Source organism: Marinomonas sp. 63XJN7_7_ISO-PGPR-S23-202 (assembly GCF_056173505.1).
Genome location: NZ_CM149677.1, coordinates 57,672 through 115,342, shown reverse-complemented (window position 1 = coordinate 115,342; position 57,671 = coordinate 57,672). Strand labels below are relative to the sequence as shown.

Sequence of the window (57,671 nt, the reverse complement as noted above, 5' to 3'; positions counted from 1 at the left end):
TATTATATACATAGCTTATTATATTCAATGCTTGTTATTTAAAGTACGTAATGGTTCCTTAATAGATCTGGTTTTAACCACATTGTTGGGAGCCCAAACGCTACCCACCCCAAAAAAAAGTTGCTAATGTCGTAGTCCGACAAATCAACCATAAGGACATTTCATGAGTCAGCCCATTTTATTGATTACAGGTGGTAGCCGAGGTATTGGTGCCGCAACCGCGCTCTTAGCAGCCCAGCAAGGCTATGAAGTCATTATCAACTATCGACATGATGAAAGTGCCGCTAACGCCATTCAGCAGTCGATTGTCACCGCAGGCGGGAAAGCTCATTGTGTACAAGCTGATATCAGCCAAGTCTCACAAGTACAAGAAATGTTCTCATTGATTCGGAAAAAATGGGGGACAATTCAAGGATTGGTCAACAGTGCCGGTGTATTGGATCAACAAACCTCTTTTGTCAACACAACCCCAGAGCGTTGGCAACGCATTTTTCAAACCAATGTCTTTGGCACCATGCAATGTTGCCAAGAGGCTTTCCAAGACATGGCGCGCAGCAAAGGCGGACAAGGTGGCAGCATAGTCAATGTGTCATCGCTGGCTTCCGTGTATGGTTCACCCAACGAATACGTGGACTATGCGGCGAGTAAAGGCGCGGTCGATTCTTTCTCACGCGGGTTTGCACTGGAAGTCGCCGGTGACGGCATCCGCGTCAATGTTGTGAGACCAGGCCTTATCTATACTGATATGCATGCTGACGGTGGCGAAGCGGGCCGTGTGGATCGAATCGGCCCAAACTTGCCCCTACAACGAGGCGGTCAGCCAGAAGAGGTGGCGGAAGCGATTGTGTGGTTGCTGAGCCACAAATCCAGTTATACCACTGGCGGTTTTATCGACGTGGGCGGTGGTCGTTAATAAGAGGACGCATCCACACCACAGGCAAACGAACTCGCCAAAGGATAAGGCCCTTGTTGATAGACCGCATAGGAAGGATAAGGGCACAGTGGTCGAGTAATGCCAATCATGCTTTTGGGTAACTCTGGGTTGAGAAGGCGTGTCGCCGCAATAATAGTATTAGGACGTTGCTGCCTTTCCACCCAGTTCACTAATGGCCTTAACATATCAAATCGATCCAGCGTTGGGCCGCCTTCTCCGTGAGACATGCCAGGCACACGATAAAAACGTACAAAATGATCGGCTTTACCCGCTAGATTAAAATTCAGGTAATCATACCAGCGCATGGTATCTCTCACCGAAAACGCCGGGTCACTATTACCATGGAAAATAATCATTTTACCGCCATGCTTTCGAAATACCGTTAATTTAGGGTCCATCACATCCGGTGGCGTCATGACGGTCATAGAAGATTCAAGAAATCGCTTATTGGTTGCGAAAATTTTCGGAGCATCTTTATCAAAGTCAAAATCCAATAAGAATTGCTCCAGTGAAAACGGGTTACTCGCGACGTTTACTGGCGGTGTCATAAAAATCGTTGCCAAAGAAGCCGCCCCCAGAACATCGATTATCGGCTTACGAGACCAATTATCTACCGTACTTTCTATTTTCCAAGTACGCCAGTTACTGGACAGCATCCCTGTATCGTAAACCCAGCTAGAATAAAGCGCTTCATTTCGACTATTATGCGGCCCCTGGAACATACGAATAATCGCAGCGACTTTTTCCTTAGGAAGGCAATCACGATCAAATTCGCTTTTACACGCCAATGAAGTGGGTTCAAACTGACGTTGACAGGCCTTAGAAGCGAAAATTAAATGGTCTCGCAGACCATCCAAACCATCACAGCGCCGCAATAACCCTCGTACAAACAAGGATAAGTCCCGTGGGGTCAATGCCTTGGCAAGATTTGCGTTAACCACATGAAGAGACTGTATATCCCAGGCGTGTTGAAGGGCGGCTTTGGGCATATTGATCCCAGGATAGCCAACTAAAAGTCCATCAAAAAAATTCGGAAAGCGCGTAGCGGCGACCATCGCCACACGCCCGCCATTGGAGGCACCAATGCCATAACTGTAACGAATAGGCGCATTGTAATATCGCTCCGTCATTAAGCGAGCAATGGGATAAAGCTTACGAACTACATCGTAGCCAAAATCGCGGCGAGCTTGAGGATCATACCCAAACATAGCACTGCCGACCAAGTTCGATGAGCCACCTTTACCCTGACTATGTCCTCCATTACTGGAAATGACCGCAAAGCCTTGATTCACCGCATACTGGGCAGTGACTTGTCCTGTCATATTGCCAAGGGCTGGCCTGACCACGCCACCATTGTCTCCATTAAACTGATAGGCAAGACGTCCTTGCCAAAAACGCGGTAAACGTATTTCAAACTTGATTTGGTAGCGCTTTCCGTCAACACCTAAACGCTTAGGAAGCGCCCCTTGCACAAGACAATAGGGATAACGCACCTGAGCATCAGGAAAGTGCATATCGGCTCTAGCACTCACTCCTTTAGGCAAACTTAATACCAGCTCTTGGCAACTCATCGCATTCGCGGTGCCAACGAAAGCGGATACCAGTACAGCCCAAAAAGACACAAAAGACCACTTCATCACAAAATCCTTTGTTTTGAAAACAAAATACTCGGTTCAATATAAGAGAGCTATCTCAACAAGTCTTAAACATGCGGGTCAAAAACACAAGATTCATTCGTAACAAAAGCAAGAGGAAGGCAGAAAATAAGCAGAATAGAATAATAAAAAACGGGCCTGAGCCCGTTTTAGAAACACCTTAGTGCGCTGACGCAAAAACTAAAAAGTTAGCGGGCAAAGCTCTAAAATCTACTGACATCGTGATACTTAAAGCCGTTACTGTAAAAATGGAAAAGAAAAACACCTGACGTGCCCATCCATTAATATCAATATCCTTGGCATATCCCTTAAGGGCCATACCAAGCCACCACAAACTGGTTGCAAGCGCGACGACCATAAAGCCGATACCAACGTAGCCAGTCAAAGGCAATAAAGCGGATACAATCGCAAAGGCCGCAATGTGCAGCACAATGTGTCGCTTCGCTTTGGAAATACCTTCAGCAACGGGCAATACCGGAATATTCGCCGCCGCATAGTCTTTGTAGCGAAAAATAGCAATGGCATAAGAATGCGGCATTTGCCAGATAGAAAACATCGCTAACAAAATAGCAGCACCCGCATCAAACTGACCGGAGGCAGCACAGTAACCAACCACTGGCGGTACCGCACCCGATAAACTACCAATAAAGGTGCCATAGACGGAATTGCGTTTGAAATACATGCTGTACAAAACAACGTACACAAAGTAGCCAAAACCGGCAAAAAACACAGCCACCCAATTGGTAAAGTAAGCCAATAAGCCAAAGCCGATTAAGCCAATCACCAATGAGTGGAAGAAAGCCGCTTTACCAGACATTTCACCCGTCACAGTGACACGGTTACGGGTACGCTGCATTTTCGCATCAATGTCTCGGTCAATGTAATTGTTCATAGCACAGCCAGAAGCCACCACCAGCGATAATCCAATCACTGTCGCGAGCATCAGGGTCCAATCAATCTCGCCGCGAGAGGCTAAAAAGAAGCCCCCCGCAACAGAGATAAGGTTGCCCATAATGATGCCTGGCTTAGTCACCTGAAGATAACGCTTAAACATCTTTATGAACTCCCATTGGATGCGCATCACTTATAATGAAAGAAGTCCGCATACTCATCACGTTCACTTACATCATCATCGCGTTAGATGCGTAGATAATCCAAACGGACAATCCAACAACCATGATAATGATCACAAAAGCAAAGATGATAGAATAAGTGTCCAACTTACCTTCTTCAGAGAAGTTCAAGTGAAGGAAGTACTTCATATGAACAAAGATCTGCACGATTGCGAATATAACAACCGCAATGTAAGTAGGCCCGTTCTCAAATGCTCCAGTCATGACCATCCAAAATGGAATCCCTGTCAAAATGGCTGACAGGATGAATCCTTTAATGTATGAACCATAGCCGACATGCGCATGAGAATTGGCTTGAGAAGAATGATCACTCATTAGACCGCTCCCATCAGATAAACAACAGTGAAAACACAAATCCAAACAACATCTAGGAAATGCCAGAACAAACTTAAGCAGCTAAGACGAGTCACTGTTCGGCTACCAAAGCCAGACTTAACCAGCTCAACCATCAGGATAAGCATCCAGATCAAGCCCGCCGTCACGTGCAAACCGTGGGTACCTACCAGCGCAAAGAACGCAGATAGGAAAGCACTTCTTTGTGGACCGTTTCCTGAATCAATAAGATGATGGAATTCGTATAATTCCATACCAATGAACACGGCACCAAATGCAAAGGTCACAAGCAACCATAGCAAAGTACCGGCTTTATTGTGTTTATGAGCACAAATCATCGAAAAGCCGTACGTAATACTTGAGATAAGCAACACTGCGGTTTCGACGAGGACAAAGTCCAGCTCAAAAATATCTTTACTGGTTACACCACCCGCTGTGTTCATAAAGAGCACAGCGTAGGTGGCAAACAGAGACGCAAATAATAAACAGTCCGTCATCAGGTACAACCAGAATCCGAACACGTTATGAGGTGCTGGATCGTGATCATGGTGCTCATCGTGAGCAATATGTGCATTCATATGTGTCGTGCTCATGATTACCCCTTAGCCACGTTGTTACTGTCTAAATGCGCCGTCTCAGTACGTATGATCTCATCAGGCTGGATATAGTAATCCACATCAGAGGTATAAGCTCGAGACACCAAAGAAATAAACCCTCCCAATAGTCCAAGAGCCGCTAACCACCAAATATGCCAGACAAGAGCAAAGCCCATGACGGTAACGCATCCCGCAATCGCCATACCGGCCTTAGTATTCTTAGGCATATGAATTGGCTCATAGTGGTCTTTACGAACGTAGGCGGTGCCTTTTTCCTTCATATCAGTAAACGCATCGATATCATGAATCGTTGGAATCTCAGCAAAGTTATACACTTGTGGTGGCGACGCAGTCGACCATTCAAGCGTATGTCCATTCCATGGATCGCCTGTTGTATCTAAGTTGTCCTTACGATCACGGAAGCTCACATACAACTGAAGAAGCTGGAAGATAATACCGGCCATAATGACCAATGCACCGATCAATGCTATGTATAACCACATATCCCATTGCGGGTTATTAGTATGGTTTAGACGACGCGTCATTCCCAAGAAGCCCAATACGTACAGAGGCATAAAGGCTAAGAAGAAACCAATTAACCAGCACCAGAAAGCCGCTTTACCTAACTTAGCGTTAAGGTGGAAGCCCATCGCTTTCGGGAACCAGAATGCAAAACCAGCCAAATAGCCAAAGACCGCACCACCAATGATGGTGTTATGGAAGTGGGCAATCAAAAACAAGCTGTTATGCAATACATAGTCCGCACCAGGTACAGCAAGCAATACACCGGTCATACCACCGATGGTGAAGGTCACCATAAAACCAAGTGTCCACAGAACAGGTACCGTAATGCGAAGGCGACCATGGTACATAGTGAACAACCAGTTAAACAATTTCACACCCGTCGGCACCGCGATAATCATTGTCATCACACCGAAGAAGGCGTTGACATTGGCGCTGGAACCCATGGTAAAGAAGTGGTGAAGCCATACGATGAAACCCAGAATGGAAATCGATGCTGTCGCCCATACCATGGACTTGTAACCAAACAAACGCTTGCCCGTAAAGGTCGATACCACTTCAGAGAAGATACCAAATGCAGGAAGCACCAGGATATACACCTCAGGGTGACCCCATGCCCAGAACAAGTTGATATACATCATTGAGTTACCACCACCTTCGTTTGTGAAGAAGTGGAAATCCAAGTAGCGATCAAGCGTCAATAGTGCCAATACAGCAGTCAAAATTGGGAAAGATGCCGCGATCAAGATATTGGCCCAAGTACAAGTCCAAGTGAAGATCGGCATATCCATCAATTTCATACCAGGGGCACGCATTTTGAACACAGTTGCCAAGAAGTTAACGGCAGTCAGTGTTGTACCGATACCCGATATCTGCAATGCCCAAATATAGTAATCAACCCCCACGTCCGGGCTGAACTGCAAACCAGCCAATGGCGGATACGCCACCCACCCTGTTTTTGCAAACTCCCCGATAAACAAAGAAATGTTGATTAGGATGGCGCCACCAGCCGTTAACCAAAAACTTAAGTTGTTTAGGAACGGGAAGGCAACATCACGGGCACCAATCTGCAGCGGCACTACGATGTTCATCAAACCAATCATAAATGGCATCGCCATAAAGATGATCATGATGACACCATGAGCCGTAAAGATTTGATCATAGTGATGCGGAGGCAGATAACCTGGGTCACCATCAGTAGCCAGCGCAAGCTGAGTACGCATTAAGATGGCATCTGAGAAGCCTCGCAGCAACATTATCAAGGCCAGTACAATGTACATGACACCAAGACGTTTATGGTCGATTGACGTTAGCCAATCATTCCAAAGAACCCCCCACTTATTATAGCGAGTGATCAAGAACACAATTACCAAAGCCAACACAGCAACAGCACAGAAGGTTGTTACTAGGATAGGTTCGTGGTATGGAATTGAGTCCAAAGAAAGTTTGCCTAGAATAGACATTATTTGTCTCCCTCCATATGCATCTTGTGAGATGAATCTTCAGACGAGCCGTGGCTCATTTCACCGTGTGCCATCCCACCTTGATTCATATTGCTATTCTTCATCTGACGCATCATTGGGACATCAAAAGAGGTACCTTTCAATATATCCACCGTGCCGTAATCTTTCATGAACTTCATAACGTTATTCATGAAAATACCAGGCTGAATAGAACTATAATATTGAACCGGTGTCGGCTTATAAACGTGAGCATGTAAGTTGTATTTAGCAAGTTCATTGTAAGAACTCTGATTTAAGATGCCGTTGTTTTTCACGCCGCTAATAGATCCAGCTTTCACACCTTCAACCCACTTATCAAAGTCCGCTTCGCTATCCATGGCAATGGCATTAAATTTCATACCCGTAAAGCCAGGACCACTATAGTTAGCCGAATAACCTTTATAGGTACCAGGCTCATTGGCAATCAAATGAAGCTTAGTCACCATACCCGCCATCGAGTAAATTTGACTACCCAACTGAGGAATGAAGAACGAGTTCATTGTTGCCTCAGACGTTATCTTAAATGACACAGGAACGTTAGCTGGGAATCTCAGCTCGTTCACCGAAGCAATACCAAGATCCGGATAGATAAACAACCATTTCCAGTTCATCGAAACGACCTGAACGTTGATATGATCTTTATCCGATTTCAAAGGCTTGTAAGGATCTAATGCATGGGTTGACTTCCAAGTGATCACGCCAAGAATAATGACAATGATAATAGGAATCGCCCAAACAATAGCTTCAATTTTTGTAGAGTGCGACCATTTTGGTTGGTAAATCTCATTGCGACCTTCACGATATTTCCAAGCGAAATAAAGTGTCATAAAGATCACAGGGATTACAACAAGCAGCATAAGAACAGTTGCAACAATAATAAGTTGCTTCTCCTCAATACCGACTTGCCCTTTAGGATCAAGCACGCCACCCTGACAACCAGCGAGTAACGCCACTGTTATCGCCAAAGCGATTTTACTTAGGATACGAGTTAACAAGAGAATCATCCTCTAACCCTGAGGTTCACAACACTGCAACTTGCCCATCAAGAAGCAGAACGAAAAAACCGATACATTACCGGCATTTCAGCAAAGATGTTCCAAGCACTGCGAACAGCACTAAACCACCATTACCTCGTTAGTTCTTATTAACGAAGTAATGGTGTTATTGGATCACCTAAATCTGAAAGAGATAGCTCTACACCTAGCTTCCTGAGGATCATTCGCGATGATCCGAGCAGGAGAACAGCCCAATAAGGTGGTCATTTGACAGCGAGCAAAGTTGATACCTGTCAATGTCAACAGGTATCCAACCAATATAACGAGAGCAGAAACGCTGCTGATTGACAGCAACGCGTCTAGAATTTGGGATTGAAGAACAATGAGATACGATGGAATGAAGGCATCAGACACTAAACAAAACGTCAAAAAAGAGCACATAAAAGCCACTAGCGAAAAAAAGGCCATTTGTGTAGTAAAAGACTCTATTTTAGAGAATAAGGTGCTACATTTGTTCACTTTTTTTTCCAAAAAATTGCTATAAATCCATAAATAAGCCGCTGTATAAATAATGTAGACAGGCAGCTGACACTTTTATTTGTATTTGTTGGGCGGAATATAACAAAAAATACCCACGGCACAAACCCCAGTGTAGCCTTTGAGACCACTTTCTTCACGATTTTTTTTCAAAAATCCTTTTTATAAAACACAAAACGACATTTTATTTACAATATAATGTGCCTATCTTTAGGACAGATTTCTCTACACACCTCAGCCAACGCTTGCACCAAAACGCGCATGACGTCTTCTGGTGTGCTACTAAACCCGAGAATGAATCCCTGTCGGCTAGGCTTGTTTACAAAGTAGTTCGACAAGGTCGATAACAGGAAACCTTGCTCTTTCATCCTCGCCGCGATGACCTCATCCCACAGCGGTTGTTTCAGGCCCTTAGACTCGTCTTCCTCTGTCTGCTCAACGGGGCCATGCGGCTCATCAAACCAACACGGTGCCAATTCAATCAAAACATGCATTCCACCACTTGGTCGTTGCCAAACAAACCAAGGAACAAGACTCGCCTCCAACAGTACCAGCAAGGCATCTCGCTTTAAGCGATAGTAACGGCGCATACGATTCATATGTCGACCAAAGTTCCCCTGAATCATAAAATCCGCTACGGCAGGCTGTATGGGTAAAGAGACGGAAGAACCTAGCAACTTCTGGCTCCTTGCCAATTGTTTAATATGCTTCAAAGGGGCGATAATAAAACCCAAGCGCAGGCCGCGAAAAAGCACCTTGGAAAAGCTACCAATAAAAAACAAACGTTCCTTTGCTACCTCATGCAAACTCGCGGTTTGCATGAGCGGTACATTACTTTGCCCCTGATAGACAAACTCATTGTCATAATCATCTTCTACTAACCACCAAGAAGAGGAGGGATCTTGTAAACGCTGAATCCACTCTTGCCGTCTTGGCGAGCTCATTGTCATACCTAAAGGATACTGTCGGCCGGGTGTCAGCACAGCGACATTATTTGGAGAAAAGCTAGAACCGTCTGCAGATTGCAAACGGGCGCCATCATCGTCCATGGGCAGAAGACCAACGTTTCCTTGTTGTGAAAGTGTCTCGATTATCGGCAAATAAGTGGGATCTTCAACCCACCATTTGGCTTTTTTCGCAACATTGACGAAAACATGTTGCAGCTGTAACAAAGCATCGCGATTACCCGCTGTCAAGAATACTTGCTCAGAATAGCATTGCAAACCTCGAACTTGATAAAGGTAGTCCCTGATTGCTTCTTTCAGCGCTGGCAAACCCGATTCATAATCACCATTTAATACCCTCCAATCCGGTTTTAACCAGCTGCGGCGCATACTAGCAGCCCACTCTTTACTCGGAAAGACAGACACATCCGCCCCAGAGTCAAAGGCTAGCCACGCTTGTTCGACCGACTTTTCCTCATTGGTCATCTTATCTAATTCAATGGGCGACGTAGCTCTGACCGATTGCGCTGCTATGCTACGAATAGTAGTCGCCGCAACAAATACACCACGCTTTTGCTCACTAACGAGAACCCCTTCGGCGATGAGCTGTTCATAGGCTCTGGACGTCGTACTCCGAGACACGCCCAAGGACAATGCCAAGGCCCGCGACGAAGGCAATTTATCGTTTACAGATAATTGCCCAGACGCAATGCCTTGCTGGATTTGCTCAATCAATTGTTGGTAATAGGGCGCATCTTCACTTAAAGAGAAGCGCAAACTGGCTACCGCGTGCTTCATAATCTGGCCTGCTTATTTATCTTCATTCTGGCTATTTTTATTAAAGCCAGATTTCTCTAAAGTCTTGTTATAGCTAGCCATCTAACAAGATACAAGGAGATAATTCATGAGCCAGTCACTCACAGAAACGTCATTAAGCAGAGTAAAGCGCGGCCCAAACCGCGCTTCCTACGATAAAGACCTAGCCCTGGACATTATCGATGCGGCGTTAATGTGTCATGTAGGGCAAACCAAAGACGGCCAAGTCTTCGTTACGCCCACCAGTCATTGGCGAGAAGGTGATTATTTCTACTGGCACGCCCATTCCAAAGCGCGCAATGTCAAAGGACCAATCGACGAGCCTGAAAAAGTTTGCATTAACGTCAGTCTATTGGATGGTTTGGTATTGGCACGTTCTGCCATGCACCATTCGGTGAATTATCGTTCCGTCACCTTATTTGGCGTACCAGAACGTATTGAGGACCAAGAAGAAAAAGTTCGCCAGTTCAAACTCTTCTTAGACAAAGTCAGCCCTGGCCGCTGGGAAACACTACGCCCAGTGAACGAACAGGAAATCAAAGCCACGGGCGTGGTTCGAATCAAAATCGACGAAGCTTCCGTCAAAATGCGCGCCGAACCTCCCGTTGACGACCCAGCCGATAACGACTGGCCAGTATGGGCAGGTGTACTGCCATTGGAAAGACAGTGGGGAAAAGCAGAACAAGATCCGCTTCAACAAGAAGATTACTCAGAACCAACCGCACCTAAGTCATTATAATAATTCAACAAAAATCATTCTAAGCTAACCACAAATCCGATGTCAGGCCTAAAATTAGCTACTCTTCGTAGCCTGACATCATGCATTAAACATAAATTTCAGGCACCTAAAATCGAGACGTGTCCTTATTTCTAAAAATAGAAAAGTATACATTTTTATTTCTATTTTTTATCGATTTAGTTTGTTTTTTGATCAATTTTATTATAGGTTGGAATTTGATAAGATCAAAAAAAGGATTTTTAAATTGAAAAAACTAGTTTATTTAGTTAATGCTGGTAATGATGAGTCTATGGCATCAATCGCTAATGACTACAGTTTTCCTCCTCTTAACATTCTATCCTTGGGAACTTGGTTAAAGAATAGAATGCCTAATCTAAATATTATTTGTCGGGATAGTGGTGTTCTTGGCTTACAAGCAGTGTTAGATGAAATAGAAAAAGAAAAACCATGGATTGTAGGTATCGGAGTTTTAGCAACCTCGTACCAAACAGCTTTAGATATTGCAAAATTTTCGAAGTCAATACAATCTTATACTTTACTAGGAAACGATCAGGCAGCACATTTATCTCAAAATATATTAAAAAATCGGCCGTACATTGATTTCGTTATTGGAGCAGAATATGGAGAGCATCCGCTAGAAATGCTTTTAAAAAAGTTAGCGTATGATGAAGGAGATTTTGAGAGCATTCCTAGCTTAACATATAGAAATGAGTGTGGTGATATTCTAGGATTTAATTTTAAAAAAGACAAAAAAGCACTTACTATTCTCAACTATCCTTTTGAAAAAACAAAAAACCGAAAAACCGAAAAACTGCTTTAGATCAATTTCCAATAATAGATAGAACATTGTACCCACCTTATATGTGGAAGGCCTATTTAGATAATTACATGTCATCTTTTGGTCACCTTCATTGTGGTGTTACTCCAAAAGGGGTTACAACAATGAATCGTGCTCGGGGCTGTAATAGAGCAAATGAAAATATAAAATGTAAACATTGTGATATGTTATTAGATGTAAGCTTTTCTTCAGCTCATATTTTTTGGGAAGAAGTTAGAATAGCAAATCGTCAGGTTGGGGCCGAAATTTTTTATGAGGTCTGTGATAGCTTAACTAGCTTTTCAAGATTCATTAATGAAGTACATGAATCTAAACCAAAAGACTTAGGTTTTGAACCTTTATTTTTTATTTATGAGCAAGCTTTAGATATTGTTCGATCTCCGGAATTGTCAAAACAACTTAAGGATATCGGTGTATATAAAATGAATATAGGTCTTGAGTCTGGATGTGATATAACCCTTAAGGATATGAAAGGGATAAAGGATAGTGTGGATATAAATTATCAAGCTCTTAAAATAGTTAAGTCTCACAATATTGCCGTCTACGGATCTTTTGTTTTGGGAACAGATCTCGAAACTGAAGAAACATTAACAACAACCATAAATTGGATAAAAAAAATCATTGATGAAGATCTTATTAACGATGTTGAAGCCCAACCAATACTTCCTTTGCCAAATAATTTTTATGGGAAGAAATTATTTCCAAAATCAAAAAATTATAATGCAGAGAGTGATTGGCCGTTAGACATTGATGAGGTATCTAGGGAATACATTAATACATACTCAGGAGTTTCATATGATCGCTGTATTGAAGCTGTAAATGAAATTAGAAGTTATGCAGCGAGAAAAAAAATAAACTTTGGTAGCGGAGTATCCAAAAAAAATAATTATGCCTAAATCTATCAGTCTTCACACAGGGGCAGCGCTATCCTTTTCATCTATTATAGGCGCAGGCATCTTATTTATTCCAAGCTCGGTGCTTTATTATGCTGGAGGCTATGTAAATTTAATTATTTTTATCGGCTTTTTGTTTTCTATTTTTTTTAGCTTCATGTTTTATAGAATTTCAGTTCTATCAATGTCTAGTTTAGATGATTTGGTAGTAAATTTCATTGGAGAAAAATTCAAAAACATAATACCTATTTTGTTATCTTCTGCTCTGGCAATTGGTTTACCTATTGCTGGAGTGTTTTCTTCCAAAATTACCGGTTATTTTTTTGATTTAGAAAGAAATGGTGAGTTTGTTATTTGCATTTTTATATTCTTATTTTCATTTTATATAAATACATTCCGCTTTACATTTTTAAGCATAGTGCAATTTGCAATTGTCATTCTTGTATTTTTCTCGATTTTAATATTGTTTCTAAATACTCAAGGAATTGAAAAAAATGATATGAATAATTTTACACCTCACAGTTTCTACTCAGCTTTACTAGTCACAATTCTAGCCTTTGCTGGTTTGGAAAACATGCCGTCTATTAGTAGCAGATTCGGCAGTAAAAAAATTAAATATTTTTTTACTATGGTTTTAGGTTCATTTTTAGCTATGGCTGTATATTTTTTTCTTATTTATATAATAATGAAAAACACAAAGAGTCAGATAGACCCTAATTCATTATCATGGTTAATACAAAATAACAGCAGTCTAAATTTAATGGCGATATTTCCCATCATCTTAATTTTTATGGCTGTTTTAGGAAATATCGTCACTTGGAATATTGGTATGACTTCCTTATTAAAGGATGTTACAAGGTACTCTAAAATTAAGATACAATCCATATCGACTTTTATTTTTGTTTTTATTACATCTATAATCCTTTATAGTCATATAGATATCAACACTTTGGTTTCTCAAGTAGGAGCTATATTTTCATTAATATATGTTTTATTAATATTCTCATATATTAAAATAGAGCTAAAAAAACCTTTCAGATTTTTAGCTTTTTTTGTTTCTATTTTTATGACATTGATATTGATCTATAACTTTTTATTTTTATCATACTCATTTTTAGTGGTTGTTTTTTTATTGCTTTTCAATTTATTCAGGAGGAAATATGACAAAAGATTTTTTTGATCAAGGATTGATTAATGGTGAACACACCTTACATCCAAAAGAAATTGATGAAATAATATCAAAAATTGATTTTATTATAAATAATCCAGATAGATTTCACATTATATATGAACTAGATGGAATCACACCTAGAAGTATAGCAAATCCTCATATTGAGATGAGTTACTTTGACCTTATAATTAAAAACCCTAAGATATTAAGTCAGGTGATTGATATATTAGGTGAAGATGTGTACGTATTTCAATTTGGAATAAATTTAAAAAGTTCTTTTAGTGGAGGGGTATGGAGTTGGCATAGAGATTTTCCAACCTATCATAACGAAGATAACATCCCTCTTCCAAATATGGTGAATGTATTGATTTATTTAGACGATTTTTATCGAGATAACGGTAGTTTTCAATATATTTTAGAATCTCATAAATCTAATATTAAAAACACTGAATTTTCTTATAAAGACACTCCACATAAGTTAATTTATGCTTTAAAAGAAGATATAAAGTATTGGATTGATCGAAATGGAATAAGCTATGGTGATGATAAGAGAGGGACAATAAAAATGATGCATACTAATTTATTACATTCCTCAACGGCCAACCTAAGCAGTTCTCCAAGACGCTTAATAACACTGACTTATAATGCAATTTCAAACAAATCAATTAAGCGAAGCTCTAGACCTGATATTGTCTTAGATGACTCTAACATCCAAAAAATTAGTATGTTAAAAAATTAGTTATCTCAAAAAACACTCAATTTATTTACTAGCACTTATAAAGCCCCTATGATAGGATAAAATCATGAACTATTTACTAGCACGCACACATCGATTTATCCGCCTCCGAGTCCCTACACTGGACCCGGCGGCTTTGTTCTACTTGAAATAACCTTTCATAGACAAGCTCTCTCCGAGTCCCGACTCGGAGGAATCCAAAAAAGACGACTTTCACCTTTTATCTTGGATTTATGGAGCATAACTATGTCTACTAACAACGATTTAACCTACGAATATCTCACCCACGAACAACTGCTTAAGGCACTCTCTCTACGCGACCTAACCAACCCAAAGCAAGGCATTCATGCCATGCAACAGCTCATCAGCGAGGCCGAAACCGCCATCCAATCCCTGTGGTCTTGTTACATTCAAAGGCTAAACGCCAACCCCATAGTGCCCGTTTACGAAAACTATGACGCCCTTGGCTATCCCGACGATGGTGCCTCCAGAGACAGTCGCTATAGCCGTTATGTCAATAAAGATTTAATGCTACGAACGCAAACCTCTAGCGCTGTTCCCGCTTGGTTAAGCAGCTGGCGACATTATCGTCCAGAGTCACTTGGATTATTAAGTCATGGCCTTGTCTATCGTCGCGACTGCATTGATCGCTGGCACAGTGCTGAGCCCCACCAACTGGATATCTGGATTGTCCTGCCGAAAAGCCAAGCCAGTGACGAACAGATTTTGCATGACAGTATTGCCGCATTAATGGGCACCTTATTACCCAACCATAAAGTGGAAATTTCCACCTCACCCCATCCATATACCCAAAACGGTGTGCAGCTGGATGCCATTGAACAAGGCAACATTGATCAGAGTGAACTTGTCGAAATAGGCGAGTGTGGCAACATAGATCCCGCCTTACTTGATCGAAATGGCTGGTCTAGTGAACACTATACGGGCCTTGCTATGGGGTTGGGATTGGATAGAGTACTTATGCTACGCAAGGGCATCCCTGACATTCGCTTATTACGCGACCCAGAACCTAGAGTGCAAACACAAATGCAAACCCTCTCACCTTGGCAACCAGTCTCTCGACAACCCATAACAGAACGAGACCTCTCCCTCGTTGTCGATCAACATATCGATATGGACATCATTGGCGATAAAGTGCGCTTAGCACTGGAAGAACAAGCCGAGTGGTTAGAAGACATTCGACTTATCTCACGAACGCCCTATCACGCGCTGCCACCAGTCGCCATCGCAAGGCTTGGCATAGCCGAACACCAAGACAATCTCTTATTACGTTTAGTGCTTCGTCATCCTAGCCAAAGCCTGCCCACCGCGTTAGCCAATGAAATCCGCAATACCGTGTATTTAGCGCTTAACGAGGGCAGCCAGACGCATTTAGCCATCTAACTCTTTTTGAAAAAAGCACGACAACTCAAAAAGCACAGAGATATATTCCCCTGTGCTTTTTATATCTTGTTGGCAATTTTATACGCCAAACTGTGCAGAAAAGGCCCTGCTATTAAACAGGGAACTTCAACCCGCCAGCGATGCGGTTCCAAGCGTTAATATTACCGATGGCCGCTGTTAAAAAAGCAATTTCTGATTCAGTAAATTGTTTCACTAATTCGTCATAGGATGTACTAGGCACTTTTTGTTGGGCCATCAAGGTTAACGCCTCGGACCAATCTAACGCTGCACGCTCTCGATCTGAAAAGAGATCAACCTCTCGCCATTTGGATACGGACTCCATCTTTTCTTGAGACAACCCCACTTTACGACCAAAAGAAAAATGCAGCTGTAGGCAGAAAGCGCAGTTGTTCATTTGCGAGACACGAATTTTCACAACCTCTGTGAGCGCTTTATCTAAACCTGAATCATCAATTGCCTTCCCAAGGGCTTTTAACGCCGCCACCACAGCGGGTGTAGATTTTTCATAACTTACATAATCAAAGTAAACGGATGCTTCTTTCATGATTCACTTTCTCCCTCACAAACATTAATATAAGAACTCGAACATTATAAAAGATATCAGAGTTCTTACATTATGAGCAAGAAGAAACCATCTCATAGCCGCATTCCAGACGTTGGCGAAGGCAAACGTGGCGTAGAAGGTCATATTAGCTATTTACTAAGACAGGCACATGGAAGCCATAAAATACGTATGGAAAAAGCCCTAACGGAATATGACATCACCCTACCTCAGTTTTCAGTACTCACTATGCTTGATGCCTACCCAGGTGCCTCGGGGGCAGATCTGGCAAGATTGTCACTGCTCACACCGCAAACCATGAGCGTGATCGTGAAAAATTTAGACAAAGCCGGCCTAGTGACCCGACGTCCACACCAAGAACATGGTCGAATTCAAGTCATTGACGTCACTGACTCAGGCAAGACACTTCTAAGCAAGTGCAAAACAGCTGTGGCATTAGCCGAAGCGGATTTATTAAAAGGCTTTACCAAAGACGAAGAAGCCATCATCCGACACTGGCTTGTCACAACCGCCCAAAATACATAAACAGAACACTGGGGAGATTCAAAAACAGGTTATAGGAGAAAACACCAATGACTCTGGATTCATTGATCTGAAATGCGTAGGAACTTGGGGGATGCAATGGAGAACACAACCCATTATGTTTTATCTGGAATTTATGGCACTGGCTGACTTATAAGCATCCCCCATTGATCCAAGATGTATTCCCCTGCGTTTTTTATATCTTGTTGGCAATTTTATACGCCAAGCTGTGCAGAAAAGGCCCTGCGATAAAGGAGATGATGCCAGCGGCTGGCCAAGCTAACGCCCAAGCATTCATCCAGAAACGAACAAAATCCGGATGCATGCCGATGTTCACGTAAGTGATCCACGCTGACATAATCAGTGACAAGGTAAACGACATAAGAACAGCAAAAATAATTCTGTGCTTCATATAAACACTCCTATCGTTAAATTTTCTTTGAAACAAGACTAGCAAGCATCTATATGTGTAATATATAGCTAAATTTAATAATTCATTTTACAAATATGCAAATGTTAGACGACTTAAAGATTTTTATCACCGCTGCTAATAAAAATAGCCTCACGGCGGCGGCACAGCATCTTGATATGACCATCGCCACTGTGTCCCGTCGTATCAGTGCCCTCGAACAAAAACTTGGCTGCGAGTTATTACATCGTTCAACAAAAGGGCTCACACTCACACCAGCAGGAGAAGCTTATTATCAAGAATGTGCTGAGTTTGTTGATGCCCTAGACCAACGCATTTCTAACCTTGATCAAACCTTGAACAGCTTACAAGGGGATTTAAAGGTTTTAGCACCGGTGAATCTAGGCAGTGGACCACTGGACGCATTTTGGCAAGGGTTTATCCAACTGTATCCAGATATCAGACTGGACATAGAATTAAGCAATACTCTGCAAGACATAATCAGTACCCGCGCAGACATCGCTCTGCGCTCTGGCCCACAACCAAACTCCTCATTGATACAAAAACGGCTGGGACACATCGAACCCATTTTAGTCGCTTCTCCCAACATGCCGCATCCTCTGCCTCATTCTATTGAAGAGTTGAAAAATGCACCGAGTATCGCCTCGCAAATGTTTTCCGATTGGCCGTTAATCAATAGTGCAGGGGAAAGGCATGCGCTGAATAAAGACCATCAGCACATCAGCAACGATATGAACATCACACTCAACCTGACCAAGGCAGGGGCAGGTATTTCGTTAATTCCAATGAGTATTGTCAATACCGACCTAAAAAAGGGAGAGCTAATTCGAGTATTGCCAGAATGGCGTGGGCAAGATAGGGAGATTTATTTAGTGTGGCCTTATCGACGCAGCTTATCAGCCAGAGCCTCATTATTTAAAGATGAGTTAATGTCATTCCTTGAAAAGCAAACTTGGTTTCACCCAACACCTTAGTCAGCCGTTCTTTTATACACCATCGTGATCGCCATTCAAAATACCAATGACAACGACCCCATTGGCCCTTTGTAGAGGAATGTACTAAATAAAATTAGGTGAGCAGTTTAACGCTTTGCTGACGGGGCTTTCTCTGTCGATGATTTGATTCACAATAATGAACAATAGATTGTTCGACACCCACAACATTACCCGTTCTTGATCCAAATTCAGAGGCGATACAAAGCCAATTTTCTGAGGATATATTGAGTCGTTGAAGAATCGGCAACAGTGAGGCATTTATAGCGCCACGTTTATCTTCTCGGATGATTCGCCCAGTCATATCAACCAATTCAAGATAATCTGATAATTCAAAAGGTAGGCCATCCGACATGTTTTCTCTGGGGTTACCGACAAAAGGATAAAGCAATTTTGGTTGCTTTTGATGTTTATTAGCTGCGACCACACGCTTTTTAACGCTAGTAAATTCCGAAGCTTCAAGCGTTTCACTTATTTTTGCCCTTAACGGATTAAGATCAACATAAGTCATACAAGCAGCGCCTGAGATTTAAAACGACCTTACCACTAATTTTGTAAAAATTTGAACCGCTTTAGCGGGCCCGAAGGGTGAGCGAGTGAAACGATGCGAATAGTACCTACCAGTGCAGTTGTCTTCAAAATTTGCTTGTCGAGCAATTGGCTCATTAAGCTCTTTCACGTGTGCCCTTTAGGGTATAAACCAGCTAATGTCCATAAGGCGGCTTCTATAAGTATCAGCAAACACTTCTACCAAAGCCATTGCATAGTCTGGCAATGATTCCCCTCTTACATATTGCTGAGTAAACAAGGTGCCTTTATGTAACTTATGCCACCTTTGCAGAACCTCTAATGTAGACCACTTCGCCGCTTTTTCTACATTGATATGCAACACCACATGAAGATGGTTACTCATTACCGCATAGGTACACACATCGATAGTAAAGACACTGGTTAAAAATAACAAACTCCCTTCAACCCAGCCACGGCGGTGCTCAAAGCTTGCACCAGAAACCAGTTGCCATCCAGTACCCAAGTTTTATTTGTGGCCTCAGCCTCCCGAATCTCTACCAAGCTACGCTCTGATATTAAATTGAGGATGTGAAGAGACTATCCTTTAATTAACCATAAAGATCATGACGAATTGCATGCTCATAGTTTTCATCAATTGCCTTTGCCACATCGTTACTCTGATTGGTCATCGCCGCAAGCATTTGCCCCGGTGTTGGCAGGCTTTCTCGGTCAAGTTTGGAAGCATCATCCCATAACCTAGCTCTGTTCACTGCCTTGCCGCAGTGAAAAAGCACTTCATCTACACTAACAACAATCGCAGTTTTGGGCGTCTTACTTCCCTCACAAAGTTCATGGCAAATTGTTGCCTCATTGGTAATGTGACCTCGACCATTAATGCGCATAAACACCCCAAGTCCCGGGAACAAAAAAAGCATCCCGATCCGGTTGTCATGCACAAGGTTACGCATAGACTCGATACGGTTATTTCCTGGCCAGTCTGCGAAAGCCAATGTCTTATTGTTAACAACATGAACGAAACCTGGCGGACCACCACGAGGCGAAGCATCTAACCCTGTATCTCGTCCTGTTGCCAAACAAAAAAAAGTAGCTTTCGCAAGATACTCCATATGGAAAGACATAAGTTCAGGCATTACTGCCTTCTGAATATGCTCTAGTGGTGGATCATAAAGTTGATCAAGATCGGACTCGATAAGAATTGATTTAGATTGAGTCATGGTCATATCCCCGTGATGTCTAGTATCGACTCTATAAAGCATAGCAAGACAGTTATGGCCGTGCTAAGCTAGTTATGCCATTCAATGTCGAGTTTACGCCATGCTTGAAGAAAAGTTTCTTATCGCCGAAAGAGATCCGAACCACCCTATAATGACGGCTTTCTATGATAAAAGACCTCTGGAACGACACAACTTTGGCATGCATAGCCATCACCGAGGTCAACTCTCGGGGTTGCGAAAAGGCCTATTCACTATGGGAACAGAGCAAGGTGCCTGGGTGATCTCAGCCGAGAATGCAGTATGGCTTCCGCCTCAGCAACCTCACTACGGGTGGACCCATGGAGCCGTTGAGGTCTGGCGTTGCTATATTGCTGAACAGGCCTGTATGAACTTGCCTAGCCACCCTTGCGCAATGAAAATCTCTGGCCTGCTTCGCGAAGCAGTAATACGAGCAGCTCAATGGCCAGAAATAGAATTAAACGAAAGCCAATTACGCATCACCTCTGTTATTCTCGACGAGCTACAAATCGCGACCACTGAACCTTTCGGTTTGCCTATGAGCACTGAACTTTTCGGTTTGCCTATGCCCAATGACCCTCGACTCTTTCGCATCGCCAGGGCCTTACTTGATAACCCAGGAAACCAGCGCAGCCAAGCACAGTGGGCACAATGGAGCGGCATTTCAGAGCGGACTCTAAGCCGACGCTTTATTGCAGAAACAGGTTATACCTATATTGCTTGGAAACAGCGGGCAAAGCTGATGCGTGCTTTGGAAATGCTGGCAACAGGAGTGCCAGTTACCAACGTCGCCTTAGATCTTGGCTATGATAGTGTCAGCGCCTTTATTGCATTATTTAAACGAACATTAGGTGTTACACCATCCGCCTACTTTTCTAACACCTGAATCAATAGAGTCATCCATAAATCAGTCAGTGTCATTGATTATTCTTATCTCTAAATGCTTTGGGTTTCCTGTCTCCTCCCCGCCCTAAAGATTCGTTCATCTACCTGTTTTTTCTTCGATTGCGGTTTTAAAACGATCATCACCCAGCACCCAAGCTTTGTTTGTAGCCTCTCAAATCGGGAATTGATAGGACACACAACCTATGAGCCTTGAAAATACTGGCTTCTTAAGATGTGTGTCCCATTAAATATTACCTGCTTTTTCAGAAGCAAAAATACAAATTAACGCACCGGCACCCAATGCAGATATGACAATGGCCAGTGAAGTCACGCTTTTATCTGACAGCATAGCAAAACCAACAGAGACGATACTGACAAGAAGCATCTGAAAGCTACTAAAGAATGCACTTATTCGACCCGCCGACCTTGCTGGGAACAATTGTAGAGCCATCGCGATGGTGTTACTAAAGATTAAAGCTTGACCAAACGTTGCCACCATAAAGCTAATGATTAAAACATAAATATTGGGTGTATAAACCGTCGTTAAGACGAACATTAAAAAACCAGATAAGGTAATCATCCCGCCACCAATTAAGCAGGAAAAATAGACACTCGTTTTCATGACCAGTGTTTTATTGATGGATGCAGCTATAAAATAAGGAACACCTATTAATACAGCAAGATAACCATACTGGCTGGATGAAAAACCAAAGTCACCTTGAATAAGAAAGGGGGTCACTATATTATATAAAACTATAATACAATAGGCACAAAAACCACCCAATACATTCAACATAAAAAAATGATTAAATAATGCAGATCGATAGTCATGCAATATATTTATCATTCGACCACTTTTATTAGACTCTTCCCGACTTTTGGTTTCAGGAAGATAAAAGGTACACACTAATATCAACATAAGATCAAAAGCAGCTAACACATAAAAAATAACTTTCCAATCCAAATGATGGACTAACACACCGCCAATAACAGGGCTCAAACCAAAGCCTAAAGCAAACCCCATGGACAAATAGGATGATGCACTTGCTAGTTCTTTTCCAGAGAAAACATCTCTAGCAATAGAACGCCCACTCGTTAATAGTCCACCGCATCCTAAGCCTTCCAGAACACGACATAAGATAAACACGTCTATGGTTTTACTTATGCTATTACCTAAAAAACCGATTAATGCTAAAGTCAACGATGCTAATAAAATGGGTTTTCTGCCAATATAATCGGAGATAGGGCCGAAAAACATAGGAGACACACCAAAGCCAAGCAGAAAGCTCGTCACAGTAAGTTTTGACTGAAAAGCATCAATAGCTAAATTTTGACTGATGACGGGCAGGGCAGGTAGATACAAGGCAATCGATGCTTGCCCTAGAATAGTAATCAGCATAATAAGTCTTTTTATACGTTGATTTGGTGAGTATCTATCATTCATTTATTAAAACCTTTAGCATATTTACTATATTTCTTCAGTTTAATTTTACTTTAAAGTGAAGTAATCATTGTATGAAGTACTCTTTATTTTTCCAGCTAAATTATTGCAAAGAAACTTTGCATAGGATGCAAAATGGATTATCCAATCAGTTCCGACCAGATTTTTTTATTCAAAACCATCGTTGAGAAGGGGAGTTTCTCGAAAGCGGCACAACAACTTGGCGTCCATGTATCGACAGTCACAAGACAGATCGATCGCTTAGAAGAGTCGATTGGTGCGAAGTTATTCATTCGATCCAGTCATTTTATTGGCTTAACCGAATCAGGGGATCATTTATATCGAGAGTCAAAAGAGATATTAAAACATCTTTCTAGTGTTATTGAAGATATCCGACAGATAGAAAATGCAGAATCTGGTGAGATCAAGATCAGTTGTTTACCAACATTTTGTAAAACCGTTATTATCCCCATATTAAAAAAAGTGAAACAAAATAATCAAGATATTCAGCTTAGTTTTGATCTAACAGAACGGTTAGTTGATCCTATTGTTGAGCGCCTTGATTTAGCCATAAGAATTGGAGATCAACCAAATAGTACGTTATATTCCAAAAAACTAGGGGAGCAAACTTGGCATATATGCGCTAGTCCGGATCTTGCCTCTAAACATCGGCTCACTCATATCGACGAGCTAGAAAATATGCCGTTAATCAAAAAATACTCGAAGAACAGTACCGTTTGCTGGAATAAGCTCGAAGAAAGAAACCACATTGCCGCAAAGTGTGACGATTTCCATGGTCAACTCATGCTAGCAATCGAAGGAATTGGTTTTTGCTGCCTACCAAACTGGGTAGTACATGGGTCAATCCAGAACGGCAGTTTAGTACATGTCTTACATGACCCCTTTCAACGACGGGACACTATCTATGCATTAAGACCGTTTAAACATCCCAACGCAAAAAGCGCGCTAATCATGGATGAAATAGAACGCTCTTTGGATAAAGTTTCCACTGGCCTTCTATAAATATATTAGGCCTATCATTGATAGCACTGAATATACTGACATTCTATATAGATATTTGAAAATCAGTGAGTCCACTAGAGTGTTAATTGGCTCTTAGGAGAAACAACAATGACTCTATCAATTATTTAAAAATAAAAATACCGATCAATTTTTTCCAACATCAGTGTCCGGCATGTCTCTTCGTCGACATGGATAATAGTGTCATAAAGACGGCGCGCATGGCATTCAAATAAAACCACTAACTCTGGGTCAAAATGCGAACCACTGCCTTCTTTGATGATAGACAGGGCTTTGTCATAACTGAACGGCTCTTTGTAAGGTCGCTTAGAACATAGAGCATCAAACACATCAACAATCGAAAATATACGGGCGCTAATGGGAATATTCTGTCCCGAAAGCTTATGTGGATAACCATTACCATCCCATTTTTCATGGTGTGCTTCGATAACGGTTTTCGCATTACTCAGCCACGCTATGCCATCCACCATTTTCACGCCTTCTAGCACATGCGTTTTCATGACTTCCATTTCTTCAGGAGTCAGTTTACCTGGTTTCAGCAAAATACCGTCCGAAATGGCAATTTTCCCCACGTCATGTAAATAACTGCCTAGAATCAGAGATTTGAACGATTCCGCCTCCATGCCATAGGCTTCCGCAAGCTCCGTTGCAAGCCACGCCACACGGTAATTATGAGCCCCTGTATCCGAATCCCGCAGCGCAATGGCTTTGCCCATGGTAAACATCATGTCGATGTTAGCGTCTTTGATTCGACCGATATAACGCTGGTTTTCACGATTCAAAAACAAAATCAGCGGATAGATGATCAAAGCACACAACCAAGCGGCACCAGCTGCCATTAACGCAATCAAAAGAGCAAAGTTACGGATATCAGCTCGCTGCCAATCTGGCACAACGCGAACACCTTCCAAATACCCCCAAATGACACCCTGTTCTTTTAAGGGAATAAAGGTGCTTAACACCCAAATGTCATAATCTATATGATTACTTTTGTAAAAAGGCTCTTGGTAATTGGGGATTTCGTGCGGTGGCAAAACCTTTTCAATTTTATCGCCAGAAGGTGTTCTAGACTCTGCAATCCGATTACCATTTTTATCGTAAAGTTCAGCGATATCAAACCAATCAATCAACAAGCGATCCGTTACTTGTTTTGCAAGAACTAAGAGTTGTTCAGGCGATGCCTCTTTAAGATTAAAATGCGATATGGTTCCTTGAGATACTTCTAAGGCAAGGTTTACTGTCTCTTTCTCAAGAGACTCATTAGTCAGTCTCCAACCAATAAAGCCTGCGGCAATACTAATCACTAAACTAGAAACAACAATCCGCTTCAATGCTTTTTTGGCAAAGTTCACACGGTTCTCCTCACAGCTTGATGACTAAAAAGGCCCTGTTAAACAATCCACGTCATGTGTCAATATAGTGTAAACAAACCGTGCTTTTTTTCATCTTTTTTTCTATGTCATCTTCATGATGGCCTCGACACAATTCCTTTGATTAACCCTAAGAACAAATCGTCACTATCTATCACCTTGTTGAACTAAAATAAGACCTACAACCCAGACGAAGCCTCAGACACTTGATCAACGAGATAGACGATGGATTGATACTCAATGCCACTGTGTTCGCTTAAGCCAATCTCACAGGTGCGGCTGTTTGAATAGCCCACTTCGCAGCCTTCTACCGCTTTCGCTAAGGTCTTCAGGGCACTGGCGTTCAGTTCCGGATGGGAAAATCCTTTATCACCCGCAAAGCCGCAACAGGTTACCTCGGGAGGAATCACTACCTCATCGGCCAATTGATGGGCCAGTTGTACAAAGCTATCCGCCAATCCCATGCGCGTTGTGCTGCATGTCACATGTAAGGCAATACGAGGGGCTTTCTGAGTAATGGTTAAATTTGGTACAACAAATTCTTTGAGAAACCCTACTTGCTCATACAATTCCAATACGGGATCCAAGGTTTGTGTCATACGCAATAGGCAAGGACTGGTATCACAGACAATCGGATAACGCCCATTCTCACTAATACTCAGTAGCATTGCATTCAAATCTTTAGCTTTTTTATCCGCGACGGCAAACTGCCCCTTGCTTTGAAAGGCTAACCCACAACAGCTGCTTTCAACCTCGTCAGGTACAATAACCTGATAGCCAGATTTTCTAAGTACAGACAACATAACGTCCATAACAGAGCGCTGGTCTTGCCCGGTAGGATCCGCCCCCATCATTCTTGTCGCACAGCTGGGCAAATACACCACCGTCGGTTTCACCAACTCTTTATCAGGGCCATTGCCATCTTGGATCATTTTTTCTGAAAACAATGAACGAATGGAATCCGCTCCTTTTGGCATGGTGCTTCGCCAATGGGGCACCACGCCACCTGTCACTTTATTCGCCATATTTGTTAAGGATGCCATGCCCTGATTACCAATGATTTTTCGGGTCACATTGGCCGTTGATAATCCCAACCGTACGGTTTGAGTCACCCCTTCAAAATGCTCGCCCAACCAATAACCCACTTTACTATCTGGGTGACGATCGTGGCGCAGCTCACGGGTCAGATCCCCAGTATTAATGCCAACAGGGCATTGCATCGAACATAGTCCACAAGCGGCACAAGTATCGACACCTTGATAGTCGTACTCTTTTTTCAGGGCGTCTAAACGCTCAGGATCGGTTCCTGATGTGGTTAAGCGTTGGATTTCCCGCCAAATCACAATACGCTGACGAGGCGTTAGCGTTAGCGCTTTCGACGGACAAACCGATTCACAGAAACCACATTCGATACAGGTATCAACCAGATCATTGGCCTTAGGCAGCGGCTTCAGGTTTTCCACATGCAAATTGGCATTGTGGGAGAGAATGACATCCGGATTCAGCAAACCTTGTGGGTCAAAGGCATTTTTAATTTGCCACATGATATCGTAGGCTTCTTGGCCCCATTCCAGTGCCACGTAAGGCGCCATGTTTCGCCCTGTACCGTGTTCTGCTTTTAAAGATCCTTTGTATTTACCTGCCACTAAATGGGCAACTTCATCCATCAAGGCGGCATAGCGACTCACTTCATTCGGGTCATCGAACCCTTGGGTAAAGACAAAATGCAAATTGCCTTCTAACGCATGACCAAACAAAATTGCTTCACTGTAACCGTGCTTTTGAAACACGCCTTGCAGTTCTAAAACGCCTTCGGCGAGTTTTTCGACCGGAAAAGCCACGTCTTCAATAATCACGGTTGTCCCAACAGGACGTACCGCACCGACGGCAGGAAACAAGCCTTTGCGGATCTTCCAATAAGAATCGTAAATGACTTTGTCTTGGGTAAACTCAATGTCGTTTAGAGTTGCCTGTCCATTTAGCGCCTGCTTTACCAGAGCCAAATTATCGTCTAACTCTTCTTCTGTAGCGGCTCGAACATCCACCAACAAGCCCGCTGCTTGCGCTTCCAGAGAAGATAGACTCTCCGGCATACCAGGTTTGCCTTCGACTGCCCGAAGCCCTGCTCGGTCGATCAACTCAACGGCGGACACAGGGGCACTTTTTAAGGACGTGACCGCTCGACAAGTCGCCTCCATATCGGCAAAAAAGATCATGGCTGCCGCTTTGATTGGGTGATCCACTACCGTTTGGTAAGTGACTTCGCTGATAAACCCTAACGTTCCCTCGGAACCAATCATCAGATGCAACAAAATATCAAACGGGTCTTGGTAATCCACCAAGCTGTTTAAACTGTATCCTGTTGTATTCTTTAGACGATATTTGTGTCTTATTTTGTTTGCCAAGTCATCATTAGCACGTACTTGCTTTGACAGTTGAGTCAAGGTATCTAATAAATCGGCATGGTGATTGCCAAAGGCTAAGCGGCTACTTTCATCGGCGGTATCCAGTAAGGTGCCATCCGCAAAAATCAGCCTAGCACTTTCAATCGTCTGGTAGCTGTTTTGTGCCGTACCACAGCACATACCACTGGCGTTATTCGCAGCAATACCACCAATCATGCAGGCATTGATAGACGCGGGATCGGGGCCAATTTTACGTTGAAACGGTGCCAGTAGTTGATTGGCGCGTGCGCCGATAATACCGGGTTGCAGTGAAATGCGCTGACCCTGATCGAGGATGCGATGACCTTTCCACTGGTCGGACAACTGGAGCAATACGGAGTCGGTTACCGCCTGTCCAGACAAACTCGTGCCCGCCGCTCGAAACGTTACCGGCAAATTCCGCGCTTTCGCCTCTTTGAGCACCAAACGAACTTCGTCTTCGTTGTTCACTCGGACCACTAACTGAGGAAGCAAACGATAGAAGCTCGCATCTGTACCGTAGGCAAGGGTACGCAGCGGATCTCGAATCAATCGAGACTCGTCTATCGTATTTTTCAGTGATTGATGGATCGCATCGTATTGGGCTTTTTTATCCGTCATTGCAGGTGAAGAAGTCATATAACGTCCCATTGTGAATGGTCTTGCTAAGCCGTTTTCCTTGAAAACCAAGCAAACAACTCAAAGCATTTTATTATTTTAAAAGAGTACGACTGGACAAATACATCGACAACCCTTTTAATTGGTCATACCAATTTACCGTGAATATAGAGCAACAATAGAAATCAAGACTGCTTTTGTCAAGTGGTTAAATTGGCGATATTTAATGAATTTTAGCGACATTTTTGATTGGTTTTACCACTTTTTCACTTATGCACAGAAAATAACATCGCCATATCGAATGAGACCTTTGCACTATGTCACGAGCGACACCAAGGCACGGCAAAAAAGAAGAGAAAGCGGAGTTTATCCCTATAAATGAGCATTTTAAGTCTGTTTTTAACAAAGTATTGGCAAGCGCAGTAGTCGTGTAAAAGTCTCAAAATGTATAAAAGACAAATAGGTCAGACCACTATAAAAAGTTAAATAGAAACAATGTGTTCCATACCATCCTTGAGCTAAAAAGGAATAACAAGATGACGTCCGACTCATTCAGCCGTGTAAAACCACCAAAAATCTCCGATATCATTATGCAGCAATTGGAAAGCATGATCCTTGAAGGCAGCTTTACGCCAGGGCAAAAATTACCACCAGAACGGGAGTTGGCCGCCCGCTTTGAGGTATCTCGCCCATCACTCAGAGAAGCCATTCAAAAGCTAATCGCACGGGGAATTTTATTCAGCCGACATGGTGGCGGTACTTACGTAGCAGACAACATTGGCAGCTCATTTGCGGATCCATTACAAGACCTGCTGTGTGCCCATGACGAGTTTTTATACGATCAATTGGAGTTTCGCGATGCCTTGGAAGGTCTATCATCTTATTATGCCGCCACGCGAAGTACCGAGGCCGATAGAGCCAAATTGACTCGATGCTTCCATGCCTTAGCCGAAGCGAACCAAGCACAAGACTTTGCCCTTGAAGCAAAGCTTGATGCCGACTTTCATATGATCATTGCAGAAGCCGCCCACAATATTGTTTTGCTGCATACATTACGCAGTCTATACGCCGTGCTTGCTAGAAGTGTCTCGGCGAACTTGCAGAACCTGTTCAAACAACCTCAAGCAAGACAAGTGGTAATGGCACAACACAAAACCCTTTATGAGGCCATCATGGCGGGGGATGGCAATGCCGCCCGAGCGGCCGCACACGATCATTTGGTCTTTGTGGAAGATCATCTATTAAACAGGCAAAAAGAAGAAACGCGCATTCAGCGCTCATTACGTCGAAATGAACACCAGCCGCCCCATTAATTATCTTGCAGCAAACCAAACATTGTTTTTTATATTTTGTCGATAACACCAATACAAAGTGATGGCGCGAGCAACAAACAAAGCGGCTTGGCTTAACCATAAACCATGGTTCCCGAGCCCTTGAGACAGATACCAAACCGGAAAAAAGACGCCTAATACGCAGAGAATCATGGTGTTTTGCATCTGTTTCACGCTGGTTGTACCAATAAATACACCGTCTAACATAAACGACCAAATACCCAACAGAGGATAGCTAATCAGCCAGGGTAGGTACAGATCCGCATCGTTCCGAACACTTTGAACACTTGTTAATAAAGCAATGATTTGATTGCCAAAAATCCAAAAAATAGCGACTAATATCAACGCCGCAAGTAGGGCCCAATAGGTAGAAAGACGCATAACTTTTTGGAAATTGGCTTTATCTTTACGACCATAGGACTCACCACATAATGCTTCAACAGAAAAGGCAAAACCATCTAACGCATTCGATATGATCATTAAAAACGTCATTAACACCGCATTCGCCGCCAAGATATCATCTCCCTGACGCGCCCCTTGTGCGGTGAAAAAGAGCATCACTAACAAAAGTAAAATCGTCCGTACAAATAGGTATCGGTTTACTTGAATCAAGGCAATATACGCCCGCCATTTAGCAAGCGCCTTCAGCGGTACTTGACCAGAAAAGCCTTTTAAGCGGAAAAATGCCAGACCAATAGCAATGGTCACGCCAAGATATTGAGCCAGTAAAGTGCCCCAAGCGACCCCATCACTGGCCATGCCCATATGATAGACCGCGATGTAATCGAATATCATGTTCGCAAGGTTAATCGCTAATAACATCCAAAGTGGGCCTTTGGAATATTGCACACCGAAAAACCAGCCAATTAAGGCATAGCCCGCTAATACCGCAGGCGCACTGAAAATTCGTATCTCACAATACAATCGAGCCCATGGTGCGACATCAGCACTGGGCGACATTAGATCGATCGCCAGATCAATAATCGGCCCGCGAAATAGAATCAGCATTAAGCCAATAAACACTCCCATCAACACCGATTGCAATAATAGCTCTCGAACGCGCCGATCATCTTCTTGGCCCATGGCTTGCGCTGTTAATCCAGTGGATCCCATGCGCAAAAAGCCAAACGCCCAAAACAGGAAGCTAAAGATACTACCGCCAATCGCCACGGCACCAAGAGGCGTTGCGCTCCCTAGATGACCCACCACCGCGGTATCCACCAAACCGAGAAGTGGCGTAGTGATATTCGACACCATGGGCGGCCAAGCCATTCGCCAGATTTTTTTATGAAGAAGCGCATCAACTTGATAGGAATAACGCAGCTTTTGAAAAGATTTTTTGAGCACTGGGAACGGATCCTTGTGGATAATCGCTATATTGTGGATAACGGCAATACTATACACATCGCTCTTTTTCAATCGCCAATGTGGAAAATAGTCCTAGTTATACATAATTAACGCACTTTTTTGCAGTAAAAAGCGCAATTTGGCGTGAAACACACCATGAAATGTTTATTTTATGAACTGACACTGTGTTTATCCACAGTATTGAGAAGAAATATCGATCAGACCAAGTTTAACATAGAGGGATAACCGATTCTTTTTTCCACAATTATCTCTCAAATCAATGGAAAATTTGCTAAAATCACTGCTCATTTTTATACACAGTGAGACCTTTGCACGATGTCACGAGCGACGCTAAGACGCGGCAAAAACAGACGAGAAAGCGGAGTTTATAGCGATAAATGAGCATTTTGAGTCTGTTTTTAACAAAGTATTGGCAAGCGCAGTAGTCGAGCAAAAGTCTCATAGTGATTTCATGGAAAAGATACCGATGACAACGACTAATATACCCGTTTATGGCGAAGGCGATGGAACCTTACAAGCGGTTGGTGGTTTAACTGGGCTACAAACCCTAGTCGAAACCTTCTACCGCATCATGGGAAACACCCCTGAATTTCGCCCCTTGTTTGATATGCACCCTAGCAATCTTGAGCTAACCATCGACAAATTGGTGTCTTTTTTATCTGGCTGGATGGGCGGCGAAAAGCTATTTTCGAAAAAATATGGGCCAATCAGTTTACCCCAAGTCCATGCACATTTAATCGTCACGGATAAAGAAAAAGCCATGTGGCTCAATTGTATGGCAGCCGCATTAGACGAACTCGGCTACCCAGATGACTTAAAAGCTTACTTGCTCCCCAAACTCGAATTTCCAGCAGAACGCATTCGACAAGTAAGCGCGGCGAGACATAATTAACAACCCCTCTCTAACCCTCCCCTTGAAAGACAAAAGGGGAGGGAACAAACAGCCTAAGCTTCCCTCTGTTAAAGGGGAGACTGGGAGAAGGTTTCAGGCCTTCACTTCCTTACTGACAGATACGTCCAAACGCTTCGCTAAACGAACCAAATTGGCTCTGTCCATCGATAAAAATCGTGCCGCTTGCGCCCAATTACCATCAGCATCCAGCAAAGCACGATGTATTAAATCTCGCTGATAAGCATCTGTTTTTTCACGTAAATTTATGGGCTCTTCAAATGCGTTTGAAACGCTTTCAACTGTATCAGAAATAGCCTGTTGCTGTTTTTTAAAAGTGTTATCTATCTGTAACCCTGTTAGGTGTGCGGGTGTAATGGTGGTAATCCCTGTTGGCACCGCCGCTTTAGCATAGAGCGCGGCTCGCGAGATCACATGCTCAAGTTCACGCACATTACCAGGCCAATGATAACTCTCCAGCAATCTCATGGCTGATGCCGATAAGGTAAGCTGCTGCAAGCCCAGCTTGCGACGAAAGCGCTCAGTAAAAAAGCCCGCTAATAAAGGCACATCGCCTTGCCGTTCTCTTAAGGGCGGCACTTGAATTGGAAAAACACTTAGGCGATGGAAAAGATCGGCACGAAAACGATGCTCCGCGACTTCCGTTTCTAAATGACGATTGGTCGCCGCAATGACACGCACATCGATTTTGCGAGTTTGATCTTTACCCACGGCTTGAATTTCTTGGTTTTGAATCGCTCGAAGTAGGGTTCCTTGCACCTCCAAAGGCAGCTCGCCAATTTCATCCAGAAACAAGGTGCCGCCATCAGCCAAAAGAAATTTGCCTTCACGATCTCGATCCGCCCCCGTAAATGCCCCTTTCACATGACCGAATAATTCGCTTTCGATCAGGTGTTGCGGAATCGCCGCACAATTCACATACACCATGGGGGCCGATGCACGACTTGAGGCTTGATGAAGAGTCCGTGCCACCAGCTCTTTGCCCACCCCCGTTTCACCTTCAATTAAGATAGCGAAGTCGGAAGGGGCAACCAGTTTGATTGCTTGGATCAAGGCTTTCATACCATCGCTTTGCCCAATCATTTCCATGTGACCATCTTTTTCATTAACCTGCTTGTTCATGGCTTGTAATACATGTTCAGCACGTTGGGATTTGTTCTCTAACTGCTCCATCAGTATTGCCGTATTAAGCGTCATCGACGCCATGCTGCCGATGATTTCTAAGGCACGAGAGTCGATGGAATCAAACACATAGGGCTCGATACTGTCTAACGTCACAACCCCGATCAGTTTGCCTTCCACATACAAAGGCACACCCATGCAGGAATGCACAGGAAGGTTTTCATCATGGCCAAGTACCATGCCATCGTAAGGATCAGGAAGGGCAGAGTCTGCGGGAAAGCGTACCGGATAATGCCCAGCACAGATTTCATTAAGTCGCGGGTGCTCTGCAATAATAAAGCGCCGACCCATTAAATCATCCGACAAGCCCCGCTGGGCAATCGGGGTTAACACTCCGTGTTGATGAACCAAGAGCACCACCGCATCGCAATTGATGGTGGCTTTTACCGCGTACACTAATTGCTCAAATCGATTGGCTTGGGTCACCGCACTGGCTAAATCCAGCGCAAAACTCAATAGGGCATTATTCGACACTTGCTTCATAGCGTTCTCATTTTCTGGTCAAATCTAGGTGAATTTCAATATAGGTCATAATGACATATTTGAAGTGTTATGACTTGATATAGATCAGGTCATTATGACCCTTTTAAAAAACTAAAATCCAGTAATAATTTGAAAAATAAGGAATTAATTTATTGGCACAGCTTTCGCTATAACAAGAGTAAATCAAACCGTAACTGTCCAATAACGAGGGCTATCTGATGTTATCTCAACAGCACATCGACACAGTAAAAGCGACCATTCCACTTCTTGCGTCTGCGGGTACTGCCATCACAGAGCATTTTTATAACCGTATGTTTACCCACAACCCTGAGCTAAAAAACGTCTTCAATATGACCCATCAGAAGACTGGCCGTCAGCCTGCGGCCTTATTCAATGCGATTGCTGCTTATGCCACTTACATCGACAATTTAGAAGCATTAACCAGCGCGGTAATGCGCATTGCCCACAAACACACCAGCTTCAATATTCAACCTGGACAGTACGATATTGTCGGTCATCATTTGATTGAAACTCTGCGTGAACTGGCACCCGATGCCTTCACCAAAGAGGTCGAAGAAGCATGGACTGCTGCTTACGTTCAGCTTGCGGAAATTTTTATCAAGGTGGAAGGGGATTTATACAAAGAACACGCAGCACAAACGGGTGGCTGGGAAGGCTTCCGTCGTTTCCGTGTGGCATCCAAAACACCAGAATCTGAATTGGTCACCAGTTTTGTCTTAGAGCCAGTAGATGGCCAAGCGGTGATCGACTTTCAGCCAGGCCAATACTTGGGCGTGAAGCTACATCCTAAGGGCGCAGAATTTGATGAAATTCGCCAATACTCTTTATCGACAATGGCCAACGGCAAAAGCTACCGCATCAGTGTCAAACGTGAAGGTACAGGCGATACAGCGGGCATCATGTCCAACTACTTACACAACCATATTGAAGTGGGCGATGAAATCGACGTCATGCCACCAGCAGGGGACTTCTACTTCCAAGACAAAGGCACACCTGTGGTCTTGATCTCAGGCGGCGTGGGCTTAACACCAATGCAAGCAATGCTAGACACTCTTGCCAAACAGAACTATGGCCAGCCTGTGAGTTACTTGCACGCCTGTGCCCATGAAGGACTACATTCTTTCAAAGACCATGTTAACGGCTTAAAAGGTGCTCTAGATTTGTCTGTATATACTTGGTACGAACGTGCCCATGAGTTGGCTGACAGTGAGTTTGAAGGCTATGTGCAGTTAGACGATATCAAAGCGAACTTGCCTCTGAGTAATGGCGAATTCTACTTGTGTGGTCCAGTTGGTTTTATGATGTTTGTGAAGCAGCAATTGCTGACATTAGGCGTGGAAGCAGATCGTATTCATTACGAACTATTTGGCCCACATCAAGAGGTTTGATAACCCCTCCCTAACCCTCCCCTTAAATAAGGGGAGGGAACAGAAAGCCTATACACCTACCCCTAGTAAGAGAGAGGTGTATATGGTTTACAACTCACCGCTTACCCGCCAACGACTCTTGGCCGAGTTTCAGTGCTTGATCTTGTTGTTCAACGCTAATGAAGGCTGGACGTGAGGTGATGCGTTCAATATAAGCGTCAACGACAGGGTTCGTCGTAATCAATCCAAACATACGACACCATTTCAAGCTGATACCCCAAAGGATATCAACAGCGTAAAGCTGTTCTCCCAGTAAATAAGGGCCTTTAGCTATTTGATCGAACACAGTTTTTAGCATTTTGCCAAAACTACCGTAGGACGAGTGGAGAGCATCAACGGGAGAACGATTAAAAGCTTGATCGACCATGGCGGGTTCAAAACTGCTGCCTTGATAAGCCATCCAGCGTAAATAGGCACCGCGTTTAGGATCACTGAAGCCAGGTGCCAACCCTTTTTCAGGAAACAGGTCAGCCAAGTATAGGTAACAAGCCACTTGTTCGGTCACAACGGTCCCCTTATGGACAAGCGTAGGGAATTTACCCAAGGGGTTTATAGCCAAAAATTCCGGTTGCTGATTTTCTCCTGCTGTAAAATTCAGAACTTCCATCTCATAGGGTATGCCTAATTCTTCCAGCAGAACCCAAACGCCAGTGCCTCGGGTTTGTGGGGCGTGGTATAGAGTAATAGTGTCGTTGTTGCGAAGAATGTTGCTCATGTCAGTTGCCTCAAAATTTGTTGTAAGTAATGGTGACTACATGAGCTATGTTAGAGACTAAAGCTGCCATCTTATGTCAGGTATTTCCTTTATACTGGCAAAATAAAATTCGCTTGGCACTATAAAGGAGAATCTCATGCGAGCCAGCCGAATACTAAAACTTCTGATGATGTTACAGTCCCATGAAAAGGTTACCGCTCGTGCCTTAGCTGACGCCTGTGAAACGTCGATCCGTACTGTGTATCGGGATATCGAAGCACTTAGCGCAATTGGGGTCCCAGTTTACAGTGAACAAGGAGTACAAGGTGGCTATCGGCTGTTACACGGTTACCGTACTCGTTTAAACGGGCTTTCTGCCAATGAAGCAGAAATATTGTTTCTGGCAGGTTTATCTGGCCCAGCTCAAAAGATGGGGCTAGACACGACGCTTGCCGATGCGCAATTAAAACTAAAAGCCGCGCTGCCGGAAGACTTAAGACACGAGGCGGATCGCTTACAAAGCCGATTTTTATTGGATGCTCCGAACTGGTTTTCTGACGATGAAAAGGTTGCCTACTTGCCAAAGTTGATGACAGCCGTGTTGGAGCAACGGCTTATTGCCATGCAATATCAGAGTTGGAAAGGAGAAATAAAGCGTCAGCTCCAACCTCTGGGCATCGTTTTAAAGGGCGGACAGTGGTATTTGATCGCGAAAGTAGACAGTGATATTCGGACATATCGCGTATCCCGTATTGAATTGCTGACGTTACTAGATGAAAACTTTGAACGCCCCAAAGACTTCAACTTAGTCGCGTTTTGGCAAGATAGTTTACGTCGTATGGAAACACTCCAATTTCCGATTATCGCCGAGGTGCGCTTAACGGTGTTGGGTGTGAAGATCATGCAACACGTGTGCTCTTCTTATGCTATGAATCAGGCAACGATTGAACCTGTGGATGATTCGGGGTGGCATCGTGCTAGGTTTCCAGTGGGAGACACACCATATGGTTGTACTGAGCTGTTGCGTTTTGGGGCGGAACTAGAAGTCCTTGGCCCACCAGAACTGCGCTTGGCGATGGAGGAATTGGTATCGTCTTTGGCTACGCTTTATCGCTGACATGCATCTCTAGGCTAAGCAATGCACCGATAGACTAATTCCTGAATCATTAAGAACAATCAACCCTCTCGCTTAAACGGCAGCATTTCATGGGTATCTTGATGATATTCCCGCACGGCTTGGGCTTCTTCTTCGCAGAAGTTGCCAATGGCTTCGCGGAAGCCTTCGTGGGCGATGTAGTGGACGCTATAGCTGAATACTGGCTCGAAACCACGGGCAATTTTGTGTTCCCCTTGAGTGCCTGGATCAAAATGCTGTAACCCTTTTTCCAAGCAAAACTCGATGCCTTGGTAGTAGCACGCCTCAAAATGCAGGCAATCCACCTCTTCCACACAGCCCCAATAGCGGCCATATAAAGAATGATCATCGAAGAAACACCAAGAAGCGGCGATTGGCTCGTCGTTCTTATAGGCTTGCACTAAGAGAATCTGCTCGCCCATGGTTTCAGCTAATAGCCCGAAAAATTCGCGAGTCAAATAACCTTGCTGTCCACGTTTGGCATAGGTGGATTGATAACACAGGTAGAAAAAGTCGATTTCCGCTGGCGTTAGTTCACTGCCCAAGGTCCGCGTCAGTGTGACCCCTTGTTTAGCCACTTTATCACGCTCTTTACGAGCCGCTTTACGCTTGCGACTGGCAAAGTGCGAAAAGTAATCTTCCATGTCTTGATAGCCCCGATTATACCAATGGAACTGGCAAGAGATACGCTGCAGCAAGTCTTCATTATGACGAAATAAATCCGCATGTTCTGGCTTGGTAAACAACAGGTGCCAGCTGGAAAAGCCGCGTTCTTGGTTCGCTTGGGTCATAACATCCGCAAGAGCAGGGTACAGATGGGCAAACTCAGCATCATCCCCCTTTGGGTCCATATGGGAGAATAATCGAACGCCCGTCACTGGCGAAAACGGCACCGCCCAAATACGTTTCGGAAAGTAGTGCATACCATAGCGTTGGTAGGCATCCGCCCACGACCAATCAAAGACAAATTCTCCTTGGGAGTGCGTTTTTAAATAGGTCGGGGCAATGGCAAGAGGCGAGTCATCCTCGTTCATCACCAGAAGATATTCAGGATACCACCCCGTACCGTCGCCAATGCTGTGACTTTGCTCCAAGGCTTTATGAAAAGCAAACTGCGCAAAAGGATAACGGGTCTCACCAATGGCCGCTTGCCATCTTGCTTCACCTATTTGATCGACCGAATTAAACCATTGCGCTTTCATACCGCTTTCCTTTTTACTCATGTCGCTGAATCACTTCACAGATTAACCAACTTATGTCACCGATTAGTCAGCGGCTTTCATTTGCTGACGCATTTCGTCCACCAAGCTGGCGGTTTCTGGACGTACCTGACGCCACAGGTAGAAAGACTCAGCGGCTTGTCCGACTAACATGCCAAGGCCATCGGCTCCCGTCGCGCCGCGCTCATAAGCCCATTGCAAAAAGATGGTTCTCTCTTTGCCGTACATCATGTCGTAACACCAAGTCTGCTGGCCAATCAGCTCGTCTTTTAGTGGCGGTAAGTGACCCGATAGACTCGCCGATGTGCCGTTGATGATGACATCAAAGTCGCCTTGAAGCGCCTCAAAAGACGATGCCAAGCAATCGAAATGTTCCGCTAAAGCCTGGGCTTTTTCTACGGTACGATTGGCGATGGTGACAGATTCTGGCTGCTCGTTTAGCAAGGGTTCTAAAACGCCACGTACCGCGCCACCCGCACCAATCAGCAAGATGCGTTTGTCTTTTAACGATTGGCCGTGGTTTTGGGTAATGTCTCGCACCATGCCCACACCATCAGTATTATCGCCAAACAAATCGCCATTTTTGCCCATTAATAACGTGTTCACTGCACCAGCTTGCTTTGCGCGTTTGCTAAGAATATCGCACATGGCAAAAGCACGTTCTTTAAAGGGAACCGTGACATTAAGACCTTTTCCCCCTTTGGAAAAAAAGTCACGTACCTGCGCTTCAAAATCAACCTCGTCACCAAGTAACGTCGAATAGACCATTTGTTGGCCTGTCTGCTGAGCAAAATGCCCATGAATACTGGGTGATTTGCTGTGAGCAATGGGATTCCCGACAACGGCGTATTGATCCAAAATAAGTTTACTCCTTTTCACAAGATGATTCGGATTGCGTCAGCCAATCCCTTGAAGTGAGGTAATAATCCGTTAACTTCGCTTCTTCGCTATTCGGCTCTACCTCATAACAGTAAGTCCAACGCACTTCGGGTGGTAGTGACATCAAGATGGATTCAGTTCGCCCCACACCGCTTTGCAAACCAAAATGTGTACCACGGTCAAATACCAAGTTGAATTCCACATAACGACCACGACGGTGCAGCTGGAAATCGCGCTGTTGCTCGTTGAAATCGTGGTCCTTGCGGCGTTTTAAGATCGGCATATAAGCCTGTGAATAAGCATCACCCACCGCACGCATCATGCCAAAACAATGCTCAAAGCTACCTTCATTGAAATCATCGTAGAAAAGACCACCGATACCGCGCGGTTCTTGGCGGTGTTTCAGATAAAAATACTCATCACACCACTTTTTGAGTCGTGGATATAAATCATCACCGAAGGGCGCTAACGCATCATGAGCGGTTTGATGCCAATGGATACAGTCTTCGTCAAACCCATAATAAGGAGTCAGATCAAATCCGCCGCCAAACCACCAAACGGGAGCCATGCCTTCTTTTTTCACCACAAACAAACGCACATTGGCGTGGGAGGTGGGGGCAAAAGGATTATTAGGATGGATGACCAACGAGACACCCATGGCTTCAAAACTGCCACCAGCGAGTTCCGGACGACCTGCTGTGGCGGATGGCGGCAGGTTTTCTCCCATCACGTGAGAGAAGTTCACTCCGCCTTTTTCGATCACAGTGCCACCGGCAATCGCACGGGAACGTCCACCACCCCCTTTGGGGCGATCCCAAGTGTCTTCACGAAAACGCGCCTCGGGCTCAAACGCTTCTAACTCCTCACAAATACGATCTTGAAGGGCTAATAGATACGCTTTTACCGCAGTGATGTCATCATGACTGATTGGGGGGTGTGACGCGTCTGACATTGAGAGCTCCATATACAACTAATACCTACTAAGCCAATTATCTGGCAGGCGCACAATCGACTGCCGAGTAAATAAGCTTAAACTTGTGAACGGAGTTTACCATTGAAAGAAGAGGAAAAAAGAGTGAAGGAGGAGAAGAGTGTGAAAAGAAACACATAGAGACCTTTACTCGACATTACGAGCAAAGGTCTCACACTGATTAATACAGCTTAGACCCATCCGGACGACTGCGAAGCAGGTTCAAAATCCACATATATTGTTCGGGGTGTTCGGCGATCAAGGTTTCCATGGCTTGGTTCATAGCGATAGCATCTTGCTCTTCATTCCCCGTGGGAAAGTTTTCCAACGCAGGCAGTATGAACAACTCATACTGACCATTTTCTGAGTTATAGGTTGGTAACATAGGAACCACCACCGCTTTTGTTAATTTGGCAAACTTGCCAAGCCCTTTCATGGTGGCTTTTTGAGCACCGAAAAAAGGCACAAATACAGAATGCTGGGGGCCTAAATCTTCATCTGGTAAGTAATAGCCCAAATACCCTTCCTTCACCGATTTCAAAAACGGCTTAATGCCCACTTCACGAGGGTAAATTTTACCGCCATATTGCATACGCTGTTTATGGATCAGCCAATCGAGAATCTTTTGTTTCTGCGGCTTCATCATGGTCGAAACTTGATAGCCTTTCGCCGCAATCATCACCGCAGCATAGTCAATGGCCCAGCAGTGCGGTACCAACGCGATGATTTTTTCCCCACGATCTAACAAGGGTAGCAAATGCTCCGCCCCAATCATCGATCCTTTAGACTGATTATGGCGCTTACTCCGTACTAATAAGCCAGCGTAGCTAAGGTAAAATTGCAGCGCCGTCTCACAGCAACGATTAAGAATATCCTCCCGTTCTGCAAGGGATTTTTCGGGAAAGCATTGCTCTAAATTGATTCTAGCCCGCTTGATGGTCGAACCGCCTTTACGCGTGACAAGAAGGCGTGCCATTTTGGATGCCAGCTTATCCCGTATACGAAACGGCACAAACGCCAAGGAAACGGCGAACAGCAAGCCAATCCATGTCGGCCAATATTGCGGAAGCAGAAAACGCCACTCAAAGGTGGGATTGTGAACATACTTATCTTGAATACTCATATATAACCGAAGTAATTGTCTTCAAATAGTCGGCCATATTACCCTAATTCAACTGGCCCTCAAAACACTAACAGAGCAAACCAATTTTTTCGTGTAATACCGTGTAATACCCACAAGGCTCCAACTATTGTAACGTTTGGCGAATCTAGACCATTCGGACAAGCATTATGTCTATCTTCCACGAACATCAAGCACCAAGCCCACAAGAGCTGGACATTATGGTGTTTATTAATATTAAAAAGACCCTCAAAAATAACTCGCTACAAGGCTCCGCTTTTATGATGGATAACAATCCAAATAGCGAAGGAGAGGGTTCTATTGCTTTATGCTCATTTGCAACCTTAGGACAAACCATTAATTGGTCGATTCATCCCCTTACTATGAGTGGCTCGGACCAGGCCTGGTATCAAAATGGAGACTGTTCAGTATCCATTCACCGCATCCTCTTTGAAGATGCTCAAATCGTGAATTTAGACGAATACGACTCAGGCCGTGATCAGCAGATTAAGGCAACTCAACCTATCTCTCACTTATCCGGAAACATCTCCAATAAAAAACAGTTAGTAGGCAAATATCGGTATCGCCTACAGTTAAAAATACAATCGAAGAGCAAACGATTTGCTCCTAAATATTTTGTGCTCACCTCTGCAACGTTAGCCATTGCCGAACAAAAACAACAGGCTGCCTAGGGAAAGTGCAGCCAACTATCCGACAACTCCATTCCTGTTTCTACTTTCGTGTAATACCGTGTAATACCATTTTTGACAATCACGACTAGCCTTTATTAGGTGATGTTCAACATCACATATTCACTCTCAACCATCAGAAACTATCCCATTGCAATAAGAAAAATAAAAAAAAGAAAAATGGATAATTTTCTTAATACTTAGCGAAGGAAAGGAAAGATGCAATCCATTATTGAACTCGTAAAAGGTCATACCGACATTCGAAAGCAAGCAATCAATATGATTGTCAGCGAGAACCGTTTATCAGACGCCGCATCCGAGGTACTGGCCAGCGATCTTGCTTCACGCTATGCCGCCCCCTTTTATGCTGGCACCTCGATTTCTCAAGAAATCATGTCGCAAACCACGGCAAAAGCCCAACGCTTATTCAACGCCGAACATGTGAACCTATCGCCCATTTCAGGCAGTAACAGCTTGATGGCGGTGGTCTTCGCACTCACCAATCCTGGCGATAAAGTTGGCCGTGTGCCACCTTTTTTCCCTGGTGGCGGCTATCCGTTTAACTATGAAGTCTTCCATCGAGTGTCTTTACCCTTGCCTTTTTCAGACGAGAACTGGCAACTCGATGTGCCCGCAACGTTGGAATTACTCAGTAAAGAACAGCCCAAACTGGTCATTCTAGGCGCCTCAATTTACACACGCCCCATGCCCGTCAAAGAAGTCGCCGAAGTGGTTCATTCCTACGGTGGCATCTTAGCGTACGACAGCTCCCATAGCTTGGGGCTAACCGCTGGCGGTCAGTATCAGGACCCATTAGGTGAGGGCGCAGATCTTATCTTTGGCTCTACGCATAAAACCTTTCCAGGGCCTCAAGGGGGAATCATCATTACCAATAACGATGAGCTAAACGATAGAATCGATGTGGTCTCGAACTTTACCCCATTAAATGGCCCCACCATGATCTGTAACCCTCATCTGGCACGCATTGCCAGTATGGGTATCGTGATAGATGAAGTGCCCTGGGAGCAATACGCGGCACAAATCGTTGACAACTCGCGCGCGTTTTCTGATGCCCTGATCGATAATGGCTTTGAAATGCGTGGGCAGAGCAGCACAAATTTCAAACACCTCACGTATTGCCATCAAGTGCTCCCCAAACTGGAGAGAGAGCAGGGCGTAGCACATCGAGATAAACTCGCCAAACACGGTATTCATGTGGATGGCTTTATGCGCATCGGTACCGCTGAAATCACTCGCCTGGGTTACACCGCCGAAGACTGTACTCACCTCGGCAACTTGATGAGTCAAATCGTTCTTTCAGATAAAGCGATACTACCAGAGCTAAAAGAAGAAATAGGCAAAATCAATACCGCTCACCAAACCATCATCATGTAGAGCACGGACAACTCAACCACAAACTTAATATGGAGATAAAGTAACATGACTAACCCAAACAAGACCTATGACACAGTGATTATCGGCTCAGGCTTTGGCGGCAGTGTGTCAGCACTGCGCATTAGTGAGGCTTATCAGAAGAAAAATTCCTCTAAAGCCAATGATAGTAACAAGCCTATTCTACTGATAGAACGAGGCAAAGATTGGTGGGGTAACCTAACGGATAATCCAGTAAAAGAGCCACCTTTTTGTACTTATCGTCAACCCGATGCTCGCGCTGGTTGGATGGTTGAAGCAGAACCTCTAGGGACAGCTGTCACCTTCACCCCAGGTCAAAAACAGACAGGAATGACTGATAGTGTACTGAATTTTAACAGTGGTACTTACGCAGCAAAGCCAATTCAAAAATACCCTGGTTTAGTTGAAGCGATCCCGAATGAAAATATGACAGTCCTAGTTGGTGCAGCCTTAGGTGGGACCTCTCATGTGTACAATACCTTTTTCCAAAAACCGTCACGAGTCGCTTTTAATCTTGCTTTTCGCGACCCTGAGTTTCCTGATGACCTCTCGAAAAAGTTGTTAGATTATCAGGCTTTAGCCCCCCATTACGATACAGTAAAAGACATGATGTCTTTAGAAACAATTGAGGTAGCTAAGCTCCAAATAAACAATGGAAAGGATAATCACACAATCTCATTAATAGATACACCAAGCTATCTTTCTACTAGGTCTTTCAAAGAGCAAGCCCAAAAACTAGCGGCAACAAAAAAAACGTTGGAAACCAAAACACCGCCAAATATTAAAGAAGCTGAAATTGGTAATATCGAAATGGCATTCAATTGGGGTGTGGTGGTAAAAGAAGCAGAAGCCACAATGCTTCCTTCTGCCACAATTGGTGAGATGTGGTATGGGATGAACAGCTACAGCCAAAATAATGACGATCATAATCAACTTTATGGCGTTAAAAAAACACTGGATCAAAACTATTTGAAAAAGGCGAAAGAAACAGGTCTTCTTGATATTCAATGCCTCAGTGAGGTGACTCATATCGCCATGGCTCCAAATTCTACTGATAAGGATCCTATTTACCGTATTTATGTGACTCAAATTAATGCAGATGAACTCGATAAATCAACGCAGCAAACTATTGATACAAGAAACATCATTTTCTCTGCAGGGTCCATGCATACTGCACGATTATTGCTGGAGTCGGCCAACACTCCGAACCCAAATGATACAAAAACATCCAGCTTACCTACTCTAAGTCGTTATATGGGTAAATACTGGGGACAAAATGGCGATGTAATGGCGACTCAGAGTGTACCTAATCGGGTCAGATCCTCTAATGGTGGGCCAGGGTCTGTCGATGCCTATTTTTCTTATGTTGAAGGCGTGCAGGATAAAATCAATATAAACCAAGGTAATTATGACATAGAAATCAGCAGAGATGGTATTGACGTAGAGTATCAGGTGACATCAGGAGTAAATATTAATGTAAGTGACTACTCAGATGAAACAGAACAAGCCTGTTTAGATTTCATGAAAAAATATCAAGCTTCTCCTTTTATCCGCTTCTTACTTTATCCCGCATGGTACGAAGAATCTGATAGTCTACAAAATACCTATAATATGGGGGTATGTTATCACACAGCTCCTGGGTCATTTATTTATAACGGAAAAGGAGGTTACGAGTTATCTTATCCTCCTACTAAAATTGTAGAAGACGATAGTAATCAAGGTATTTCAACGAAATATGCTGAAGGTGTTGCAGATGCTGCTAACACATTAGCTTACACCTTAAATAAGTGGAATGAAGCAAACAGTTTTGACCCCATCGACAAAAAAATACATTACTCAGGCCCTATGCCAATAAAAGAATCTACATCGCAGTTATCCCATACTCACGATAGACATGAGGATGAAAACAATTTTGATGTGGCCTATGGAATGACCGCTCATCCACTCGGGAGCTGTGTTCTTGGTAAAGCCTGTGATGGGTACGGCAGAGTAAGAGGCGCAGATGGAAAGGAGATATCAGGGCTTTACGTGGCTGATGGCTCATTAATTCCAGGCTCGACCGGGGCCTGTACACCCGCATGGACCATCGCCGCCGTCGCAGAGTACTGCATGGCAGAGGTAGCCGATGAAATAGCCGCAAAAGGAGATTGATCATGAAAGCACAATCACATAAAGATAAAGACCAACAAACAGCGAAAAAAATGGCACCGCGAGAGCCAGAAGCGAAAGTCTCTGAACAGACGCTTACGGCAAAGCCTCAAGCATCTCAACGATACAGACATGGCGTTCGTTTTGATGTCGTATAGCGTTTGACCTGGTCAAATTAACCAACAACAAGCCGTCTATGGCCAAATAGGCGGCTTTTTTTAATTTTTTTAAAAGCAGACTTCCTTCCGGTTACAAAACTCAGACAAGAAATAGACTATCCTTAAATTTGCTCACTTTATAAACAATAAAATTTATCAGAAAATAAACTTATACAAGTTAATAAAACATCTGACTTGAAACAGTAAGCGCACCAGATCTGTCCTTTAGAGAACATTAAATGAAATTAATCAATCAGCGGCTTCATCTTACTCAGATGGAAGACCTTTTAGAGCATGCTCCTATCGCCATAGGCCGCTATAATATCTTGTCTGGCCGCATTAATTTTCTGAACCGAGCCTTTACGACACTATTTGGTTACACCCTCCATGACCTTCCCAACTTGGCCGTTTGGTCTCAAAAAGCCAATCCCACTAAGCTGCTTATTAGCCAACCGGATCAATCGATTGATGATGTAGAAAATAAAGTAACCTGTAAAGATGGCACAGTACGCTACGTCAGTTTTTCTTTTACTGATTTTGGAGATGAACGCTTTTGGTATTTCTACGACCTCTCAGAGCATTACATCAAAGAGCAGCGTCTTCAAGCCCGTAGTGACATGCTCGAAATGGTCGCTAAAAGTTCCGCCCTTAACAAAACGCTCTTTGTTATTATCAAACAAATTGAAAAAGAAATGCCGGGGGCGTTATGCAGTATCTTGCTATTTGATGCAACCAATCAAACCTTAAATTTAGGGGCTGCGCCCAATCTGACAGACGATTACAACATGGCCATTAACGGTATCAAAATTGGCCCTAATATTGGCTCTTGTGGTACCGCCGCCTACCTAAATGAAAGAGTGATCGTGGCTGATATCGCAACCCACCCTTACTGGGAAAACTTTACCGAACTGGCACAAAAAGCCGGCTTACGCTCTTGCTGGTCCGACCCAATCCATTCGGCCAATGGGGAGCTATTAGGTACATTTGCGATCTACAACAGCCTCAACCCCACGCCTAACAAACATGATTTAGAACTGATTAATTTTGCCAGTAACCTAGCCAGCATCGCCATTGAGAATCATAACACTCATGAGGAATTGGAACGCCGTGCTTACAATGATTATTTAACCGACCTCGCCAACCGACGTTCTTTTTTCGAGTTAAGCATCCGCGCATTACAACAAGCGAAACAAGCAAAAGAAAGCTACGCTTTGCTAATGATGGATGTCGACCATTTTAAAAGAATCAACGATATCTATGGACACGATTCAGGCGACCAAGTTCTGCAGATACTCGCGAAAACAAGTCAAACAGCCATTCCTAAGAACGCAATCTTAGGTCGAATTGGTGGAGAAGAGTTCGCCATTTTTCTACCAAACAGCCACCATAAACAAGCTATTCAAGTTGCTGAGCAATTACGAACGACATTGTCACACATGGCGATAAAGAGCCAAAAGGGCGAACGAATCCACTATACCGTTTCCCTTGGCGTCTCCTCTTGCCAAGATAAATGTAACACCATAGGTGAACTGCTCAGCGAAGCAGACAAAGCCCTTTATAAAGCCAAACAAACAGGCCGCAATAAAGTCTGTGTGTTTAGTGAGGACTAGCAGCAAAAACACGTCAGCGCCAAGTGTTGTGTATCTTCAAAAGCACTTTATCTCCACAGGGATAACGCCTTCTCGAACCAATCCACCTCGCCCGTCGCTTGCACTAACACAGACGCACCATGCAAGGATGCCAACAACTGACCAGCTTTCACTCGCGCTTGATCATCAGCAAAATTATTAAGACGAACAAAGACTTGCGTCAGCCAACTGAGCTTCACTTCATAAAACTCGGCCAACGCCACCCCAACGGATTCTGGTAACAGATGTTTGTCTGCCGTCAACATAGTACACAGACTCATATTATGCTGTTCGACAATCTTCTTTTTAAAGCCATCGATAAAACCGTTGAGCATGGCTCGTGGATCAATGGACGCCAATTTAGGATCCGGCAACAGGGCACGGAACTCATCAGTAAAGCGAGTCATGACTGCGACGGCTAAATCCCCTTTGGTCGGGTAGTGATAATGCACGCTAGCGCTTTTAATACCAATCTCTTCGGCAATATCGCGAAAGCTAAATGCACCATAGCCGCTTTGCACAATGGCTCGCTCGGCGCTGTCCATGATACGGGTTTTGGTGTCTTTCGCGGGTTGTTTGCTGGACGTCGTCATGATGTTACTTCTCACAATGTTTATCTATCTACTGATAGGTATTTTATTGACGAACAATGAGACTACAAGTTATATTTTACCTATCTAGTGATAGATAGATAGATAAAACTAGTCAACCGAAAAGGGGAAAATAATGAAATACGATGTATTGGTACTGGGAAGTGGCCCTGGCGGCTACGCCGCCGCATTTCGTGCGGCAGATCTGGGGTTGTCTGTGGCATTGGTCGAACGACATAACACCTTGGGCGGTGTTTGCTTAAACGTCGGCTGCATTCCTTCCAAAGCCTTATTACACATTGCAGGCAAGATACGTATGGCCGACGAACCCAGCCATGGCGTGAGCTTCGTTAAGCCGACTATTGATTTGGATGCCATTCGTCAGCATAGACAGTCCACTGTTGATGCCTTAACAAACAATCTCGCCATTATGGCCAAAGGCCGCAATGTAGCAGTTTTTCATGGGGAAGGGCAGTTTGCTTCCCACCACAGCCTCACCCTCAGCAAAGTCGATCAAGAGACAAAAACAATTGAGTTCGAGTCGGCTATTATTGCCATTGGCTCCCGTGCCATTCGCTTGCCATTTATTCCCTATGATGATCCGAGAATCCTCGATGCCACCAGCGCTTTACAACTAAAACGCATTCCCAAACACATGCTTGTCATGGGTGGCGGCATTATCGGCTTGGAAATGGCAACTGTGTATCAAGCCCTAGGTAGCCAAATTACCGTAGCGGAATTGGGTGATCAGATCATGACAGGCGCGGATAAAGACTTGGTACGTGTATTTGAAAACGCCAATAAAGATCGCATGACCTTCTTAACGCAAACCCAAGTCACTAAAATCGATGCAAACCCAGAAGCCTTGACCATCACTTTACAAGACAAAGACGGTGAACGACATCTTGATGTGGATGCCGTGTTGGTCGCCGTTGGTCGCACCCCCAATGGCCGAAACTCAGGTATTCCTGAGATGGGTGTCGACCTTGATCCGCGAGGTTTTATTATAACTAATGAACAATGCCAAACATCTGTACCCAATATCTATGCCATCGGGGATGTGACACACGGTCCTATGCTGGCCCACAAAGCCTCCCATCAAGGACACACTGCAGCAGAAGTGATCGCAGGCCATAAGGTCGATTTTCAGCCGATGGCGATTCCATCCATTGCCTACACTTTTCCAGAAGTCGCTTGGGTGGGTCTAACCGAAAGCCAAGCCAAACGGGATAGCATCAAAGTAAAAAGCGCCGTGTTTCCTTGGAGTGCCAGTGGTCGTGCCATCGCGTCTGGCGTGACTCAGGGTAAAACCAAACTGATTTACGATGCAGAAAGCGAACGAGTATTGGGCGCGGGCATTGTCGGCTCCCACGCAGGGGAATTGCTAGGGGAACTCACCCTCGCTATCGAATTTGGCGCCACCTTAGAAGACATCGCCCTCACCATTCATGCTCACCCAAGCTTGCATGAAAGCGTTGGTCTCGCAGCAGAGGTAGGTGCTGGAACCATTACCGATTTGCCCAATAAAAAAAAGCGTTTGGCTTAACCACTGTCATCGTAACGAACTCCCATTAAAAGGCTATAGAATTAACGCTGGAGATGTATAGAATCTAACATCGAATGAATGCACTTTGTCATATAAAAAGGAGTGGGTATGTCCCCATCTAACTCGTTCGCTAAAAAATTAACGAGATTGCTTGTCGATTTAGCCATTGAGATAGTCTTAGTAGTCGCTATCTTTTATCTCTTAAGCCTATTTGTCAGCACGCTTAGCTCAAATACTCTTTTGATGATTTCGGTTTTTGCTTCGGTGCTTCTATACAGGGTCGTCATACTGCCCTATGCAATAAAAATGAGAGCGATGAAGGACAAATAATTTTATGCTTGCATGAAGCCGTTGGTCTGGCGGAAAAGATGGCAGCTAGAACCATTACCGATTTGCAAAATATAAGAGCCTTAAAGAGATAAACATATGTTTAGTTTGTGTAAAGATACAAAATATGGATTAAAAAGGTGATATAAAAAGAACGAAGGATGGCCCATCTTACAGCGACAAGGAGAAAGCATATGTTGTTATCTAAACCGTCTTCCGAATGGGGAAAGTGGCTTAAAGGTTTAACGATTCAGCTGATTTTAATCATTGCCATATCAAAGTCTCTGATTTTTCTTTTCAGTAGCTTCAGTAGTCAAAGATCAACGACAGTTGCCATAATTTCTGTACTTTTAGCTTTTGAGCTATGCCAAACCGTAATCTTGCCAACGGCCTCATGCAAGTCATTCACTAAGTTCATGCTATTTATGGTAGATTTTATTGTCGAGATAGGGCTGTTTGTCGGTATCTCTTACCTGCTATCTATCTTTTTCAATAATATGAGGTTAGACAACACAATCATACTCGCTTATATTATCTCTATTTTTCTGTATAAACTGGTTATATTACCTTTTATCTTAAAAAATAGGGCAAATAAACCTAACTACTAAAGACAATATAGAGCTCTTCGTCATCGCTAAAATTAAGGCAAAATTCGCTTGCTTCAAGATAGAGCTCAAATAGAAGTCTATAAGTGATTAAAAACAACTTAGTGACCATTCAATGTAATCTGAATGGTCAGAATAACTATATAAAATGATATTTAAACTGCCATAAGATAACTTTAGAGCTTTAAATCAGTTTAAATATCCACATTGTTATAAAAAACAAGTCACTTGTTTGAAGAAATTAAATTCTAGCCATTTCTATATTGGTAAGCAGTATTGCTTTGCATCCTAGTTTTTTCAGTTTATCGAGTATTTGATGTACTTCGTCTTTCTTAACCATAGATTTAACCGAGTACCAATGTTTATTTCTCAACGGACTAATGGTTGGAGACTCAAAGCCTGGTGTTAACTCACAAGCTAAATCTAATATTTCTTGCGGCGCATCATATTCAACTAATTGATAATCTAACGCAATAAGTCGACCACGAATTCTACTGACAATCATATCAATAGTGTGCGGATCACGTGGGTTAGGTGCAGAATAAAGAGCAGCATTTGAAGCAAAAATAGGATCAGACACGACTTTTAACCCAGCAGATTTTAATGTTGCTCCTGTTTCCACAATATCAACCACACAATCAGCCAGACCAAGGCTAATTGATATTTCAACAGCCCCTTCCAGCTCAACGATCTCAATATTGTCACCTTGAAAGTAATCACTCACTATGCTGGGAAAAGAGGTAGCGACTCTAAGACCGGATATGTCACTACGCTTGTCTATACTTGACTCTTGCATAGCAGCAATACAAAGCTTTGAATGACCAAATGGTAGATCTATTATTTCTTTAGCGTTACTCTTTTTTTCACTATGAAAATCTTTCCCGGTAATACCAATATCTATTATTCCCTTACTTAGATACATAGGGATATCATTTGCTCTAAGAAAATAAAATTCTATATCGTTCTTTTTGTCAAAGAAAAACAATCCCTTGGTAGGCTTTTTAACGCTGTACCCACACGATTCAAGTAGATCGATACAAGGTTGAAACAAAACACCTTTGTTGGGTAAGGCCATTCTAATCATTATGAACTCCGTATAAAGAAACTATGTTGTTTAAGAAAAGTATAAAACTCCTGACACTCAATAATATACATGGGTATAAATAGCTTAAGTAATATAGAAAGCATCACCAATTAACGTTCGATACTAGGCCTGAAATAACAGCTTTTTATCCACATAAAACTCTATTCCTGATCTTACTAGAACGTTAAGGAAGGGCTTTATCAGACTGATATTACCAAAGCGAACGAAGAGAAACACCTCCTATGAGAAAGCGATTATAAATTAGAAATCAGCTTACCAAGATAATGTGTTGTTCTTCGTCATAGCTAAAATTAAGACGAATCTCGATTTGGCTTGCTTCGATATGCAGCTTAGCCACAAGGCTGGACGTACCGCGTTCAGCCATCTCGGCCTTGGCTTTTAATTGTTTTTCCAACATCATCCAAGCAAGCAAGTCTCTTGACTCGTCCAAATGATCATTGGTGTTAGAAATCGTCCGTAGGCAACGAAAATACGCCAAGGAATTGGTTTTAACATCCACCTCATCCCCATCTTCCGTTGCGATAAAACGCAACCCACAGTCAGCAAGCTCGCTTTTTAAATGGGCTTTCCACTGCTGCATAAACTGATTTAAATAAGACAATCAACCTCTCCAGATCTAAGCAATCACTATGTTACTACAATTTTTTTATCCGTTCTGAGTTTACCGCCGTTGACTATTTTTCATTCCAGGCCTATTTTGTATCCAATATCCATTTATACAACAATGAGACCTTTGCACGATGTCACGAGCGACGCCAAGACGCGGCAAAAACAGACGAGAAAGCGGAGTTTATCGCTATAAATGAGCATTTTGAGTCTGTTTTTAACAAAGTATTGGCAAGCACAGTAGTCGTGCAAAAGTCTCAATAATATCTCTAATGCATTCGAAATCAGGTAGGTAACAGCGATGAATAAAGCCGTGTTTAATGGTGTGATGCCAGCCCTAATGACACCTTGTAAAGCAGACCGTACGCCGGATTACGATGCCTTGGTGAAGAAGGGCAAGGAGATGATCGCGGCAGGTATGTCGGCGGTGGTGTATTGCGGTTCCATGGGCGATTGGCCTTTATTAACCGATGCTGAGCGTATGGAAGGCGTGGAGCGCTTGGTTAATGCGGGGGTGCCCGTGGTGGTGGGAACGGGCGCCATTAATACCAAATCGGCGGTGGCACTCGCCGCCCATGCGGAAAAAGTCGGTGCAGCAGGGTTGATGGTGATTCCCAGAGTATTGTCCCGTGGTTCGGTGATGGCCGCCCAGAGACACCACTTTAAGGCGATTTTATCTGCGGCACCGTCCATTCCCGCGATTATCTATAACAGTCCTGTCTATGGTTTCGAAACCCGGGCCGATTTGTTTTTTGCCCTGCGAGACGAGCATAAAAACCTGGTCGGCTTTAAAGAGTTTGGTAGTAAAGCGGCCCTGCGTTACGCCGCAGAAAATATTACCTCCCAAGACGATGAAGTATTGCTGATGGTGGGCGTCGATACGGCGGTTTACCATGGTTTCGTCAAATGTGGTGCGGTCGGTGCTATTACGGGCATTGGTACGGCGTTACCAAAAGAAGTCTTATTACTCGCCAACTTATGCAAACTTGCCGCCCAAGGCAACGCCGAAGCCCGTGTTCGCGCCCAAGAATTAGAAGAAACCTTTTCTGTCCTAGCGAGTTTCGATGAAGGCCCAGAACTGGTGTTGTTCTTTAAATATTTACTTGTGTTGAACGGCGAAGAAGAGTATCGATTACATTTCAACGAAACGGATGAACTTAATGCCGCGCAACGTCATTATTGTGAAGAGCAATATGCGCTCTTTAAAGACTGGTTTGCGGATTGGGTTAAACAAGGGGGAGTAATAGAGACATGCAAGTAATCGACAGTCATACGGAAGGTGAGCCAACCCGCGTTATCATTTCTGGCGGACCCGATTTAGGGTCTGGCTCTTTAGCCGAGCGAGCGAAAATATTGGCGACAGAACATCAAGCATTTTATCGTGGGGTAGTGTCCGAGCCTTATGGGCAAGAAGCTATGGTTGGCGTAATGCTGGTCGAGCCAGTGGATCCAGAATGCGTAGCAGGGGTGATTTATTTTGACGCGGCGGCCGTTATTGGCATGTGCGGTCATGGCACCATTGGCGTCGCCGCAACGCTGGCTCATATGGGAAAAATAGGCGTGGGGACGCACAAAATAGAAACGCCAGTGGGCGTCGTCGAGGTGACACTGTCTGATGCTAACACCATCACAGTACAAAACGTGGCTAGCCACCGTCTCTATAAAAATATTCGTCTTGAGATAGACGGAGTAGGTACCGTCTATGGTGATGTGTCCTACGGGGGGAACTGGTTCTTTATTGTCGACCAAAGCCCCATTCCCGTAACACCGGATAACATTCGCGATTTGACCGACGTCGCTATCAAAATTCGTGAGGCCATTCAAGCATCATCCTTAACGGGTACCGATGGTGGCATCATTGATCATATTATTCTTTACGGTCCACCATTGACGGAGCACGGCCACAGTCGAAACTTTGTACTTTGCCCAGACAATGCCTATGACCGCTCACCTTGTGGCACTGGAAGCTCAGCACGTTTAGCTTGTCTTGCCGACGATGATCGTCTCGCCCCTAATGAAGAAATCCTTCAGGAAAGCACGATTGGCAGCCACTATCGTTTAAGCTATCAACCCGCCAACGACGAAGCGATGCCGGCAGCGATAATTCCACGTATTACCGGACAAGCCTTTGTGACCAAGGAAGCGAAACTGATCATCAATCCGACGGATCCACTACGACACGGCATCTAAAAGAGAGACAACCCATGTCTTCAACAGATCACGACATCATTGTGATTGGCGCAGGAATTATCGGCATCAGTATTGCCCTTCAATTGCAGTCTCAAGGTCGTCAGGTCTTAGTCTTAGACAGCAAAGGCATTGCTGCCGAAACCTCGGCCGGTAACGCAGGAGCCTTTGCTTTCGCAGATGTGATGCCTCTCGCCACTCCGGGTATTATGAAAAAAGCGCCCCTGTGGTTGATGGATCCCCTCGGCCCATTGTCGCTACGTCCTGCTTATGCTTTGAAGATTCTCCCCTGGATGTTGAAATTCTGGCGAGCGAGCTGGTCAGACCGTTATCAGGCATCGCTCTTCGCCCAAGCGAATTTAATGGCCCTCTCCAAGGCCGCTCTTGAGCGACAAATTACAGCGGTGAATGGCGAAGCCATGATTCGACGTGAAGGCCAGTTGCAACTTTATGAAGGGGAAGCGGAGTTCAACGCGAGTTTATCCGGTTGGCAGACACGTAAAGAACATGGCGTGGTCTTTGAGTTCCTAACCCGCCCCGAGGCCATCGCTGAGATTCAACCGGGTATCCATCCAAGATTTACCCACGCAGGCTTTACACCAGAATGGAAAAATGTCTGTGATCCTGCCTTATGGACTCAGCATCTCGCCGATGAGTTCCAAACGCGTGGTGGCAAAATCGCCATTGCAACGGTTCATGAGATTACAGTACACGATAATAGCGTGACGTTAAAAAGCGGAGCAGCCGATTATCAAGCAAGTCAGGTGGTACTCGCTGCAGGGGCTTGGTCTAAAAAATTAGCGCAATCTATTGGTGACAGTTTGCCACTGGATACAGAACGAGGGTACAACACCACTTTACCAGCGGGTGCCTTCGATTTAAAAACCCATATCACTTTTAGCAATCATGGTTTTGTGGTGACCAAAATAGGTGAGGGCGTTCGCATTGGCGGCGCCGTGGAACTGGGTGGGTTAAATCTAAAACCCAATTATAAACGTGCGGATACCTTGCTCGACAAAGCAGCCTCTTTCTTACCGGGCTTAAAAACCGCAGGCGGCAAACAATGGATGGGCTTTCGCCCCTCCATGCCAGACAGCCTACCGGTAATCAGCCACTCAAGCCGATCAAAGCGGGTAATATACGCCTTTGGACACGGACATTTAGGGCTCACCCAATCTGCAGGCACCGCAGAACTCGTGGCCGCTCTTATTAATAATAAGACGCCAGATATCGATCTAGTGCCATTTTCAGCAAGTCGGTTTTAGCAGATGAAACATAACGAATAACCCCTCCCTAACCCTCCCCTTCGAAGACATAAGGGGAGGGAAAAAGAACCTCTGTAATCTGCCAAGCAAGCAATTGGGAGAGGACAACTGCTCCAGCTCCTCCCCCTCCAAGGGAGAGATACAAGGCTGGGAGGAGGGCAGAAAAGAGAGTGAGGTTAAGAGGGTTAACAACGGGATGCGGTAATCCATTCCAATGCCGTTTTACCTGAAAAAAGATTTCACGCCCGATCCGATCATTACCATACTGCTGGTGTTGTCACCCAAATAATTTTTGCTTTTCCATAACCTACATTTCGAAACATATGTGGTAATGTACTTTTAAAATAAAAAGAATCTCCTTCCCCTAGCAAATGGTGCTCCCCATCAACAACAATCTCTATACGACCTTGGATAACAACACCACATTCCTCACCTTGATGTGTATAAGGCTCCGCGCCAGTACCACCGTCCGGTTGTAAAACAATTTCCATCATTTGCAGGTTGCTCGACTGTTCTGGGGTCAGAAACTGTTTCACCATACCTCGGTCGCCAAAGTTTAAATTCTTACGCTCATTCACTCGAATGATTCGACCAAACTCCACAGGTGAATCGGAAAATAGTTCATGAATCTCTTTCTCAAGAATTTTGCAAAGTTCTCGTAATGCTCTCACAGAAGGAGAAGATAAGCCTCGCTCAATTTGACTGAGTTGCCCAAGCGAGATACCAGCCATCTCTGATGTGTCCTTGAGGGATAACCCCTTACAGATACGAGCATTTCTAAGCTGCTGTCCTAGAAATGAGTCTTCGCATACAAGTTCAGGCCTATGAGGGATTGATGGCGCATTTTTCATATTGGATGTTTCCAGTTCATCTACAAAGGAATGTTTATTAATCCTGTGCATTTTAATGAAAAAAAAAAAGATATCTAGATTGAGAAATAATCAAAATTTCATTATATTGAAAATATAAGTTAAAAATATCGATTAATTTCAAAAAAATTAAAAAAATACCATAACAAAAGGAAACATTTCATGAATGTGAAAAAATTGATTTTGTCTGCAATGCTTGGCTTGTCTATGTCACCGCTTATTATGGCGAAAACAATTGATGTTGGCATTACAACAACAGGCATACCCTTTACTTATCTAGATATGGCAACACACAAACCAGCAGGCGCCATGGTAGACCTTGCAAACGCAATTATTACCTCTATAGGAGATAAAGCACATTTTAAAATCACCTCATTTTCCGCATTAATACCTTCGCTTGAAACGGGGAAAATCGACTTAATTTCCGCAGGTATGTTTGCCACGGCAGAACGCAAAAAAGTAGTGAACTTCAGCGATGTTGTTTATTCCTATGGAGATGGCCTTTTTGTGGCGGCTGACGATGATAAGACAAAGTCATTGGACGACTTGAAAGGGCAAAAAGTCGGCGCTCAAATTGGAACCGTTTTCCCCACTCTTCTAAAAAAGCACGGCGGCTTTAGCGAAATCAAATTGTATGACTCCCTATCCGATATTATGCGCGACATTAAATTAGGCCGCATCAAGGCGGGCTTAGGCGACGCACCAATTATTGGCTTCCAAGTATCGAAAAATCCACGACTAGGAATAAAACTCGTGAAATCCTATAAGCCTATCAAAGTGAACAATGTTGCCTTGGCCGTCTCAAAGGACAATCCCAAACTGTTGAAAGAAGTAAACACTGCCATCGAGAAACTGAAGGCAAGCGGTAAGTTAGACGCGATTTTTTCTAAATACGGACTTTAAGTTTGTTAATAGGGGTCATGCGCCCCTTTTTATTTAGGTGTATTCGTTTATGTATGACTTCATTTTACGCTCTCAGGAATACTTACCGATCTTGGCAAGTGGACTTTGGCTAACAATAGCTGTCACTTTTCTTGCCTTGGTTTTAGCCACCTTTCTGGGATTGCTATGGGCATTGTTGAGAACCTCTGGGATCCCTATTCTGGCAACACCAACGAAGGTATTTGTCGAGTTTATTCGCGGCATCCCTATTCTGGTTGTCTTGTTTTATCTTTATTTTGTGATGCCAGAAATAGGCATTGACCTTTCCGCTTTTCAGGCCGGTGTGATTGGACTGGCGATTACTTATTCTTGCTATATCGGTGAAACTTTTCGCGCGGGGATCAATGGCGTCGATAAAGGCCAGATTGAAGCGGGTAAATCACTGGGCATGAAGCGACCTCTGTTAATGAGACGCGTTGTATTGCCCCAAGCCTTTAAAATTGTCGTACCGCCCTATGCAAATAATTTAGTAATGTTGCTTAAAGACTCCTCTCAAGTCTCTGTTATCTCTGTTGCCGAGCTAACAATGCAAGGCAAGATGCTATCTTCTACAACCTTTGACAACTTAACCGTATTTACTCTAGTGGCATTACTGTATTTGTGCTTGACGATTCCGCTCAATTTAGTCATGGGACAGGTCGAAAAGCGAATGGGGGCATCTCAATGATTCAGTTTATCAACATGCATAAATCTTATGGTCAGCACGAAGTACTAAAAGGTATTAATGCAGAAATTAAAAAAGGTGAGGTGGTTTGTTTGATTGGCCCTTCTGGGTCAGGAAAGTCCACTATGCTGCGATGTGTGAATGGTCTAGAGGAATACCAGAAAGGTGATATTCTCGTTGATGAAAACGTTGTTGATGCGAACTCGAAACAGATTCACACCATTCGTACAAAAGTCTCCATGGTATTCCAACGCTTTAACTTGTTTCCTAATCGCACCGCATTAGAAAACGTTATGGAGGGGCCCGTCCATGTACTACGCGAAGATCCTAAAGAAGTCCGAGAACGTGCTAAAGCCTTGCTTACAAGAGTTGGATT

53 protein-coding genes (1 of these 53 only partly in view) are annotated in these 57,671 nt (G+C 43.8%); 27 read left to right on the top strand and 26 right to left on the bottom strand.

Annotation, left to right across the window (positions count from 1 at the left end; genetic code table 11):
• Positions 1 to 163 precede the first annotated feature (163 nt).
• Positions 164 to 913: an SDR family oxidoreductase gene (locus AC0VYG_RS00535; protein ID WP_475430414.1), complete on the top strand. Its 750-nt coding sequence runs from the start codon at positions 164 to 166 to the stop codon at positions 911 to 913.
• Here AC0VYG_RS00535 and AC0VYG_RS00530 read toward each other — a convergent pair.
• The 7 genes from AC0VYG_RS00530 to AC0VYG_RS00500 form a co-directional block, all read right to left on the bottom strand.
• The gene (locus tag AC0VYG_RS00530; protein WP_475430413.1) at positions 910 to 2,571 is read right to left on the bottom strand and encodes a tannase/feruloyl esterase family alpha/beta hydrolase; all 1,662 of its coding nucleotides are present in this window, start codon (positions 2,569 to 2,571) and stop codon (positions 910 to 912) included. The two genes, AC0VYG_RS00535 and AC0VYG_RS00530, sit on opposite strands and share 4 nt — an antisense overlap.
• Positions 2,572 to 2,749: 178 nt before the next feature.
• Positions 2,750 to 3,643 carry a heme o synthase gene (gene cyoE, locus AC0VYG_RS00525; RefSeq protein ID WP_475430412.1) on the bottom strand — a complete coding sequence of 298 codons (894 nt, stop codon included), beginning with the start codon at positions 3,641 to 3,643 and terminating at the stop codon, positions 2,750 to 2,752.
• 67 nt (positions 3,644 to 3,710) lie between these two features.
• Positions 3,711 to 4,037 (bottom strand): cytochrome o ubiquinol oxidase subunit IV, encoded by a 327-nt coding sequence (gene cyoD, locus AC0VYG_RS00520; RefSeq protein ID WP_475430411.1) that lies wholly within the window; start codon positions 4,035 to 4,037, stop codon positions 3,711 to 3,713.
• On the bottom strand, positions 4,037 to 4,648 hold the full coding sequence (cyoC, locus tag AC0VYG_RS00515; RefSeq protein WP_475430410.1) for a cytochrome o ubiquinol oxidase subunit III: 612 nt from the start codon (positions 4,646 to 4,648) through the stop codon (positions 4,037 to 4,039). The genes cyoD and cyoC overlap by 1 nt, the downstream gene beginning before the upstream one ends.
• Before the next feature lie 2 nt (positions 4,649 to 4,650).
• Positions 4,651 to 6,636, bottom strand: a complete 1,986-nt coding sequence (gene cyoB, locus AC0VYG_RS00510; RefSeq protein ID WP_475430409.1) for a cytochrome o ubiquinol oxidase subunit I — start codon at positions 6,634 to 6,636, stop codon at positions 4,651 to 4,653.
• Positions 6,636 to 7,679: a ubiquinol oxidase subunit II gene (gene cyoA, locus AC0VYG_RS00505; protein WP_475430408.1), complete on the bottom strand. Its 1,044-nt coding sequence runs from the start codon at positions 7,677 to 7,679 to the stop codon at positions 6,636 to 6,638. Before cyoA ends, cyoB begins: the two co-directional genes overlap by 1 nt.
• Positions 7,680 to 8,395: 716 nt before the next feature.
• Complete coding sequence (locus AC0VYG_RS00500; protein WP_475430407.1) at positions 8,396 to 9,949, bottom strand: aminotransferase-like domain-containing protein; 1,554 nt, start codon at positions 9,947 to 9,949, stop codon at positions 8,396 to 8,398.
• 106 nt (positions 9,950 to 10,055) lie between these two features.
• Between AC0VYG_RS00500 and AC0VYG_RS00495 the strand changes: the two genes are divergently transcribed.
• The 6 genes from AC0VYG_RS00495 (at position 10,056) to srmL (ending at position 15,745) form a co-directional block, all read left to right on the top strand.
• The gene (locus AC0VYG_RS00495) at positions 10,056 to 10,706 is read left to right on the top strand and encodes a pyridoxamine 5'-phosphate oxidase family protein (RefSeq protein ID WP_475430406.1); all 651 of its coding nucleotides are present in this window, start codon (positions 10,056 to 10,058) and stop codon (positions 10,704 to 10,706) included.
• A 244-nt stretch (positions 10,707 to 10,950) separates the two neighbouring features.
• A complete protein-coding gene (locus AC0VYG_RS00490; protein ID WP_475430405.1) occupies positions 10,951 to 11,526 on the top strand; it encodes a hypothetical protein in 576 nt (191 codons plus the stop codon).
• A 68-nt stretch (positions 11,527 to 11,594) separates the two neighbouring features.
• Positions 11,595 to 12,440, top strand: coding sequence for a hypothetical protein (locus AC0VYG_RS00485; RefSeq protein ID WP_475430404.1), 846 nt, complete (start codon positions 11,595 to 11,597; stop codon positions 12,438 to 12,440).
• On the top strand, positions 12,433 to 13,617 hold the full coding sequence (locus AC0VYG_RS00480; protein ID WP_475430403.1) for an APC family permease: 1,185 nt from the start codon (positions 12,433 to 12,435) through the stop codon (positions 13,615 to 13,617). Before AC0VYG_RS00485 ends, AC0VYG_RS00480 begins: the two co-directional genes overlap by 8 nt.
• The gene (locus tag AC0VYG_RS00475) at positions 13,598 to 14,347 is read left to right on the top strand and encodes a phytanoyl-CoA dioxygenase family protein (protein ID WP_475430402.1); all 750 of its coding nucleotides are present in this window, start codon (positions 13,598 to 13,600) and stop codon (positions 14,345 to 14,347) included. Before AC0VYG_RS00480 ends, AC0VYG_RS00475 begins: the two co-directional genes overlap by 20 nt.
• A gap of 243 nt (positions 14,348 to 14,590) precedes the next feature.
• Complete coding sequence (gene srmL, locus AC0VYG_RS00470; protein WP_475430401.1) at positions 14,591 to 15,745, top strand: PheS-related mystery ligase SrmL; 1,155 nt, start codon at positions 14,591 to 14,593, stop codon at positions 15,743 to 15,745.
• 112 nt (positions 15,746 to 15,857) lie between these two features.
• Here srmL and AC0VYG_RS00465 read toward each other — a convergent pair whose 3' ends face one another.
• Positions 15,858 to 16,310, bottom strand: coding sequence for a carboxymuconolactone decarboxylase family protein (locus AC0VYG_RS00465; RefSeq protein WP_475430400.1), 453 nt, complete (start codon positions 16,308 to 16,310; stop codon positions 15,858 to 15,860).
• A 72-nt stretch (positions 16,311 to 16,382) separates the two neighbouring features.
• Here AC0VYG_RS00465 and AC0VYG_RS00460 point away from each other — a divergent pair, with 72 nt between their 5' ends.
• A complete protein-coding gene (locus tag AC0VYG_RS00460) occupies positions 16,383 to 16,853 on the top strand; it encodes a MarR family winged helix-turn-helix transcriptional regulator (protein ID WP_475430399.1) in 471 nt (156 codons plus the stop codon).
• A gap of 193 nt (positions 16,854 to 17,046) precedes the next feature.
• On the opposite strand, the gene AC0VYG_RS00455 is transcribed toward AC0VYG_RS00460, so the two are convergent.
• Complete coding sequence (locus AC0VYG_RS00455; RefSeq protein ID WP_199475654.1) at positions 17,047 to 17,262, bottom strand: DUF2798 domain-containing protein; 216 nt, start codon at positions 17,260 to 17,262, stop codon at positions 17,047 to 17,049.
• Positions 17,263 to 17,363: 101 nt separating this feature from the next.
• Here AC0VYG_RS00455 and AC0VYG_RS00450 point away from each other — a divergent pair, with 101 nt between their 5' ends.
• Positions 17,364 to 18,254, top strand: a complete 891-nt coding sequence (locus AC0VYG_RS00450) for a LysR family transcriptional regulator (protein ID WP_067012945.1) — start codon at positions 17,364 to 17,366, stop codon at positions 18,252 to 18,254.
• A 94-nt stretch (positions 18,255 to 18,348) separates the two neighbouring features.
• Here the strand turns inward: AC0VYG_RS00450 and AC0VYG_RS00445 are convergent, their stop codons facing one another.
• The 3 genes from AC0VYG_RS00445 to AC0VYG_RS00435 all read right to left on the bottom strand — a co-directional run bounded on the left by AC0VYG_RS00445 (position 18,349) and on the right by AC0VYG_RS00435 (position 20,017).
• Positions 18,349 to 18,783, bottom strand: a complete 435-nt coding sequence (locus AC0VYG_RS00445) for a hypothetical protein (RefSeq protein WP_475430398.1) — start codon at positions 18,781 to 18,783, stop codon at positions 18,349 to 18,351.
• 177 nt (positions 18,784 to 18,960) lie between these two features.
• Positions 18,961 to 19,305 carry a hypothetical protein gene (locus AC0VYG_RS00440; protein WP_475430397.1) on the bottom strand — a complete coding sequence of 115 codons (345 nt, stop codon included), beginning with the start codon at positions 19,303 to 19,305 and terminating at the stop codon, positions 18,961 to 18,963.
• 85 nt (positions 19,306 to 19,390) lie between these two features.
• Positions 19,391 to 20,017, bottom strand: a complete 627-nt coding sequence (locus AC0VYG_RS00435) for an MSMEG_1061 family FMN-dependent PPOX-type flavoprotein (RefSeq protein ID WP_475430396.1) — start codon at positions 20,015 to 20,017, stop codon at positions 19,391 to 19,393.
• 100 nt (positions 20,018 to 20,117) lie between these two features.
• On the opposite strand from AC0VYG_RS00435, the gene AC0VYG_RS00430 reads away from it, so the two are divergent.
• Entirely contained in the window at positions 20,118 to 20,921 is an 804-nt protein-coding gene (locus AC0VYG_RS00430; protein WP_475430395.1) for an AraC family transcriptional regulator, read from the top strand.
• Between the two features lie 243 nt (positions 20,922 to 21,164).
• Here the strand turns inward: AC0VYG_RS00430 and AC0VYG_RS00425 are convergent, their stop codons facing one another.
• The gene (locus AC0VYG_RS00425) at positions 21,165 to 22,364 is read right to left on the bottom strand and encodes an MFS transporter (RefSeq protein WP_475430394.1); all 1,200 of its coding nucleotides are present in this window, start codon (positions 22,362 to 22,364) and stop codon (positions 21,165 to 21,167) included.
• 132 nt (positions 22,365 to 22,496) lie between these two features.
• Between AC0VYG_RS00425 and AC0VYG_RS00420 the strand changes: the two genes are divergently transcribed.
• Positions 22,497 to 23,384, top strand: a complete 888-nt coding sequence (locus AC0VYG_RS00420) for a LysR family transcriptional regulator (RefSeq protein WP_475430393.1) — start codon at positions 22,497 to 22,499, stop codon at positions 23,382 to 23,384.
• Positions 23,385 to 23,509: 125 nt separating this feature from the next.
• Here the strand turns inward: AC0VYG_RS00420 and AC0VYG_RS00415 are convergent, their stop codons facing one another.
• Both AC0VYG_RS00415 and AC0VYG_RS00410 read right to left on the bottom strand, forming a co-directional pair.
• The gene (locus tag AC0VYG_RS00415) at positions 23,510 to 24,754 is read right to left on the bottom strand and encodes an HD-GYP domain-containing protein (protein ID WP_475430392.1); all 1,245 of its coding nucleotides are present in this window, start codon (positions 24,752 to 24,754) and stop codon (positions 23,510 to 23,512) included.
• A 197-nt stretch (positions 24,755 to 24,951) separates the two neighbouring features.
• Positions 24,952 to 27,834 carry an FAD-binding and (Fe-S)-binding domain-containing protein gene (locus tag AC0VYG_RS00410; protein WP_475430391.1) on the bottom strand — a complete coding sequence of 961 codons (2,883 nt, stop codon included), beginning with the start codon at positions 27,832 to 27,834 and terminating at the stop codon, positions 24,952 to 24,954.
• Between the two features lie 515 nt (positions 27,835 to 28,349).
• On the opposite strand from AC0VYG_RS00410, the gene AC0VYG_RS00405 reads away from it, so the two are divergent.
• A complete protein-coding gene (locus AC0VYG_RS00405) occupies positions 28,350 to 29,126 on the top strand; it encodes an FCD domain-containing protein (protein ID WP_475430390.1) in 777 nt (258 codons plus the stop codon).
• On the opposite strand, the gene AC0VYG_RS00400 is transcribed toward AC0VYG_RS00405, so the two are convergent.
• Positions 29,127 to 30,416 (bottom strand): MATE family efflux transporter, encoded by a 1,290-nt coding sequence (locus AC0VYG_RS00400; RefSeq protein ID WP_475432565.1) that lies wholly within the window; start codon positions 30,414 to 30,416, stop codon positions 29,127 to 29,129. It lies immediately after the preceding gene.
• A 562-nt stretch (positions 30,417 to 30,978) separates the two neighbouring features.
• Between AC0VYG_RS00400 and AC0VYG_RS00395 the strand changes: the two genes are divergently transcribed.
• A complete protein-coding gene (locus AC0VYG_RS00395; protein ID WP_475430389.1) occupies positions 30,979 to 31,404 on the top strand; it encodes a group II truncated hemoglobin in 426 nt (141 codons plus the stop codon).
• A 93-nt stretch (positions 31,405 to 31,497) separates the two neighbouring features.
• Here AC0VYG_RS00395 and norR read toward each other — a convergent pair whose 3' ends face one another.
• Positions 31,498 to 33,087 (bottom strand): nitric oxide reductase transcriptional regulator NorR, encoded by a 1,590-nt coding sequence (gene norR, locus AC0VYG_RS00390; protein ID WP_475430388.1) that lies wholly within the window; start codon positions 33,085 to 33,087, stop codon positions 31,498 to 31,500.
• 218 nt (positions 33,088 to 33,305) lie between these two features.
• Between norR and hmpA the strand changes: the two genes are divergently transcribed.
• Positions 33,306 to 34,496 carry an NO-inducible flavohemoprotein gene (hmpA, locus tag AC0VYG_RS00385; protein WP_475430387.1) on the top strand — a complete coding sequence of 397 codons (1,191 nt, stop codon included), beginning with the start codon at positions 33,306 to 33,308 and terminating at the stop codon, positions 34,494 to 34,496.
• Between the two features lie 94 nt (positions 34,497 to 34,590).
• On the opposite strand, the gene AC0VYG_RS00380 is transcribed toward hmpA, so the two are convergent.
• Positions 34,591 to 35,250 (bottom strand): glutathione S-transferase family protein, encoded by a 660-nt coding sequence (locus tag AC0VYG_RS00380; RefSeq protein WP_475430386.1) that lies wholly within the window; start codon positions 35,248 to 35,250, stop codon positions 34,591 to 34,593.
• Between the two features lie 136 nt (positions 35,251 to 35,386).
• Here AC0VYG_RS00380 and AC0VYG_RS00375 point away from each other — a divergent pair, with 136 nt between their 5' ends.
• Positions 35,387 to 36,346 (top strand): helix-turn-helix transcriptional regulator, encoded by a 960-nt coding sequence (locus tag AC0VYG_RS00375; protein ID WP_475430385.1) that lies wholly within the window; start codon positions 35,387 to 35,389, stop codon positions 36,344 to 36,346.
• A 59-nt stretch (positions 36,347 to 36,405) separates the two neighbouring features.
• Here the strand turns inward: AC0VYG_RS00375 and AC0VYG_RS00370 are convergent, their stop codons facing one another.
• From AC0VYG_RS00370 to lpxM, 4 genes are all read right to left on the bottom strand, one after another.
• Positions 36,406 to 37,566, bottom strand: coding sequence for a GNAT family N-acetyltransferase (locus tag AC0VYG_RS00370; protein ID WP_475430384.1), 1,161 nt, complete (start codon positions 37,564 to 37,566; stop codon positions 36,406 to 36,408).
• Between the two features lie 63 nt (positions 37,567 to 37,629).
• Positions 37,630 to 38,442: a shikimate dehydrogenase gene (aroE, locus tag AC0VYG_RS00365; RefSeq protein ID WP_475430383.1), complete on the bottom strand. Its 813-nt coding sequence runs from the start codon at positions 38,440 to 38,442 to the stop codon at positions 37,630 to 37,632.
• A gap of 7 nt (positions 38,443 to 38,449) precedes the next feature.
• A complete protein-coding gene (hemF, locus tag AC0VYG_RS00360; protein ID WP_475430382.1) occupies positions 38,450 to 39,415 on the bottom strand; it encodes an oxygen-dependent coproporphyrinogen oxidase in 966 nt (321 codons plus the stop codon).
• Between the two features lie 199 nt (positions 39,416 to 39,614).
• Positions 39,615 to 40,556, bottom strand: coding sequence for a lauroyl-Kdo(2)-lipid IV(A) myristoyltransferase (gene lpxM / locus AC0VYG_RS00355; RefSeq protein WP_475430381.1), 942 nt, complete (start codon positions 40,554 to 40,556; stop codon positions 39,615 to 39,617).
• Between the two features lie 167 nt (positions 40,557 to 40,723).
• Between lpxM and AC0VYG_RS00350 the strand changes: the two genes are divergently transcribed.
• From AC0VYG_RS00350 to AC0VYG_RS00330, 5 genes are all read left to right on the top strand, one after another.
• Positions 40,724 to 41,245, top strand: a complete 522-nt coding sequence (locus AC0VYG_RS00350) for a hypothetical protein (protein WP_475430379.1) — start codon at positions 40,724 to 40,726, stop codon at positions 41,243 to 41,245.
• 216 nt (positions 41,246 to 41,461) lie between these two features.
• Positions 41,462 to 42,637: an aminotransferase class I/II-fold pyridoxal phosphate-dependent enzyme gene (locus AC0VYG_RS00345; protein WP_475430378.1), complete on the top strand. Its 1,176-nt coding sequence runs from the start codon at positions 41,462 to 41,464 to the stop codon at positions 42,635 to 42,637.
• 105 nt (positions 42,638 to 42,742) lie between these two features.
• Positions 42,743 to 44,806, top strand: coding sequence for a GMC oxidoreductase (locus AC0VYG_RS00340; RefSeq protein ID WP_475430377.1), 2,064 nt, complete (start codon positions 42,743 to 42,745; stop codon positions 44,804 to 44,806).
• A gap of 2 nt (positions 44,807 to 44,808) precedes the next feature.
• Positions 44,809 to 44,961, top strand: a complete 153-nt coding sequence (locus tag AC0VYG_RS00335) for a hypothetical protein (RefSeq protein WP_475430376.1) — start codon at positions 44,809 to 44,811, stop codon at positions 44,959 to 44,961.
• 239 nt (positions 44,962 to 45,200) lie between these two features.
• Entirely contained in the window at positions 45,201 to 46,571 is a 1,371-nt protein-coding gene (locus tag AC0VYG_RS00330; RefSeq protein WP_475430375.1) for a bifunctional diguanylate cyclase/phosphodiesterase, read from the top strand.
• A gap of 47 nt (positions 46,572 to 46,618) precedes the next feature.
• Here AC0VYG_RS00330 and AC0VYG_RS00325 read toward each other — a convergent pair whose 3' ends face one another.
• Complete coding sequence (locus AC0VYG_RS00325; RefSeq protein ID WP_475430374.1) at positions 46,619 to 47,182, bottom strand: TetR/AcrR family transcriptional regulator; 564 nt, start codon at positions 47,180 to 47,182, stop codon at positions 46,619 to 46,621.
• Between the two features lie 133 nt (positions 47,183 to 47,315).
• On the opposite strand from AC0VYG_RS00325, the gene lpdA reads away from it, so the two are divergent.
• Positions 47,316 to 48,725 carry a dihydrolipoyl dehydrogenase gene (lpdA, locus tag AC0VYG_RS00320; protein ID WP_475430373.1) on the top strand — a complete coding sequence of 470 codons (1,410 nt, stop codon included), beginning with the start codon at positions 47,316 to 47,318 and terminating at the stop codon, positions 48,723 to 48,725.
• A gap of 1,173 nt (positions 48,726 to 49,898) precedes the next feature.
• Here lpdA and hisG read toward each other — a convergent pair.
• Complete coding sequence (gene hisG / locus AC0VYG_RS00315; RefSeq protein ID WP_475430372.1) at positions 49,899 to 50,741, bottom strand: ATP phosphoribosyltransferase; 843 nt, start codon at positions 50,739 to 50,741, stop codon at positions 49,899 to 49,901.
• 268 nt (positions 50,742 to 51,009) lie between these two features.
• Positions 51,010 to 51,363, bottom strand: coding sequence for a hypothetical protein (locus AC0VYG_RS00310; RefSeq protein WP_475430371.1), 354 nt, complete (start codon positions 51,361 to 51,363; stop codon positions 51,010 to 51,012).
• Positions 51,364 to 51,669: 306 nt separating this feature from the next.
• Between AC0VYG_RS00310 and AC0VYG_RS00305 the strand changes: the two genes are divergently transcribed.
• Genes AC0VYG_RS00305 through AC0VYG_RS00295 form a run of 3 tightly spaced genes read left to right on the top strand, consistent with a single transcriptional unit; the run spans position 51,670 to position 54,820 of the window.
• The gene (locus tag AC0VYG_RS00305; protein WP_475430370.1) at positions 51,670 to 52,629 is read left to right on the top strand and encodes a dihydrodipicolinate synthase family protein; all 960 of its coding nucleotides are present in this window, start codon (positions 51,670 to 51,672) and stop codon (positions 52,627 to 52,629) included.
• Positions 52,620 to 53,558, top strand: coding sequence for a 4-hydroxyproline epimerase (locus AC0VYG_RS00300; protein ID WP_475430369.1), 939 nt, complete (start codon positions 52,620 to 52,622; stop codon positions 53,556 to 53,558). The genes AC0VYG_RS00305 and AC0VYG_RS00300 overlap by 10 nt, the downstream gene beginning before the upstream one ends.
• 14 nt (positions 53,559 to 53,572) lie before the next feature.
• Entirely contained in the window at positions 53,573 to 54,820 is a 1,248-nt protein-coding gene (locus AC0VYG_RS00295; RefSeq protein ID WP_475430368.1) for an NAD(P)/FAD-dependent oxidoreductase, read from the top strand.
• Between the two features lie 257 nt (positions 54,821 to 55,077).
• Here AC0VYG_RS00295 and AC0VYG_RS00290 read toward each other — a convergent pair whose 3' ends face one another.
• Positions 55,078 to 55,671 (bottom strand): helix-turn-helix domain-containing protein, encoded by a 594-nt coding sequence (locus AC0VYG_RS00290; RefSeq protein ID WP_475449884.1) that lies wholly within the window; start codon positions 55,669 to 55,671, stop codon positions 55,078 to 55,080.
• Between the two features lie 180 nt (positions 55,672 to 55,851).
• Here AC0VYG_RS00290 and AC0VYG_RS00285 point away from each other — a divergent pair, with 180 nt between their 5' ends.
• The 3 genes in view from AC0VYG_RS00285 to AC0VYG_RS00275 are tightly spaced (at most 49 nt apart) and all read left to right on the top strand, a layout consistent with a single transcriptional unit that may run on beyond the window.
• A complete protein-coding gene (locus tag AC0VYG_RS00285; RefSeq protein ID WP_475430366.1) occupies positions 55,852 to 56,592 on the top strand; it encodes a substrate-binding periplasmic protein in 741 nt (246 codons plus the stop codon).
• Between the two features lie 49 nt (positions 56,593 to 56,641).
• Positions 56,642 to 57,298: an amino acid ABC transporter permease gene (locus tag AC0VYG_RS00280; protein ID WP_475430365.1), complete on the top strand. Its 657-nt coding sequence runs from the start codon at positions 56,642 to 56,644 to the stop codon at positions 57,296 to 57,298.
• Positions 57,295 to 57,671, top strand: the 5' portion of a protein-coding gene (locus AC0VYG_RS00275; protein ID WP_475430364.1) for an amino acid ABC transporter ATP-binding protein. Its footprint extends 355 nt past the window's final position; 377 of the gene's 732 nt are visible here — the first part of the coding sequence; the start codon lies at positions 57,295 to 57,297; the stop codon falls past the right edge of the window. Before AC0VYG_RS00280 ends, AC0VYG_RS00275 begins: the two co-directional genes overlap by 4 nt.

Coding starts and splice junctions, on each gene's coding strand:
- AC0VYG_RS00535 (WP_475430414.1), top strand. CDS start 164: ATGAGTCAGCCCATTTTATTGATTACAGGTGGTAGCCGAGGTATTGGT.
- AC0VYG_RS00530 (WP_475430413.1), bottom strand. CDS start 2,571: ATGAAGTGGTCTTTTGTGTCTTTTTGGGCTGTACTGGTATCCGCTTTC.
- cyoE (WP_475430412.1), bottom strand. CDS start 3,643: ATGTTTAAGCGTTATCTTCAGGTGACTAAGCCAGGCATCATTATGGGC.
- cyoD (WP_475430411.1), bottom strand. CDS start 4,037: ATGAGTGATCATTCTTCTCAAGCCAATTCTCATGCGCATGTCGGCTAT.
- cyoC (WP_475430410.1), bottom strand. CDS start 4,648: ATGAGCACGACACATATGAATGCACATATTGCTCACGATGAGCACCAT.
- cyoB (WP_475430409.1), bottom strand. CDS start 6,636: ATGTCTATTCTAGGCAAACTTTCTTTGGACTCAATTCCATACCACGAA.
- cyoA (WP_475430408.1), bottom strand. CDS start 7,679: ATGATTCTCTTGTTAACTCGTATCCTAAGTAAAATCGCTTTGGCGATA.
- AC0VYG_RS00500 (WP_475430407.1), bottom strand. CDS start 9,949: ATGAAGCACGCGGTAGCCAGTTTGCGCTTCTCTTTAAGTGAAGATGCG.
- AC0VYG_RS00495 (WP_475430406.1), top strand. CDS start 10,056: ATGAGCCAGTCACTCACAGAAACGTCATTAAGCAGAGTAAAGCGCGGC.
- AC0VYG_RS00485 (WP_475430404.1), top strand. CDS start 11,595: ATGTCATCTTTTGGTCACCTTCATTGTGGTGTTACTCCAAAAGGGGTT.
- AC0VYG_RS00480 (WP_475430403.1), top strand. CDS start 12,433: ATGCCTAAATCTATCAGTCTTCACACAGGGGCAGCGCTATCCTTTTCA.
- AC0VYG_RS00475 (WP_475430402.1), top strand. CDS start 13,598: ATGACAAAAGATTTTTTTGATCAAGGATTGATTAATGGTGAACACACC.
- srmL (WP_475430401.1), top strand. CDS start 14,591: ATGTCTACTAACAACGATTTAACCTACGAATATCTCACCCACGAACAA.
- AC0VYG_RS00465 (WP_475430400.1), bottom strand. CDS start 16,310: ATGAAAGAAGCATCCGTTTACTTTGATTATGTAAGTTATGAAAAATCT.
- AC0VYG_RS00460 (WP_475430399.1), top strand. CDS start 16,383: ATGAGCAAGAAGAAACCATCTCATAGCCGCATTCCAGACGTTGGCGAA.
- AC0VYG_RS00455 (WP_199475654.1), bottom strand. CDS start 17,262: ATGAAGCACAGAATTATTTTTGCTGTTCTTATGTCGTTTACCTTGTCA.
- AC0VYG_RS00450 (WP_067012945.1), top strand. CDS start 17,364: ATGTTAGACGACTTAAAGATTTTTATCACCGCTGCTAATAAAAATAGC.
- AC0VYG_RS00445 (WP_475430398.1), bottom strand. CDS start 18,783: ATGACTTATGTTGATCTTAATCCGTTAAGGGCAAAAATAAGTGAAACG.
- AC0VYG_RS00435 (WP_475430396.1), bottom strand. CDS start 20,017: ATGACTCAATCTAAATCAATTCTTATCGAGTCCGATCTTGATCAACTT.
- AC0VYG_RS00430 (WP_475430395.1), top strand. CDS start 20,118: ATGCTTGAAGAAAAGTTTCTTATCGCCGAAAGAGATCCGAACCACCCT.
- AC0VYG_RS00425 (WP_475430394.1), bottom strand. CDS start 22,364: ATGAATGATAGATACTCACCAAATCAACGTATAAAAAGACTTATTATG.
- AC0VYG_RS00420 (WP_475430393.1), top strand. CDS start 22,497: ATGGATTATCCAATCAGTTCCGACCAGATTTTTTTATTCAAAACCATC.
- AC0VYG_RS00410 (WP_475430391.1), bottom strand. CDS start 27,834: ATGACTTCTTCACCTGCAATGACGGATAAAAAAGCCCAATACGATGCG.
- AC0VYG_RS00405 (WP_475430390.1), top strand. CDS start 28,350: ATGACGTCCGACTCATTCAGCCGTGTAAAACCACCAAAAATCTCCGAT.
- AC0VYG_RS00400 (WP_475432565.1), bottom strand. CDS start 30,416: ATGGCTTGGCCGCCCATGGTGTCGAATATCACTACGCCACTTCTCGGT.
- AC0VYG_RS00395 (WP_475430389.1), top strand. CDS start 30,979: ATGACAACGACTAATATACCCGTTTATGGCGAAGGCGATGGAACCTTA.
- norR (WP_475430388.1), bottom strand. CDS start 33,087: ATGAAGCAAGTGTCGAATAATGCCCTATTGAGTTTTGCGCTGGATTTA.
- hmpA (WP_475430387.1), top strand. CDS start 33,306: ATGTTATCTCAACAGCACATCGACACAGTAAAAGCGACCATTCCACTT.
- AC0VYG_RS00380 (WP_475430386.1), bottom strand. CDS start 35,250: ATGAGCAACATTCTTCGCAACAACGACACTATTACTCTATACCACGCC.
- AC0VYG_RS00375 (WP_475430385.1), top strand. CDS start 35,387: ATGCGAGCCAGCCGAATACTAAAACTTCTGATGATGTTACAGTCCCAT.
- AC0VYG_RS00370 (WP_475430384.1), bottom strand. CDS start 37,566: ATGAAAGCGCAATGGTTTAATTCGGTCGATCAAATAGGTGAAGCAAGA.
- hemF (WP_475430382.1), bottom strand. CDS start 39,415: ATGTCAGACGCGTCACACCCCCCAATCAGTCATGATGACATCACTGCG.
- lpxM (WP_475430381.1), bottom strand. CDS start 40,556: ATGAGTATTCAAGATAAGTATGTTCACAATCCCACCTTTGAGTGGCGT.
- AC0VYG_RS00350 (WP_475430379.1), top strand. CDS start 40,724: ATGTCTATCTTCCACGAACATCAAGCACCAAGCCCACAAGAGCTGGAC.
- AC0VYG_RS00345 (WP_475430378.1), top strand. CDS start 41,462: ATGCAATCCATTATTGAACTCGTAAAAGGTCATACCGACATTCGAAAG.
- AC0VYG_RS00335 (WP_475430376.1), top strand. CDS start 44,809: ATGAAAGCACAATCACATAAAGATAAAGACCAACAAACAGCGAAAAAA.
- AC0VYG_RS00330 (WP_475430375.1), top strand. CDS start 45,201: ATGAAATTAATCAATCAGCGGCTTCATCTTACTCAGATGGAAGACCTT.
- AC0VYG_RS00325 (WP_475430374.1), bottom strand. CDS start 47,182: ATGACGACGTCCAGCAAACAACCCGCGAAAGACACCAAAACCCGTATC.
- lpdA (WP_475430373.1), top strand. CDS start 47,316: ATGAAATACGATGTATTGGTACTGGGAAGTGGCCCTGGCGGCTACGCC.
- hisG (WP_475430372.1), bottom strand. CDS start 50,741: ATGATTAGAATGGCCTTACCCAACAAAGGTGTTTTGTTTCAACCTTGT.
- AC0VYG_RS00305 (WP_475430370.1), top strand. CDS start 51,670: ATGAATAAAGCCGTGTTTAATGGTGTGATGCCAGCCCTAATGACACCT.
- AC0VYG_RS00300 (WP_475430369.1), top strand. CDS start 52,620: ATGCAAGTAATCGACAGTCATACGGAAGGTGAGCCAACCCGCGTTATC.
- AC0VYG_RS00295 (WP_475430368.1), top strand. CDS start 53,573: ATGTCTTCAACAGATCACGACATCATTGTGATTGGCGCAGGAATTATC.
- AC0VYG_RS00290 (WP_475449884.1), bottom strand. CDS start 55,671: ATGAAAAATGCGCCATCAATCCCTCATAGGCCTGAACTTGTATGCGAA.
- AC0VYG_RS00285 (WP_475430366.1), top strand. CDS start 55,852: ATGAATGTGAAAAAATTGATTTTGTCTGCAATGCTTGGCTTGTCTATG.
- AC0VYG_RS00280 (WP_475430365.1), top strand. CDS start 56,642: ATGTATGACTTCATTTTACGCTCTCAGGAATACTTACCGATCTTGGCA.